The sequence below is a fragment of the Acinetobacter sp. 24-47-67 genome (assembly GCF_056779735.1).
In genome coordinates, this window is record NZ_JBWYIK010000016.1 from 1 (window position 1) to 47,208 (window position 47,208).

45 protein-coding genes and 1 pseudogene are annotated in these 47,208 nt (G+C 38.0%); 19 read left to right on the forward strand and 27 right to left on the reverse strand.

What is annotated here, in order from left to right; translation table 11 throughout:
- Nucleotides 1-159: 159 nt before the first annotated feature.
- Together AC1M9K_RS13900 and AC1M9K_RS13905 are read right to left on the reverse strand one after the other, a co-directional pair.
- Nucleotides 160-726 (reverse strand): peptidylprolyl isomerase, encoded by a 567-nt coding sequence (locus AC1M9K_RS13900; RefSeq protein WP_481589581.1) that lies wholly within the window; start codon nucleotides 724-726, stop codon nucleotides 160-162.
- A 165-nt stretch (nucleotides 727-891) separates the two neighbouring features.
- Nucleotides 892-1,962, reverse strand: a complete 1,071-nt coding sequence (locus tag AC1M9K_RS13905) for an alpha/beta hydrolase (protein WP_092768668.1) — start codon at nucleotides 1,960-1,962, stop codon at nucleotides 892-894.
- 199 nt (nucleotides 1,963-2,161) lie between these two features.
- Here AC1M9K_RS13905 and AC1M9K_RS13910 point away from each other — a divergent pair, with 199 nt between their 5' ends.
- On the forward strand, nucleotides 2,162-2,614 hold the full coding sequence (locus AC1M9K_RS13910) for a hypothetical protein (protein ID WP_481589582.1): 453 nt from the start codon (nucleotides 2,162-2,164) through the stop codon (nucleotides 2,612-2,614).
- A 194-nt stretch (nucleotides 2,615-2,808) separates the two neighbouring features.
- Here the strand turns inward: AC1M9K_RS13910 and AC1M9K_RS13915 are convergent, their stop codons facing one another.
- The gene (locus tag AC1M9K_RS13915; RefSeq protein WP_092768675.1) at nucleotides 2,809-3,060 is read right to left on the reverse strand and encodes a hypothetical protein; all 252 of its coding nucleotides are present in this window, start codon (nucleotides 3,058-3,060) and stop codon (nucleotides 2,809-2,811) included.
- Nucleotides 3,061-3,766: 706 nt separating this feature from the next.
- Here AC1M9K_RS13915 and grpE point away from each other — a divergent pair.
- On the forward strand, nucleotides 3,767-4,339 hold the full coding sequence (grpE, locus tag AC1M9K_RS13920) for a nucleotide exchange factor GrpE (RefSeq protein WP_257219952.1): 573 nt from the start codon (nucleotides 3,767-3,769) through the stop codon (nucleotides 4,337-4,339).
- A gap of 118 nt (nucleotides 4,340-4,457) precedes the next feature.
- Nucleotides 4,458-6,404, forward strand: a complete 1,947-nt coding sequence (gene dnaK / locus AC1M9K_RS13925; RefSeq protein ID WP_035269467.1) for a molecular chaperone DnaK — start codon at nucleotides 4,458-4,460, stop codon at nucleotides 6,402-6,404.
- A 42-nt stretch (nucleotides 6,405-6,446) separates the two neighbouring features.
- On the opposite strand, the gene AC1M9K_RS13930 is transcribed toward dnaK, so the two are convergent.
- From AC1M9K_RS13930 to tyrS, 4 genes are all read right to left on the reverse strand, one after another.
- Nucleotides 6,447-6,890: a Panacea domain-containing protein gene (locus AC1M9K_RS13930; RefSeq protein ID WP_481589583.1), complete on the reverse strand. Its 444-nt coding sequence runs from the start codon at nucleotides 6,888-6,890 to the stop codon at nucleotides 6,447-6,449.
- A complete protein-coding gene (locus tag AC1M9K_RS13935) occupies nucleotides 6,883-7,467 on the reverse strand; it encodes a hypothetical protein (protein WP_481589584.1) in 585 nt (194 codons plus the stop codon). The genes AC1M9K_RS13930 and AC1M9K_RS13935 overlap by 8 nt, the downstream gene beginning before the upstream one ends.
- A 371-nt stretch (nucleotides 7,468-7,838) precedes the next feature.
- Nucleotides 7,839-9,776, reverse strand: coding sequence for an ATP-binding cassette domain-containing protein (locus tag AC1M9K_RS13940; RefSeq protein ID WP_481589585.1), 1,938 nt, complete (start codon nucleotides 9,774-9,776; stop codon nucleotides 7,839-7,841).
- Nucleotides 9,777-9,927: 151 nt separating this feature from the next.
- Nucleotides 9,928-11,160, reverse strand: a complete 1,233-nt coding sequence (gene tyrS, locus AC1M9K_RS13945; RefSeq protein WP_171076798.1) for a tyrosine--tRNA ligase — start codon at nucleotides 11,158-11,160, stop codon at nucleotides 9,928-9,930.
- Nucleotides 11,161-11,223: 63 nt separating this feature from the next.
- On the opposite strand from tyrS, the gene AC1M9K_RS13950 reads away from it, so the two are divergent.
- The gene (locus tag AC1M9K_RS13950) at nucleotides 11,224-12,351 is read left to right on the forward strand and encodes an anhydro-N-acetylmuramic acid kinase (RefSeq protein WP_035269457.1); all 1,128 of its coding nucleotides are present in this window, start codon (nucleotides 11,224-11,226) and stop codon (nucleotides 12,349-12,351) included.
- 47 nt (nucleotides 12,352-12,398) lie between these two features.
- Here the strand turns inward: AC1M9K_RS13950 and AC1M9K_RS13955 are convergent, their stop codons facing one another.
- Together AC1M9K_RS13955 and AC1M9K_RS13960 are read right to left on the reverse strand one after the other, a co-directional pair.
- Nucleotides 12,399-12,701 carry a monooxygenase gene (locus tag AC1M9K_RS13955; RefSeq protein ID WP_481589586.1) on the reverse strand — a complete coding sequence of 101 codons (303 nt, stop codon included), beginning with the start codon at nucleotides 12,699-12,701 and terminating at the stop codon, nucleotides 12,399-12,401.
- Between the two features lie 11 nt (nucleotides 12,702-12,712).
- Nucleotides 12,713-13,447, reverse strand: coding sequence for a DsbA family protein (locus tag AC1M9K_RS13960; protein ID WP_481589587.1), 735 nt, complete (start codon nucleotides 13,445-13,447; stop codon nucleotides 12,713-12,715).
- 117 nt (nucleotides 13,448-13,564) lie between these two features.
- Between AC1M9K_RS13960 and AC1M9K_RS13965 the strand changes: the two genes are divergently transcribed.
- Both AC1M9K_RS13965 and AC1M9K_RS13970 read left to right on the forward strand, forming a co-directional pair.
- Nucleotides 13,565-14,479 (forward strand): LysR family transcriptional regulator, encoded by a 915-nt coding sequence (locus AC1M9K_RS13965; protein WP_481589588.1) that lies wholly within the window; start codon nucleotides 13,565-13,567, stop codon nucleotides 14,477-14,479.
- Between the two features lie 107 nt (nucleotides 14,480-14,586).
- Complete coding sequence (locus AC1M9K_RS13970) at nucleotides 14,587-15,432, forward strand: alpha/beta fold hydrolase (protein WP_481589589.1); 846 nt, start codon at nucleotides 14,587-14,589, stop codon at nucleotides 15,430-15,432.
- 35 nt (nucleotides 15,433-15,467) lie between these two features.
- Here the strand turns inward: AC1M9K_RS13970 and erpA are convergent, their stop codons facing one another.
- The 7 genes from erpA to dnaA form a co-directional block, all read right to left on the reverse strand.
- Complete coding sequence (gene erpA / locus AC1M9K_RS13975; RefSeq protein WP_035268624.1) at nucleotides 15,468-15,803, reverse strand: iron-sulfur cluster insertion protein ErpA; 336 nt, start codon at nucleotides 15,801-15,803, stop codon at nucleotides 15,468-15,470.
- Between the two features lie 143 nt (nucleotides 15,804-15,946).
- Nucleotides 15,947-16,951 carry a putative solute-binding protein gene (locus AC1M9K_RS13980; RefSeq protein WP_035268621.1) on the reverse strand — a complete coding sequence of 335 codons (1,005 nt, stop codon included), beginning with the start codon at nucleotides 16,949-16,951 and terminating at the stop codon, nucleotides 15,947-15,949.
- A gap of 287 nt (nucleotides 16,952-17,238) precedes the next feature.
- Nucleotides 17,239-18,246 carry a putative solute-binding protein gene (locus AC1M9K_RS13985; protein WP_481589590.1) on the reverse strand — a complete coding sequence of 336 codons (1,008 nt, stop codon included), beginning with the start codon at nucleotides 18,244-18,246 and terminating at the stop codon, nucleotides 17,239-17,241.
- Nucleotides 18,247-18,553: 307 nt separating this feature from the next.
- On the reverse strand, nucleotides 18,554-21,022 hold the full coding sequence (gene gyrB, locus AC1M9K_RS13990) for a DNA topoisomerase (ATP-hydrolyzing) subunit B (protein WP_035268615.1): 2,469 nt from the start codon (nucleotides 21,020-21,022) through the stop codon (nucleotides 18,554-18,556).
- Nucleotides 21,023-21,077: 55 nt separating this feature from the next.
- On the reverse strand, nucleotides 21,078-22,160 hold the full coding sequence (gene recF / locus AC1M9K_RS13995) for a DNA replication/repair protein RecF (protein ID WP_481589591.1): 1,083 nt from the start codon (nucleotides 22,158-22,160) through the stop codon (nucleotides 21,078-21,080).
- A gap of 29 nt (nucleotides 22,161-22,189) precedes the next feature.
- Complete coding sequence (dnaN, locus tag AC1M9K_RS14000; protein WP_180028822.1) at nucleotides 22,190-23,338, reverse strand: DNA polymerase III subunit beta; 1,149 nt, start codon at nucleotides 23,336-23,338, stop codon at nucleotides 22,190-22,192.
- Nucleotides 23,339-23,444: 106 nt separating this feature from the next.
- On the reverse strand, nucleotides 23,445-24,830 hold the full coding sequence (gene dnaA / locus AC1M9K_RS14005) for a chromosomal replication initiator protein DnaA (RefSeq protein ID WP_481589592.1): 1,386 nt from the start codon (nucleotides 24,828-24,830) through the stop codon (nucleotides 23,445-23,447).
- Between the two features lie 644 nt (nucleotides 24,831-25,474).
- Here dnaA and rpmH point away from each other — a divergent pair.
- The 5 genes and pseudogenes from rpmH to mnmE all read left to right on the forward strand — a co-directional run bounded on the left by rpmH (nucleotide 25,475) and on the right by mnmE (nucleotide 29,570).
- On the forward strand, nucleotides 25,475-25,609 hold the full coding sequence (gene rpmH, locus AC1M9K_RS14010) for a 50S ribosomal protein L34 (protein ID WP_000831329.1): 135 nt from the start codon (nucleotides 25,475-25,477) through the stop codon (nucleotides 25,607-25,609).
- A gap of 32 nt (nucleotides 25,610-25,641) precedes the next feature.
- On the forward strand, nucleotides 25,642-26,034 hold the full coding sequence (gene rnpA, locus AC1M9K_RS14015; protein ID WP_481589593.1) for a ribonuclease P protein component: 393 nt from the start codon (nucleotides 25,642-25,644) through the stop codon (nucleotides 26,032-26,034).
- A gap of 9 nt (nucleotides 26,035-26,043) precedes the next feature.
- Nucleotides 26,044-26,365 (forward strand): annotated as a pseudogene (gene yidD / locus AC1M9K_RS14020) (membrane protein insertion efficiency factor YidD).
- 5 nt (nucleotides 26,366-26,370) lie between these two features.
- Nucleotides 26,371-28,125 carry a membrane protein insertase YidC gene (gene yidC / locus AC1M9K_RS14025; RefSeq protein WP_481589594.1) on the forward strand — a complete coding sequence of 585 codons (1,755 nt, stop codon included), beginning with the start codon at nucleotides 26,371-26,373 and terminating at the stop codon, nucleotides 28,123-28,125.
- 80 nt (nucleotides 28,126-28,205) lie between these two features.
- On the forward strand, nucleotides 28,206-29,570 hold the full coding sequence (gene mnmE, locus AC1M9K_RS14030; protein WP_481589595.1) for a tRNA uridine-5-carboxymethylaminomethyl(34) synthesis GTPase MnmE: 1,365 nt from the start codon (nucleotides 28,206-28,208) through the stop codon (nucleotides 29,568-29,570).
- Between the two features lie 47 nt (nucleotides 29,571-29,617).
- Here mnmE and AC1M9K_RS14035 read toward each other — a convergent pair whose 3' ends face one another.
- Nucleotides 29,618-30,811 carry an MFS transporter gene (locus AC1M9K_RS14035; RefSeq protein ID WP_481589596.1) on the reverse strand — a complete coding sequence of 398 codons (1,194 nt, stop codon included), beginning with the start codon at nucleotides 30,809-30,811 and terminating at the stop codon, nucleotides 29,618-29,620.
- Nucleotides 30,812-31,028: 217 nt separating this feature from the next.
- Between AC1M9K_RS14035 and AC1M9K_RS14040 the strand changes: the two genes are divergently transcribed.
- Nucleotides 31,029-31,730 carry a DsbC family protein gene (locus AC1M9K_RS14040; RefSeq protein WP_481589597.1) on the forward strand — a complete coding sequence of 234 codons (702 nt, stop codon included), beginning with the start codon at nucleotides 31,029-31,031 and terminating at the stop codon, nucleotides 31,728-31,730.
- Between the two features lie 52 nt (nucleotides 31,731-31,782).
- Here the strand turns inward: AC1M9K_RS14040 and AC1M9K_RS14045 are convergent, their stop codons facing one another.
- The 5 genes from AC1M9K_RS14045 to AC1M9K_RS14065 all read right to left on the reverse strand — a co-directional run bounded on the left by AC1M9K_RS14045 (nucleotide 31,783) and on the right by AC1M9K_RS14065 (nucleotide 35,384).
- Nucleotides 31,783-32,034 carry a GlsB/YeaQ/YmgE family stress response membrane protein gene (locus AC1M9K_RS14045; protein ID WP_035268591.1) on the reverse strand — a complete coding sequence of 84 codons (252 nt, stop codon included), beginning with the start codon at nucleotides 32,032-32,034 and terminating at the stop codon, nucleotides 31,783-31,785.
- 149 nt (nucleotides 32,035-32,183) lie between these two features.
- Nucleotides 32,184-32,711 (reverse strand): hypoxanthine phosphoribosyltransferase, encoded by a 528-nt coding sequence (hpt, locus tag AC1M9K_RS14050; RefSeq protein ID WP_035268589.1) that lies wholly within the window; start codon nucleotides 32,709-32,711, stop codon nucleotides 32,184-32,186.
- Between the two features lie 136 nt (nucleotides 32,712-32,847).
- Nucleotides 32,848-32,979, reverse strand: coding sequence for a hypothetical protein (locus AC1M9K_RS14055; RefSeq protein WP_257219949.1), 132 nt, complete (start codon nucleotides 32,977-32,979; stop codon nucleotides 32,848-32,850).
- Nucleotides 32,945-34,276 (reverse strand): guanine deaminase, encoded by a 1,332-nt coding sequence (gene guaD, locus AC1M9K_RS14060; RefSeq protein ID WP_481589598.1) that lies wholly within the window; start codon nucleotides 34,274-34,276, stop codon nucleotides 32,945-32,947. Before guaD ends, AC1M9K_RS14055 begins: the two co-directional genes overlap by 35 nt.
- A gap of 52 nt (nucleotides 34,277-34,328) precedes the next feature.
- Nucleotides 34,329-35,384: a Rieske 2Fe-2S domain-containing protein gene (locus AC1M9K_RS14065; RefSeq protein ID WP_481589599.1), complete on the reverse strand. Its 1,056-nt coding sequence runs from the start codon at nucleotides 35,382-35,384 to the stop codon at nucleotides 34,329-34,331.
- A 164-nt stretch (nucleotides 35,385-35,548) separates the two neighbouring features.
- On the opposite strand from AC1M9K_RS14065, the gene AC1M9K_RS14070 reads away from it, so the two are divergent.
- Entirely contained in the window at nucleotides 35,549-36,112 is a 564-nt protein-coding gene (locus tag AC1M9K_RS14070; protein WP_092768731.1) for a nucleotidyltransferase family protein, read from the forward strand.
- Between the two features lie 68 nt (nucleotides 36,113-36,180).
- On the opposite strand, the gene AC1M9K_RS14075 is transcribed toward AC1M9K_RS14070, so the two are convergent.
- Complete coding sequence (locus AC1M9K_RS14075; RefSeq protein WP_035268580.1) at nucleotides 36,181-37,143, reverse strand: TerC family protein; 963 nt, start codon at nucleotides 37,141-37,143, stop codon at nucleotides 36,181-36,183.
- 636 nt (nucleotides 37,144-37,779) lie between these two features.
- Here AC1M9K_RS14075 and AC1M9K_RS14080 point away from each other — a divergent pair.
- Nucleotides 37,780-38,067 (forward strand): GNAT family N-acetyltransferase, encoded by a 288-nt coding sequence (locus tag AC1M9K_RS14080; RefSeq protein WP_035268578.1) that lies wholly within the window; start codon nucleotides 37,780-37,782, stop codon nucleotides 38,065-38,067.
- 21 nt (nucleotides 38,068-38,088) lie between these two features.
- Nucleotides 38,089-38,376, forward strand: a complete 288-nt coding sequence (locus AC1M9K_RS14085) for a GNAT family N-acetyltransferase (protein WP_035268576.1) — start codon at nucleotides 38,089-38,091, stop codon at nucleotides 38,374-38,376.
- A 34-nt stretch (nucleotides 38,377-38,410) separates the two neighbouring features.
- On the opposite strand, the gene mpl is transcribed toward AC1M9K_RS14085, so the two are convergent.
- Nucleotides 38,411-39,781: a UDP-N-acetylmuramate:L-alanyl-gamma-D-glutamyl-meso-diaminopimelate ligase gene (gene mpl, locus AC1M9K_RS14090; protein WP_481589600.1), complete on the reverse strand. Its 1,371-nt coding sequence runs from the start codon at nucleotides 39,779-39,781 to the stop codon at nucleotides 38,411-38,413.
- A gap of 252 nt (nucleotides 39,782-40,033) precedes the next feature.
- Between mpl and AC1M9K_RS14095 the strand changes: the two genes are divergently transcribed.
- Nucleotides 40,034-40,378: a DMT family protein gene (locus AC1M9K_RS14095; RefSeq protein WP_035270328.1), complete on the forward strand. Its 345-nt coding sequence runs from the start codon at nucleotides 40,034-40,036 to the stop codon at nucleotides 40,376-40,378.
- Nucleotides 40,379-40,394: 16 nt separating this feature from the next.
- Here the strand turns inward: AC1M9K_RS14095 and AC1M9K_RS14100 are convergent, their stop codons facing one another.
- A complete protein-coding gene (locus AC1M9K_RS14100; protein ID WP_481589601.1) occupies nucleotides 40,395-41,657 on the reverse strand; it encodes a DUF2254 domain-containing protein in 1,263 nt (420 codons plus the stop codon).
- A 286-nt stretch (nucleotides 41,658-41,943) separates the two neighbouring features.
- On the opposite strand from AC1M9K_RS14100, the gene purE reads away from it, so the two are divergent.
- From purE to AC1M9K_RS14115, 3 genes are all read left to right on the forward strand, one after another.
- Nucleotides 41,944-42,456 carry a 5-(carboxyamino)imidazole ribonucleotide mutase gene (gene purE / locus AC1M9K_RS14105; protein ID WP_035270333.1) on the forward strand — a complete coding sequence of 171 codons (513 nt, stop codon included), beginning with the start codon at nucleotides 41,944-41,946 and terminating at the stop codon, nucleotides 42,454-42,456.
- A gap of 15 nt (nucleotides 42,457-42,471) precedes the next feature.
- Nucleotides 42,472-43,593: a 5-(carboxyamino)imidazole ribonucleotide synthase gene (locus AC1M9K_RS14110; protein WP_481589602.1), complete on the forward strand. Its 1,122-nt coding sequence runs from the start codon at nucleotides 42,472-42,474 to the stop codon at nucleotides 43,591-43,593.
- 631 nt (nucleotides 43,594-44,224) lie between these two features.
- Nucleotides 44,225-45,505 carry a lytic murein transglycosylase gene (locus AC1M9K_RS14115; protein ID WP_481589603.1) on the forward strand — a complete coding sequence of 427 codons (1,281 nt, stop codon included), beginning with the start codon at nucleotides 44,225-44,227 and terminating at the stop codon, nucleotides 45,503-45,505.
- A 58-nt stretch (nucleotides 45,506-45,563) separates the two neighbouring features.
- Here AC1M9K_RS14115 and AC1M9K_RS14120 read toward each other — a convergent pair whose 3' ends face one another.
- Together AC1M9K_RS14120 and AC1M9K_RS14125 are read right to left on the reverse strand one after the other, a co-directional pair.
- Nucleotides 45,564-45,938, reverse strand: coding sequence for a hypothetical protein (locus tag AC1M9K_RS14120; RefSeq protein WP_035270344.1), 375 nt, complete (start codon nucleotides 45,936-45,938; stop codon nucleotides 45,564-45,566).
- A 100-nt stretch (nucleotides 45,939-46,038) separates the two neighbouring features.
- Entirely contained in the window at nucleotides 46,039-46,956 is a 918-nt protein-coding gene (locus AC1M9K_RS14125; protein ID WP_481589604.1) for a matrixin family metalloprotease, read from the reverse strand.
- Nucleotides 46,957-47,208: the final 252 nt, after the last annotated feature.

The window sequence follows — 47,208 nt, forward strand, 5'->3', positions numbered from 1 at the left end:
GAGCATTTCGAAATCATTGCAAGTGCTTTTAACCTCATGTTTTATTGAGTGTTCTATTTTTATGCACCATTATGATTCATTAATAATCACATTTACACTTAACCCTATAATATTGAAGCAAAAATATTAATTTAATATTTCTGCTTCTTTTTTTAATCACTATTTCGCTTTTGAAGGTTTTATATTCACACTTAAAATTTTAATAGGATTTTTTGGCACATCTTGATGCATACCAAATCTACCAGTAGGCACTTTTGCAATTTTATCGACAACATCCATGCCTTTAGTTACCTGACCAAACACAGCATAACCAGGATTCATTGGCGCTTTATTTAGAAAATCATTATCCGCAATATTGATAAAAAATTGGCTTGTTGCTGAATCAGGCTGGTTTGTACGTGCCATGGCTAAAGTGCCACGGTTATTCTTTAAGCCATTATAAGACTCGTTCTTGATTGGAGGTCGATTCGCTTTTTCTTTCATCGATACATCTAATCCTCCACCTTGGATCATGAACCCTGGAATAACCCGATGGAAGATTGTGCCGTTATAAAAATTAGCTTTCGCATAAGTTTCAAAGTTCTTTACTGAAATCGGAGCTTTATCATTAAACAACTCGATTTCGATATCTCCTGCTGATGTTTTGATTTGCATATGCGTATTTGCTGCCAAAGACAAAGTACTCATTGCCGCAACAGAAGCACCTAACATCATTTTTTTTAACATACGCTATCCTCTTATTGATGTTTTATCTTATCTATTATTCACGAATCAATCGCCAGAAAAGATTCAATTTTTTGTTAAGCATCAAAGTATTTTTATTCGATTACTGTATATAAAGAAAAAATCCTGAGTTTCGTTTGAATCTCAGGATTTGAAAGTAAGCATCTATTAACTATTTTTATCCCAAAATCTTCTAAACTCTTTACTCATTTCAATCAACAATTTTTTAGAACGCCCTGAGACTAGCGTTAGATTAATAAATCCGTGTGTTTGATCTTCAAAATCTTGATACAACACTTTAGTGCCATTTTGACGTAATTTGTGGGCGTAAATTTTGCCTTCATCATGCAATACATCATGTCCCGCTGTAACAACATAGGCTGGTGCCAATTTTTTTAGATTACCGTATGTTGGGGAGATTAGTGGATTATCCAAAGCAACTTTATGTCTTGTCGCGTAGTATTCTGTCACATAGTCAATATCGCTGTTGGTTAATACTAAACCATCTTTATACGCAAAGAATGATGGATGACGACTTTTGAAATCTACCGCAGGATATATTAAAAATTGAGCTTGAGGCGCATAACTGGCATTTAATGCACGTTGAGCAACGACAGCACTAATATTACCGCCAGCACTATCTCCTGCTACAGCAATACGATTTTTTAAGATTTTAAAGTGACGGCGATTTTGATATACCCATGCCAATGCGTCTTCACATGATTGAATCAATGATTGTGGAGAAACTTCTGGCGCTAAAGGATAATCAATACTGATCACTTGTACTTTTGCATAATTCGCAATGATTCGGCACGCTTCATCATGTGTATTCACACTTCCGACAACAAACCCACCACCATGATAAAATACAATCATTGGTAGTTTTTTATTCGGAGCAGGATGATAATGTCTGGCAAATACAGTACCACTTTGTAAAGGAAGACGAATATCTTCTACATATTGAACATGAGATGATTTATGTGTGATGGATTGGATTTGATTTTCAAATTCTTTTCTTGATTTATCAATATCAGCGCCAATAAAGCCTGATTTTCCTTGTTTCAACTGTGCAGCCATCAAGCATTTTGTAAAGCTATCGAGTTGAGGATAGTCATAGGGATAGCCAAGTAACTTCACTAGAGATTCTTGAACGATCTTTGGGAGTCGATCTAATGCACGTCCTGCAGAACCCTGACCATTTTCAAGTAATTGTTGTATTTTTTGATTCACGATTCCGATCCTTTTAAAAATCCGTATTCTTCATATTTTCTACACGATCAGCCATTTCATGACTATTTTGTTAACTAAGTCTACTGATCAATATACAAACTTCAATCCCATTTACGCTAATCTGACTATAGCAGTCTTGTCATTGACTATTTAATCCAACATCAGGAATTTTTTGGTTGTCCTGATTCAACATATAAAGGTGAAAGCTATGGCAATAAAAGTAATGATAATGTCATTGGCCACAGCAGTTCTTGCAGTCGGTTGTGTGGCCTTCCCTGACGATGGCCCTTATTATAATGGTAATTATGACCATCGTTATGATCGTGATTATGATCGCAACTATGACCGTCAACGTTGGGAGAGAGAACGCGCACAACGTTTACATCAACAGCGCCTTGAACAAGAAAAGCGCAAACGTGAATATGAACGTCAACGCCAACAACGTGAATTAGCAGATCGACGTAATAAAGAACGTGCTGAGCATGATCGTCGTAAACAGATTGAACAACGTCACAAGGAAATTCTAAAACAACGTCAAGCTGAACGTAATCGTTGGAATCAAGATAATCGTAAAAAAGCGATTGAAGAACAACGTAAGCGCTTAGAACAGGACCGCAAGAAGCGAGAACAGGAACGTCAACACGATCGCCGAGATCGTTAAGCTTTCTTGGACTCAAGACAATTGATTTAAAGTTACCTCACAAACCTAACATTCACATTTGAATGTTAGGTTTTTTTAAGTGCTGTGATTCTAAAAATAGACAGTAAAGGCATCCTATTTACTCTCTATTCTCTGCATTTTCATAAAATTTAACCCATTATAAGCAGTTTAAATGAATTAAATTTCATTGCATTTTACTCAACAACTTGAGGGGCTTCTGCACCTTCAGCTGGGACAGCTTGAACCGGTTCAGCAGACTCTACACTTGGGTCAGCTTGTACAGCCACACCATTTTGGGTATCCATTTCAGTAGTTGCCGCTTGCGCTATTGAAGCATCTGTTTGTGTGGTCGCTTGAGCAGTTTCAGCAGATTGGTTTGAAGTACAACCTACAGTAGCAAAACCAATAGCTGCAAAAGCCAGGGAAATGAGACCTAATTTTTTCATTGTTTAATTCCTTACTTGAAACATTCAAAGTCAGAGTTAACTTTGAAGGCTTATCATTCCTGACTTTTTTATTTCATGCGTCAGTTCTTGGTTCAAATTTCGATGACTTCAGGTTGAACTTATGAAAAAAGTGTAAAGAAAATGCAATTTAACTTTTATAGTTGAATATATCTCCTAAGCCATTTGTTTAATTTATTTTTTTGTGAATATGTGGCGCGATATGAGTCATTTTTGAATGTGACTGAATCACAGTGTGGCTACACGTTATATCGGTTGCTTAACATTGTTATTCAGATCTCGATAAGCAAAAAAAAACTCATCCAAGGAGGTTGGATGAGCTATTAAAAAGCAAAAACAAAATAAATAGAAACTACAGCGTTAGTATCTGGTTAAAGATAATACAGATTTGATTCTTTAAAAGGAAAGACTTGTTTTATCTGAATCTATATATTTTATATATAAAATATATACAAAATCATATTTTTATAATCGTTCTTCAGTTCATCTCCTCTTCTTATTCTAGACTTTAGATTCCTCTAAATGGATCGAAAATTTTCATTCCTTGTTGTAAAGATGAATTTAGTAGAAATAAACATCGTTTAAGCTTGAATTATTTATAGTCGCCCACATTACCTTTGTATTGATGAATTACACACGCATGGCAGTTCAGATTAACGCAGTTAACACTGATGCCAAAGGACTGTACATGTTTAAAAACCCATTTAAGCGGAGATCTTCCATGGCAAATGAGCAAAACGAACAAACTCAGGACGTTCAAACGGAACAAACTGAACAGCAAGTTGAAAATCAACAAGCTGAAGTTGAAGTTTCTGTAGAAGACCTTCAAGCGCAAATCGCAACGCTGACTGAAAACTTAAAATATGAAAAAGCAGTTGCTGCAAATGCGAAGTATGAAGCAGAAAAAACCAAAGAACGTTTAGAGCGTGAGGCGGATACTGCGAAAAAATTTGCTTTAGAGAAATTTGCAAAAGAATTATTGGATTCAGTTGACAACCTTGAACGTGCAATTGCTGCTGCAGGTGATGAAAAAACTCCTTTATCAGAAGGTGTAGAACTCACACTGAAGTCATTATTAGCAACATTAGAAAAATTTGGTGTTGTGGCAGTTGACACTGAAAATGGTTTTAATGCTGATTTGCATCAAGCAGTAGGTATTGCCCCAGATGCAAAAGCGGGTGAGATTGGTACGGTACTTCAAAAAGGTTACACCCTTTCTGGCCGTTTACTTCGTCCTGCAATGGTCATGGTAGGCCAATAAGTCAAGAAATACGGGAGTTTGTAAAAATTTTTTAAGTTTTTAACTTGAAAAATAATGAATGGCTCTCATATCGGATAACAAGTGAAAGATCACAACAAAATTTTCGAGGAACACATCAATGGCTAAAATTATTGGTATTGACTTAGGTACTACAAACTCATGTGTTGCAGTACTTGAAGGCGATAAAGTTAAAGTAATCGACAACGCTGAAGGCGCTCGTACAACTCCGTCTATTATTGCGTATAAAGATGGCGAGATCCTTGTTGGTCAATCAGCTAAACGTCAAGCGGTAACAAACCCGAAAAATACATTATTTGCGATCAAACGTTTGATCGGTCGTCGTTACGAAGATCAAGCAGTTCAAAAAGATATTGGTCTTGTACCTTACAAAATCATCAAAGCTGACAATGGCGATGCTTGGGTTGATGTAAACGACAAGAAACTAGCACCACAACAAATCTCTGCAGAAGTTCTTAAGAAAATGAAGAAAACTGCGGAAGATTACTTAGGTGAAACAGTTACTGAAGCGGTAGTTACTGTTCCTGCATACTTCAACGATGCTCAACGTCAAGCAACGAAAGATGCTGGTAAAATTGCTGGTTTAGATGTTAAACGTATCATCAACGAACCAACAGCTGCAGCGCTTGCGTTCGGTATGGACAAGAAAGAAGGCGACCGTAAAATCGCGGTTTACGACTTAGGTGGTGGTACTTTCGACGTATCAATCATTGAAATCGCTGACCTTGATGGCGACCAACAAATCGAAGTGTTGTCTACTAATGGTGACACATTCCTTGGTGGTGAAGACTTTGATAACGCGTTAATCGACTTCTTGGTTGAAGAGTTCAAGAAAGAACAAAACGTAAACTTGAAGAACGATCCTCTTGCACTTCAACGTTTGAAAGAAGCTGCTGAGAAAGCGAAGATTGAACTTTCTTCTTCGAATGCAACTGAAATCAACCTTCCATATATCACTGCTGATGCGACTGGTCCTAAACACTTAGTGATCAATGTAACACGTGCAAAATTAGAAGGTTTAGTTGCTGACCTAGTTGCTCGTACAATTGAGCCTTGTCGTATTGCGCTTAAAGATGCAGGTTTATCAACTTCTGATATCTCTGACGTAATCTTGGTTGGTGGTCAGTCTCGTATGCCACTTGTACAACAAAAAGTACAAGAGTTCTTCGGTAAAGAGCCACGTAAAGACGTGAACCCTGACGAAGCTGTGGCAATGGGTGCTGCGATCCAAGGTGCTGTACTTTCAGGTGATAAGAACGACGTTCTATTACTTGACGTAACACCGTTGACACTTGGTATTGAAACAATGGGTGGCGTGTTAACTCCAATCATCGAGAAAAACACAACAATCCCTGCGAAAAAATCACAAGTGTTCTCTACAGCTGCTGATAACCAGCCTGCAGTAGACATTTCGGTTTATCAAGGTGAACGTAAAATGGCTCAACAAAACAAATTGTTGGGTAACTTCCAATTGGGCGATATCCCACCTGCTCCACGTGGTGTGCCGCAAATTGAAGTATCGTTCGACATCAACGCTGATGGTATCTTGAAAGTATCTGCGAAAGACAAGAGCACGGGTAAAGAGCAATCGATTCAAATTAAAGCAAACTCAGGTTTGAGCGATGCTGAAATTGAAGCGATGATCAAGGATGCTGAAGCGAATGCGGAAGAAGACCGTAAGTTTGAAGAATTAGCAAAAGCGCGTAACGAAGCTGATGCATTAGTTTCTTCTGCTCAAAAAGCAGTAAAAGACCTTGGCGAACAAGTAACTGCTGATGAAAAAACTGCGGTTGAAACTGCTGTTTCAGAACTTGAAGCTGCAACAAAAGAAAATGATGTTGACGCGATCAAAGCGAAAACTGAAGCACTTCAAAACATCATCATGCCGATCACTCAACGTGCTTATGAAGCTGCGCAGGGTGCTCAAGGTGGTGCGCAAGGTTTTGATCCAAATGCATTCCAAGGTGATGCTGCTGGTCAACAACAAAAAGCGGACGACGGCGTTGTAGATGCTGAGTTCACTGAAGTGAAAGATGACAAAAAATAATTTGTCCTCTTAAACGAGAACCGCGCGAAAGCGCGGTTTTTTTTACTTAAAATCTGAAAAATTAAGATAAGAATATTTCGAACTATTTTTAATTGGTGGCGTTGAGTAAACGTATTTTATGAAATCATCAAAATTAAGGTGTTTAGTGTTATTGATAACTTGATCAACTATTTTGCTAATTTTTGGATTAATCTCAGGCAGTACACCACAATATTTAATTAAGGTCTTTTTTGATCCATATACAGTTTTAGTATTCTCAACAGATATATTTGAATCCTCTGAAGCAACATCAACTACATCACTAACATAAGGACCAAAATTATCAAAATACCATTCTATTTCAGTTATTTGACTACCTAAATTTTTACTAGCCTCCCAGTCAATTAAATATATTAACTTTGTTAAACGTGCATTAGATAGTTCTTTAGAATAAGGGTATTTGATACATAGGAATTTTATTAAATCGCTAATTATTTTTTTATTCATTTCTATTTCCTTCTGTAATGTCACTTAAGTCTTCATATTGACTAAGTAACTGTACAAGGATAGGTCTAATATCAGTTATACAATTATCTATCTTGGATTCATCTAAAGTATCACATTTTTCAGCTTCAAATAAAATGATACCGATTTGAGAGGACAAATCTTTTTTTATAGGAATAGCGTAAAATTCTCTGCTTTTCATTGATAATTTTTGCACATCCTTTTGAAGCATTCCAAATTTTTCACGACATTCTCTAAAATACTTTTTTTCTTCTAAAGGTAGACATATTTTTTCTTTTGAACTACATCTCCAGATATGCCCTAAAGTACCACTATTAATGTTAAATGTGCTTCTATGTTTTTTATCATAATTACCATTTTTTGAATATCGACCAACAATATGAAATAGGTTTCTTTTTTTATCTACCAAATATAATGAAACCCTTTGTGTGAAATCCAGCTCAATTTTATCAGCTATATAAGCTAAAAATTTAGAATTAACATTTGTATAAGCATGCTCAATTTGCTGCAATTTAAATTCAGCTACTGCTTCCTGTAATTCATCAATTTCTTTTTTCAATTCAGGTATTTTTTCTATTTTTTTTTAATTTATTTAGTAAATCTTTATTGAAATAATAAGTTAGAATTAAGGAAACAATAAATATGATAATACATAAATAAAAAAATAATGTTATATAAATCAAAGTATTACTATATGTGAAACTAAAATTATATTTACCCCATATGTATGAAATGCAACCTGCTAAGAATGCTATGAGATATTGCTCAAATTTAACCCAATATGCTTCAAAATTATCAACAAATAATTTTATTTTTTCTTTCAACATCTGATCCTTATTACTTTATTTTTCAATATATTATATATAATTTTAGTGTATTCAGTTTTTTTTAATACAAAAGCCCAATCTACATTGGGCTTTTTATCACAAATTACTCATCAAACGAACTTTCTAACTCTTCAAGTTCCATCATCAGTTCAAGCATTTTTTCTTCTGCTTGTGCTAATTTTCCTTTAAGCTCAGTTTGTTCATTCATCAATTTTAAAAGATCATCTTTCCGAGACGCATCATAAAGTGAAGCATCCCCTAAAGCATCCTCAATCTGACCTAGACGTAGTTGGATTTTCGCAATCTCAGCTTCCAGTTTTTCAATATTTTTACGAATTGGGCGGCTCATTTCACGGCGACGCGCAGCTTCTTTACGCTGTGCTTCTTTATCTACTTTAGAAACTACAGGCTTATCGATCACTTGAGATTTTACTGGCTCAGGTGCTTGCTGCCCTTGCTTCATCAACTCTGCACGTGCTTGACGTAACCAGTCTGCATAAGCGACCAGATCACCTTCAAACTCACGACATTTACCGTTATGCACTAGGAGTAACTCATCACAGACACTTGCAATCAATTGACGTTCATGTGACACCAGCACCACTGCCCCTTCAAAATCTTGTAGTGCCATAGTTAATGCGTGACGCATATCCAAGTCTAAATGGTTGGTCGGTTCATCTAAAATTAAAACATTTGGACGCTGCCAGACAATCAAAGCCAATGCTAAACGTGCACGCTCACCCCCAGAGAAGCTTTCACACGGCGTATCCATACGCTCACCAGAGAAACCAAAACCCCCTAAGAAGGCGCGTAAAGTCGCTTCACTAATCTTTTTATCTGCAATACGAGATAACTGCAACATTGGACTCGCATTACCATCTAATGCATCCATTTGATGTTGGGCGAAATAACCAATATTAAGTAATTCGGATGCTTTGCGTTGACCTTGAATTAAAGGTAAATCACCCACCAATGATTTAATTAATGTGGACTTACCTGCACCATTCATTCCCAGTAAACCGATACGGCTGGTTGGCGTGATTTGTAGTTTCACATTGGTCACAATCAGTTTGTCACCATAACCAATATCAGCACTATCCAGTTGTAACAACGGAGAACTCATTTTGGTGGGTTCACGGAAGCTAAAGGTAAAAGGCGTATCGACATGCGCAGCAGAAAGCTCTTGCATTCGTTCGAGCTGTTTAATACGACTTTGTGCCTGTTTCGCTTTGGTTGCCTTAGCTTTAAAACGATCAATATATTTTTGCAGATGTGCACGTAGCTCGAGCTGTTTCTCATAGGCTTGTTGTTGCTGAGCTAAACGTTCACTTCGGGTACGTTCAAATGTTGAATAGTTGCCGGTATAAAGCGTTAATTCTTGGTTTTCGATATGCAAAATATGGTCGGTAATGGCATCCAAGAAATCACGGTCATGCGAAATCAGTACCAATGTGCCTTCATATGCTTTTAACCAATCTTCTAACCATAAAATAGCGTCTAAATCTAAATGGTTCGTCGGTTCATCAAGTAAGAGTAAATCTGAACGACTCATCAAAGTACGTGCAAGATTTAAACGCATACGCCATCCACCAGAGAAACTTTTTACACTAAGTTCTGACTGATGTTCAAAGAAGCCTAGCCCAGCCATCAGTTGTGATGCTTTAGACGGCGCTGAGTAGCCACTAATTTCATCAAAACGACCATATAGATTTGCCAAATCTTGATCAGATAATCCCTCAGGATGCTCAAGTTTGTGTTGGATATCCCAATACTCTTCATCACCGGATAGAACGAAATCAATCGCTTTCATATCCAGCGCTTTAATCTCTTGCGCCATATGCGCCACTGTCCAAACCGATGGTCGTGTTAATGAGCCACCATCTGATTCCATGCCTCCAAGTAATGCTGAAAACAACGTCGATTTTCCTGCACCATTGACACCTGTTAAACCAATCTTCCAACCAGGGTGAAGTTGCATAGACGCTTTTTCAAATAAAATGCGACCGCCGCGGCGAATGGTAAGTTGGTCTAACTGAATCATAGATATTCAAACAAATAAGTATTGGATGGCGCATTTTAATGGATTTCAACCAGAACAACCAAAAATTAATCCATCTTTCATCTTCATTTCATTCTTGACATAAAAAAGCCATCACTTAGGATGGCTTTTGAATCATTCAAAACTTTATGATTTAGTCAGTAAAAGTGACTTTAGCAATGGCCTTTTTACCTGCTTGAACAATCACTGTTTTATTTTCGTTAATTGAGAATGATGCATCCACCACCTCCCAATCGACTTTAACGGCTCCACGTGAAACAGCATCTTTGGCTTGCGCTGCATTTTTGGTTAAGCCCGCTGCACGAACAATAGAAGCAATAAACATTTCACCACCGAATTCACCACGTGAAATCGTCACTTCTGGCGTTCCTTCAGGAAGCTCACCTTCTGTGATGATATTCCCTGCACCTTTATGTGCATTCGCAGCAGCTTCGCTTCCATGGAAACGCTCCACTAACTCGAGCGCTAAGATACGTTTAATTTCTTGAGGGTTACGACCTTCAGCCATTTCTTTCAATAAGCCTTCGATCTCTTCCATTGACTTGAAGCTCAGCAGTTCGAAATATCGCTCAATTAAGCTGTCTGGCATTGAAAGTACTTTTTGGTACATCGCACCAGGTGCATCAAATACACCAATGTAGTTACCTAAAGATTTAGACATTTTGTTGACGCCATCTAAACCTTCAAGAATTGGTACAGTGATACACACTTGTGGCTCTTGATTATAACGACCTTGTAAAGTACGCCCCATCAACAAGTTAAAGGTCTGATCCGTACCACCTAACTCAACATCTGCCTCGAGCGCGATAGAGTCATAGCCTTGCACCAATGGATATAAAAACTCGTGAATCGCAATCGGCTGTTGGTTGTTATAGCGTTTAGTAAAGTCATCACGTTCAAGCATACGTGCAACCGTTTGCTGTGAAGCCAATTGAATCAGGTCAGCAGCAGTTTTTTGAGCAAACCATTCTGAGTTAAACACCACCTTAGTTTTATTTGGATCAAGAATTTTGAACACTTGTTCCTGATAGGTTTTCGCGTTTTCTAAGACTTGCTCACGTGACAATGGTGGACGAGTTGCACTTTTACCTGTTGGGTCACCAATCATCGCAGTGTAATCACCAATCAAGAAGAATACTTCATGACCTAAGTCTTGAAACACTTTAAGCTTGTTAATTAATACCGTATGACCTAAGTGTAAGTCTGGTGCTGTAGGATCAAAACCCGCCTTAATTTTCAAAGGACGATTCAATTTTAATTTCTTCAGAAGATCTTCTTCTGAAATAATTTCATGTGTGCCTCGTTGAATGAGGGCAAGTTGTTCTTCAGCAGGCAGGAAATTTGACATCACAAAACCCAAATACATCTGTTGTTCAATTTGTGCGATATACTAACACTTTTTCAGCACAATGCAGGCTTAAGAATAATCATGACCACAATCTACATTGGTGTAATGACTGGCACGAGTATGGACGGCGTCGATTTTGTAGCCGCTTCTTTTGATCCATTACAGATCCATGCAACGCTGACATTAGCCTTTGATCCAGATTTACGTGATGAACTGATGGCACTTACTTTGCCAGACGATAATGAAATTGACCGCATGGGTAAAGCTGATGTCGCTTTAGCACAGATGATCGGTCATGGAATCAATCAACTTATACAAGAAAATAATCTCGATAGAACTCAAATAAAAGCCATTGGATCTCATGGTCAAACGATTCGTCATCGTCCCGAACATGGATTTACCCTTCAAATTGGTGATCCCAACATTATTACTGAAATCACTCAAATTCCTGTGGTATCAGATTTTAGACGCCGTGATATGGCTGCTGGTGGTCAAGGTGCACCTCTAGTGCCAGCATTCCATCAAGCCTTATTTCAGCATCCGACGATACACCGTGTGATCTTAAATCTCGGTGGAATTGCCAATGTCAGTATGTTACCTGCGGGTGATCCTAAAGGCGTATATGGTTTTGATACTGGACCAGCCAATATTTTGATGGATGCTTGGTGTGAACGTTACACAGGGCAGCCTTATGATGAAAATGGCAATTGGGCTGCTTATGGTACGCCTATTCGTGCTTTGCTTGATCGTTTGCAATCACATGACTTTTTCTCGAAAGAGCCGCCAAAAAGTACCGGTCGTGAAGACTTTAACTTGGAATGGTTAGATGAACAAATTGCCGATTGGCGTAGCGATGTTGAATACGATGAACTTGAAGATACGCCTGAAAATGTTCAAGCAACGCTGATGAAACTTACGACACGTGCCATTAAAAAAGCCATTTATCGTTCCCCTATGGACACAGGTGAAGTTTATGTCTGTGGGGGGGGTGCATACAACTCACAATTATTAGAACAATTACGTTGGCGTTTACGTAAACATGAGTGGAGTGTTCAAACCACAGCAGATTTGGGATTAGCACCGACTTGGGTGGAGGCGACCGCTTTTGCGTGGTTGGCTATGCGATTTGTAAACCAACTTGCTGGTAATTTACCTGAAGTGACAGGAGCTCAAGGAGATCGAGTTTTAGGAACGATCACTGCGGTTTAAATGAAGAATCGATGTATCCACTATCCTGAGTTGATACATCGATTTACTTAAACAGGTGCAAAATTCAATTTTGAAAGTGGCGAGTTTACAGCAAAAATTCGATGTCTACATTCAGTAAAGCCATTTTCCCTTAAACGCTGAAGATGCATATTTAGATAATCCTCTGCATCTGCTTGGCTTTCAAATAAGTAAATTCCACCTGCTTCTTTGGACGCTTCATTTTCAGTCCAAATTTTCCAAATCAAGCCTTTCTCATTTGCTATTGAATCCGCGAGTGTTTTGAAACTTTCAAACATTTCATGCCCCCAAGGTCCATCATAGGGAAAATCAATTTGTAGAATAATCGCCATTCAACTTTTCCTTATATACGCGCATCTTTGATTAAGTCATCAATAGCTTGTGTTAATTTTTCCAATGCCACATGACCAGAGCCTATGATTTTGACATTGTCTCCATGACGTATCGCAAAACTTGGGAACCCTTTTATGCCCCAACTTCGATTAAGCTTGAACTCTTCATAGGTCGCTGCTTGGGTCTCAGGTAATTCAAACAAATTTGAGAATACGTCAAAATCCAGCTCAAACGTTTCACATATACTTCGATAATATTCAAGCTCGTTCGGATCTTCACCATCCACATAAAATTTATATTGGATTGCTGAAAAAAATGCCAAAAGTTTTTCATCATGATGATCATGGTCTTGCCAAAGTTGTCGAGCAACGTAAACAGCACGTGCTGAAGGCTCGGTATCATAGTTAAAATGTGCTCTTTCTAACAATTTTTCAGTGAAAGGTTGTTGAGTCAGTCTCTGAATATTTTTCCATTCGGTGCGTAAAAAATTCTTGAAAGTATCGATCCAAGCATCACCTCCACCAGGTCTTAAACCACCGCTAATCACTTGAAAGCCAACACCATGCTGAATTGCATATTCACGCGCTTGTTTAATGATATTTGAACTTCCCCAACACCATGAGCACATTGGGTCACCCACATAAATCAGGCTGAGGTCAGATGCTACATTGACCACTGCATTTTGGCCTTTTTCCAATTCGGCTACTGAACAAGTACCAGTTTCTAAATCACAATTCATTGTCATTGCTATGTCCTCAATTTGCTAAATCAGATCATTTGCTACATCTGATCAATTGACTTAACTTAGCGGTTCTATAATGATGTGAATAGACAATAAAAATGAAAGGTGGTGTTCGATTTTATGAACAGCTTACCCTACTCAATCGATGACCTATATTGGTTCGTACTGATTGCAGATGCTGGAAGTTTATCTGCGGCAGCAAGACGTTATGATATTGCTAAATCCACGTTATCCAATCGACTTTCAAGACTTGAAGAATCCTTAAATATTAGATTATTAAATCGAAATACCAATTCAAGCTCACTGACTGATGCTGGGAAGATTTTCTTAAAAGAAATCTCCCCCCTATTTCATCAGATTGAATCGCTGACAAATGATCTCACACAATTAGAAATACAGCCCAAAGGTCGAATTCGAATAGCTGCTTCGGGAACTTTTGGAAAATTGGTGGTATTGCCTTTAATCTCTCAATTTTTAATTGAATACCCACACATTGATATTGAAATTGATTTGAATGACTGCAAAGTTGATTTAATTTCTGGAGGATATGACTTAGCCATCAGGCTTGGTGATTTAGCAGACTCTACACTCCATGCTCAAAAGGTTGGACAAGTTCGAAGAATTTTATGTGCCAGTCCAACCTATCAAATGCGTTATGGCATTCCTGAACACCCAGAGCAACTGTGTGATCATCATTTTATCTCGCATAACCGCGAGCTGTCCAAAATCACACTTTTCAAAAACGGTACGATAAAAAAATTTAAAATTTATACCCATTTGATGGTGACACCATCCGAACATGCACTTGCTGCTGTAGAAGCACATTTAGGTATTGCCGCCGTTGCAGAAATCCAAGTGGCCCATCAATTAGTCAACTCAACGTTAATTCATATTTTACCTGAATGGTCTCTAATCCCTGAAGATGTCCACTTGGTTACTCCGAGCTTAAGCTATCGGACCTTAGCTTTGAGACTTTGCTTAACGTTCTTACAAAAACAAATACCAATACAAATACACCGTTTAATCAACCCATAATATTGTCACACAATGAACGACCTTCTTTCACCTAGAACTGACCCGTTCAGCCCTAGTTCTATCATCCAAATTTGATAAAGATATGTAAAGGAAAGAGGATATAGATCATGGAAAAACAACAACGAATCACTGAGTTTCAAAAAGGCAATCTTATTTTTGATGTAATAGACAGCGGTCCAATCGATGGCACTCCAATTGTGCTATTACATGGTTTTCCTGAAACATCAAAAATTTGGCAGCATAGTGCCGAAATACTAAACCAACATGGTTTTCGCACCTACGCGTTAAACCAACGTGGATATAGCTTAAGGGCTCAACCGAAAAAACGTGCAGATTATGCCATTCAACATTTAGCAGATGATGTAAATGTTCTACTCGACTTAATTGGAGAGCCTTCATATATCGTAGGACACGACTGGGGCGCAGTCGTTGCTTGGGAAGTTGCTCTACGTTATCCTAATAAAATTAAACATTTGACCGCGATCTCCGTCCCTCACAAAGCAGCATTTATGCGGGCTTTTTACAGCAGTACACAACTTTTTAAATCCTATTATATGGGACTATTTCAGCTTCCATGGATACCTGAGTTGCTCTTTAATAAAACACCTCAAATTGGCGAGGCTTTATTAAAAAATTCTGGAATGACAGTTGAACAATTAAATGACTTTAAACAAGAAATGATTATAGAAAAACGGCTCAGCCCATCACTCAATTGGTATCGAGGTTTACCTTTTAGCTCTAATAAAACGCTATTCAATAAAGTCAAAGTTCCCACTTTATTTATTTGGGGCAAAGATGACGTTGCAATTGATGCTAAAGGAGTTCAGTTCAATCAAAATTATGTTGAAGGTCCATATACGGAAATTCATTTAGAGGCGAATCATTGGATTCCAGTTCAAAATTATCATGAGCTGACTGATTTAATTCTGAAAGAACAGCAAAAATTATCATAAAAAAAGCCCGCTTAGCGGGCTTTTTTTGCTGCATATTAAATTGAGAATGAAGATCCACAACCACATGTCGTTGTCGCATTAGGATTTTGCACGATAAAGCGTGATCCTTCCAAACCTTCAACATAATCCACAACTGAACCAACGAGATATTGATAACTCAGTGAGTCAACAAGCATCTTCACATCACCATTCACAAATTCAGCATCGTCTTCATTTTGAGATTCAGCAAAATTGAATCCGTAAGAAAAACCAGAGCAACCACCACCTGTCACATATACACGTAACATCAAATCTTGATTTCCTTCGCTCTCACGAAGTTGACGAACTTTATTCGCAGCATTGTCAGTCAGCTCAAGTGCTTGGGCAGTCATGATGGATTCCTCAAAAAATTAAATAGGCTTTGAAATTAAAAGACCATATATCAAGTATAACATACTCAATATATGGTCATAACTCGAACTTTAAAGTTTATTCAGAGTAAATTTATCGGATTTAAATGTAACGTCCTATGAACTTATTTGTAGTTCTCATCCTGCAAGCTACATTCGAAGTTTGTCGGTTCATTCTTACAACGGAACTGCCAAAGTAGTTTCATCATTTGTTTGTTGTAAACACCTTGTTTAGTAAGTGCAATACGAGATTCACGCATTAATTTTTGATAACCAGGTTTATCTCCAGCTGGAACATTCATCCAATATTTAGCCGGAATATCCGCTTTCATTTTGCCTAAAATTTGATTCGCACGTGGTAATTGTGTTTTCACCCAATCACGCGATTTCTGTCCGAAACCTTCAGGGAATTTATCATGACGAATGATGATATTACCGGTCACTTGAAGAATTGGATAATTCACAATTGCACCTTTCGTTCCTAGCCCTTTATGAAGTTCTAAAGGACGGAATACCGCTGCTGGTGCACCAATAATATCAACTTGGCCATTATTGAATTTACTCCCAAAATTAGTGACATCAGAACTCACTGCTTGCGCACCAATTTGCTGTACCATAATTTTTTGTGCCTGATCATAATCAAGTACGGCGATCTTTTTACCCGCAGCTTTAGCAACCGTATTAATACTACGATCACGCACCATTAAATAAGCATCGCCAACAGGAATCACTCCTGCAACTTCATAGTTGCCATTTTTCATATGCTTTGCAAAGGTTGGACTTGCTAAACCTTGCATAACTTTGACAGCTAAATTGAGATTAGTAATCGCACCAATGGCATCTAAAGAGCCAGTGAAATTATTAAACTGACGACCGCGCATCCCTGTGATACTGACACCGTCACATTTACCTGCTTTGAAATCTTCAGCAATTACGCCTTCATTTTGTCCGACTTTAAGCTCAATATCAGCTCCCCACTGCTTAGCAGCAAGTTGATAATCTTTCATTAACGCATAGACATCGCCGTTTTTCCCGACGAGATCAAACACGCAGACGACTTGCTTTGCTTGTGAAGCCGTTGCAGCAGTCATTAAACCTGCTGATAATAATAATGTTTTGGTTAAATTCATTTTATTGTTTCCTATTCCTTCTTTCTTATAGTCTCGAATATCCCATATCGAACACCTTAAACTTCAGTGTCAGTGTGTTGAACTAAAATGAGATTACACGATCCAATTGTGTAGATACTGATCCTGAGATGCTGTATGTATATGGTTTTTAGATACAGATCATTTAAATACTACTTATTGTGATTAAAGCATACTTTTTTCTTATAAATGTGCATTGGCGAAAATGACATAAAATGAATAAAAAAAATCCTAGACCAGGTCTAGGATTTTTTCTTTAGAAATCAGAATTATTCACCACCAAGTGAACATTCGAAGTTGGATTTATCGACAGAGCAACGTGCTTTCTTAAGAACAGACATCATCTCTTTGTCATAAATACCTTGTTTAGTGAGATCCATACGACCATCACGAAGTAGTTTTTGATATTTCAGCTTTTCTTCAGCTGAGAATTGCATTTTGTACTTAGCAGGAATTTCACCCTCTAAACGCTTGATCATTGCGTAGCTTTTCGGCAAGTTTTTAACAAACCAATCACGTGATTTTTGACCAAACCCTTCAGGGAATTTTTCAGGCTTCATCACAAAGTTTGCTGTAATGTGTACCACAGGGAAATCAAACATTGCCCCTGTACTACCTAAACCTTTATAAATTTCAAGAGGCTTATAGGCATATGCTGGTGCACCCACCATATCCACCTGACCATTATTAAACTTCGCAACAAAGTTTGAAACATCAGATCCGACTGCTTGAGCACCGACACGTTGCACCATAATTTTTTGTGCGGGGTCATAGCTTAATACTGCGAATTTCTTACCTGCAGCTTTTTCGATTGAATCAATTTTTTTATCACGCACGAAAATATATGCTGCCCCTAGTGGTGCAATACCAGCCACTTCATATTTTTTCCCACCGAGATTTGTGACCATCTTTGCAGCATTACGTTTGTCTAAAGCAAAAGTAATCGCACGTTGTGCAATTGCATTTGATGGTGCGCCACCTAAAGAGTCAATCGAACCCACAAACTTGTTATATTGACGAGCACGCATCGCTGTTAAGAAAACAGCATCACACTTACCTGCTTTAAAATCATTATCGGCTACAGCCTCATCTTGACGTGGAATCAGATTGATATCTGCACCCCAGCCCTTTGCTGCCAATGCCCATTCTTGAGCCATTTGAAACGATTCACCAGACTTACCGAGTAAATCAAATACACACACATCAACCTTTGCTTGAGCAGTTGAAACCATACCCATGGTTGAAGCCGCCAATAAAGCCAGAGTTGTTTTTTTCATTCTTAGTTCCTTTTAAGCATTTAAATGGATTCTTTTCCATGACAAAAATTTTAATCACTCTCTATTTAAAAAAATAGAGCTATTGCTCTATTTTTTATTATCTAATTATAAGTTATTGAATTTTATATTTTTAATTATTTATTAATTTCGTAAATGCTTATTTAATTATCTTTATATTTCATATAATAAATAAAATATGTGACTTCAAGCACATCATTTTATTGAAATTAATTCCCAAAAAATGACTTAAGATTTTAGATTGATACAAAAAAAGCACTCCTAAGAGTGCTTTTTTTAACTTATAGCATTAAGCATCAATATCTGCATTCAATGCATTCTCTTCAATAAATGCACGACGTGGTTCAACATCATCACCCATGAGACAAGAGAACATGCGATCTGCTTCAATTGCATCATCAATCGTCACTTGAAGCATATTACGATTTTCAGGATCCATCGTGGTTTCCCAAAGCTGCTCTGCATTCATCTCGCCCAAGCCTTTATAGCGTTGGATCATCATGCCACGGCGTGAATCTGCCAATACTTGTTGCCATACTTGATGGAAGTTAGCAACATTGACTTTACGCTCACCTTTTTGCAAATAAGCCCCGTCTTCAAGTAACGTAAACCAACTCTTTGAGTTTTGAAGTAAACGTTTATATTCACCTGAACCCAACAAACCAGCATCTAATAAATAGTGATGAGGAAGGTTGTGTACATACACTGTTAAACGTGGCCAATAATGTGTTTCACGTGAACCATCTGCGAGTTCTTTTTCGAATGCTTCGAGCGTGAATTCAGGTCTTAAGCTTGGCTGTTGTGTTTCAATTGCTTGACGCAATTGCTCAGCCCAAGACGTCACATAAGCTTCATCTTGATTTTGATCTAATTTAAATGCATCTAAACCAAGTAAAGCATCTAACAAAGTTGCAGGATAACGAATCGTTAATCGCTGTAAGCTTTTTTGTGATGTCTGATAATCAGCAATGACTTTTGCAAGCGCTTCACCACGAATCGCAGGTGCGTCAGCACTGATATGTAATGCCAACTCATCAATTGCATTCGAAATTAAATATGTTTCAAGCGCATCATTATCTTTAATATACTGTTCTTGCTTACCTTTCTTTAATTTATAAAGTGGTGGCTGAGCAATATAAATATGACCACGTTCCACTAATTCCGGCATTTGACGGAAGAAGAACGTTAATAACAGCGTACGAATATGTGAACCATCCACGTCCGCATCGGTCATAATAATAATTTTGTGGTAACGTAATTTGTCTGGATTATATTCTTCACGACCGATACCACAACCTAATGCTGTAATCAGTGTTCCAACTTCAGCAGAAGAAATCATCTTGTCAAATCGAGCACGTTCCACATTTAGGATTTTACCTTTAAGTGGTAAAATCGCTTGCATTTTACGATTACGACCTTGTTTCGCTGAACCACCTGCTGAATCACCCTCGACAAGATATAGTTCAGATAAAGCTGGGTCTTTTTCTTGGCAATCCGCCAATTTACCAGGAAGACCTGCTATATCAAGCGCACTCTTACGGCGAGTCATTTCACGTGCTTTACGCGCTGCATCGCGTGCACGCGCTGCATCAATAATTTTACCCGCAATCGATTTAGCCGCAGCTGGATTTTCAAGAAGATATTCTGAAAAAGCTTTATTCATTGCTTGTTCAACAGCAGGTTTTACCTCGCTCGATACCAATTTTTCTTTGGTTTGAGAAGAGAATTTTGGATCAGGAACTTTCACTGAAACAATAGCTGTTAAACCTTCACGTGCATCATCACCAGAAACCGCAACCTTCTCTTTTTTGAGTAAGTTTTCGTTTTCCATGTAGTTATTTAGGCCACGAGTTAAAGCAGCTCGGAAACCAGCTAAGTGAGTACCACCATCTTTTTGAGGAATGTTATTGGTAAAGCAACGTACGTTTTCTTGGTACGTATCATTCCATTGCAATGCAACTTCAACACCAATGCCATTATCAGCTTGCGTGGTAAAGTGAAAAATATCGTTAAGATGCGTTTTTCCTTCGTTAATGTATTTAACGAATTCTGATAAACCACCCTCATAATCAAATACATGTTCTAAACCAACACGTTCGTCACGTAGAACAATTCGAACGCCCGCATTTAAAAATGACAGTTCACGTAAACGACGAGCTAAAATATCGACATTGAAAATGGTCTGACTGAATGTTTCAGCACTTGGATAAAAACGTACACGTGTACCCGAACGATCTGTATCGCCCACCACCTTTAAAGGGTATTGAGGGTCACCATGGCGGTATTCTTGTTCATGAATTTTACCAGCACGATGAATTGTGAGTTCCAGTTTACTAGACAAAGCGTTTACAACTGAAACACCTACACCGTGTAAGCCACCAGAAACCTTATAGCTGTTGTCATCAAACTTACCACCCGCATGAAGAATCGTTAAGATGACTTCAGCAGCAGATACACCTTCTTCAGGGTGAATATCTGTGGGAATACCACGACCGTTATCTGCGACAGAAACAGATTCGTCTTCGTGAATGGTAACCAGAATTTCATCACAGTGACCAGCAAGGGCTTCATCAATCGAGTTGTCCACCACTTCAAACACCATATGGTGTAAACCAGTACCATCATCCGTATCACCAATATACATGCCTGGACGCTTACGTACTGCGTCTAAACCACGTAATACCTTGATGCTAGAGGAATCATAAGCCTTTTCAATGGTTTGTTCTGTTTGAGAAGCAGCTTGATCTTCTGAACTCATGGTTACTCCCTAGTGAAAAAAAGGTCTATCCAAAGATGGAGAAAACTTCAAAAAATTATTGCACAACAACTTGAACAGAACCGTTTTCAACATTGAATAATTGATAGGAAATAGACAAATCATGTAAATGCTTTTGTACAGATTCATGGTCTAAAGTGGTAATGAAAACTTGACTACCAAGTTGGCTCAATCGCTCAATTAAACGTTGTTGTGCGGTTATATCTAATTCTGCTGTCACATCATCTAATAATACCACAGTTTCCTTATTAGACGCATGCAACATTGCGATCTGTGACAATTTTAAAGCCATGATTAATAATTTTTTTTGCCCCCGTGACAGTACGGCATCTGCATCTCCTGTTGGGGTTTTTAACTTTAAATCTGCACGGTGTGGACCATATTCTGTATAGCGTCTTTCGCAGTCTTTTTGATGATACAAAATCAAGTCTTCAGCCAAGCCATGTTCCACATGAAAGCCTGCTGCATACTCCATATGGATCTCGATATCTGGTAATAGTGTTTTAAGATCTTGCTGAAAAAATATCTGCCACTGTTCAACAATGGACTGACGTTGTAAATGTAATATTTCACCGTACTCACTAAGCATTTTGTTCCATGCTTCTAAATCTTGCAGCGTCAGATTACGTTTTGATTTTAATAAGCTGTTTCGTTGTTTTAAAGCTCTAGAATAAAATTGCCATGCATAATAAAAATCTGGTTCCACGTGAAACATTAACCAATCTAGCAATTGTCGTCTTGGTTTAGCTCCGTGATCAATAATATCTGTACTCAGAGGGTCAATAAGCTGTAATGGTAAAATTTTGGCTAGCTGTCCTTGCGTGGCAATACTATCCCCATTCACTTTAATATTTTGCTCACCTGTAATGAGCTTTTGCATACCAATCTTTTCAGTAGCAGACTGTGCAAATACAATCGCATCCTGCATTTGATTTTGAATGTAATGTTTAGGAATATGTGTACGAAAAGATCGACCAGTGGCCAATAAGTGAATTGCTTCTAATATAGACGTTTTTCCTGAACCATTTTGTCCATAAAAAACATTAAACGGTTGCAACTCTTGGAGTGCAACCGCTTTTAAATTTCTCACACGCTGGATATTTAAACGCGTAATGAACATGACCAGATTAAACTAAATCAAAAACAACATTAAACACGCATCGGCATGACGACATAGGTTTGATCTTGATGTGCTGGATCTTGAACCAATACAGATTGGTTTGCCTCAGTCATCGTCATTAATACATCATCACCATCCAGCACATTCAATACATCCAAAATGTATTGTGCGTTGAATGACATTTCCATAGGTGCATTATTGTATTGAATCGCAAGATCTTCAACTGCCTCATCTTGCTCAGGGTTATTGGCACGAAGTTGCAGTGAATCTGGATTGAAGTTTAAAAATACACCACGTAATTTTTCGTTACTCAGAATAGCAACTCGCTGTAATGATTGTTTGAAAATATCATGTGCAATCGTAACTGTTTTATCACCGCCACGAGGAATAACACGTCGATAATCAGGGAATTTACCATCAATTAATTTTGTAGTAATACGAACAGTAATATCACCCTGCTCTTTATCACGGCTTGGAATTGTCAAAGTAACATTCAGCAGTTCACGACCAATTAACAACGAGAGTTGATTATCTTCGATACTCAATAGACGCTGTAATTCACCGACCGCTTTACGAGGCACAATTGCTTGCACTAACTGCGAAGCATTCGAACTGGCCAATGTTTCACAAAGAGCAAGACGATGTCCATCTGTCGTCACTGCACGAAGCTGATTTTCATCAATTTCAAGTAAAGTACCTGTAAGATAAAAACGGACATCCTGAACAGCCATCGCAAAAGAGGTTTTTTCAAATAAACGTTTTAGTTCACGTTCAGTGACCTGAACTTGAGTCCCTTGACTATTTTCAGTCGTTAATAAAGGGTAATCCTCAGCAGATAATGTTCCTAATACAAAGCGGCTATTACCAGATTTCAAAATACAACGCTGGTCTTCTGTGATTTGTAAATCAATCAGTGCTGCTGTCGGTAAAGATTTACAGATATCCATCAATTTACGTGCGGGTACTGTGGTTTGACCTGCTTGTAAACATGCTCCCTCTAAAAGCGTTGTACTCGCAACAAGTTCAACTTCAAGATCGGAACCTGTAATCGTCAGTGCATCTTGAGTAACCTGAACTTTGACGTTTGAAAGAATATTTAACGTATGGCGACGTTCTACAGCACCTACAACATGAGACAAAACATTGAGTAAGCTTTCTTTCGCGATCTTCAAACGCACGATGGATTTCCTCTAAAAACAGTATATCGACGACAGACTAAAACACTTTTAATCATGTACTATGCGGCAGAATATGCCGCATTGCAAGAATAGAATTTAAACAGGTTTAGCTTTGTAATAAGCGCATTAAATTTTTGTAATCTTCATTAAAGATGGGATCTTCAGCACACAAACTCTGCACTTTTTCACAGGCATGCATGACTGTACTGTGATCACGACCACCAAATGCCATGCCAATTTCAGGAAAACTGTCGCCCGTTAATTCCCTCGCAAGCCCCATTGCTAATTGACGTGGTCGAGCATAAATACGAGTTCGTTTAGGTCCAACCAACTCTTTCAATGGGATACGAAAATATTCACTGACTACACGCTGAATATTTTCGGTGCTAATAGTACGAGCACGAATCGCAAGAACATCTTTCAGTGATTCTCGCACCACATCTAAGTCGATTGGTGTCCCTTTAAAACGAGAAATCGCGACGACTTTATTTAATGCACCCTCAAGTTCACGTACGTTTGCCACAACTTGCTGTGCAATAAAGAGCGCACAGTTACGAGGCAAATCGATACCATTACTTTCAGCTTTTTTAAGTAAAATCTCAATTCGAGTTTCAATATCAGGCGGTTCTACCCCTACCGATAATCCCCATGAAAAGCGAGATACCAAACGAGGATCTAACTCGGTCAACTCTTTAGGATAGCGATCTGAGGTCAAAATAATTTGTTTAGATTCATCTAATAAGGCATTAAACGTGTAAAAAAACTCAACTAAGCTGGCTTCTTTACCTGCAAGTAAATGGATATCATCCACTAAAAGTAAGTCCAGTGAACGGCAATTTTTTTTAAATTCTTCGACTTTACCTTGTTGAAGTGAACTCACAAAATCCTGAACAAAACTTTCAGCAGTCATGTACATCACACGAGCATTTGGTTTAGCTTGTAATAAAGCATTACCCACTGCTTGCATCAAGTGGGTCTTACCTAAACCAGTCGGACCGTATAAAAATAACGGGTTATGTTGAGGTTCGCCTAACTGAGTTAACACTTTACGGCAGGTTTCTGCCGCCATCTGATTTGAACGCCCTTCGACGAACAATGCAAAATTAAACAGCGGATTTAATAATCGTTTTTTTGATGTTTTTGCATTTTGCTGCTCATTGCTTTCTTTTTTTGCTCTGACTACAGGTGCTGCTACTGAAGACTCAAGCGCTGCAATTGTTGTCGCAGGTTGCTCTGAAGCAGATAAAATCGCGCCTGGTCGTGAGTCGACTAAAATTTCAACTTTACAAACACGTCCTTCAGACATTTGTTCTGCAAGAATGCTAATTAATTCTAAATGATGTTCTTGAATATAGCGTGTCCAGTAAGGATTAGGTGCATAAAGCTTTAAAACACCATCTACCTCTTCGGCAACCAATGGACGTATCCACATTGCAAAGACATTATCTGAGAGCTCTTGTCGCAAGCGATTTAAGCAGTCTGTCCACAGCATGTGAAACCCCTCATTCCATTTAAATTTAAAAACAACCCCATGAGATTGGGGAGGCAATCATACCCAAGTTATCCACATATGTCATGAGTAATTTTGAACTTTAACCACAAATAATCAAATTTAAAAGTCTAAATTTAAATTTAAAATAGGGTGTGGATAAGGTTTTCCACAAACTGTGGATAAATAAAAACGATAACTTATCCACAATCTATAAAAAATATGAAAACATAGTTATCAACAACCTAAGTATATATATTTTAAAAAAAATAATGCCTTATCCATAGAAAATCACAACCCTAATAGTAATAAATTTAAATTTATAAATTTGAATTTATTTAATAAGATTCGGTTTTCTGTGGATAATCGTTCCTTGTGTTTAAATTTAAATTCAAATTTAAAAATCAACCATAATTAAATTTCATCTTGTGTATAAGTTTATGGATATTTCTGTGGTTAACTTAAATACTATAATAAAAACATATATTTATTTTGTGTATAAATAGATTATTTAACAAATTTGTATCTTTCTCAGACTTAAGCAACTTCCATCAAAAGTGTTACACATTACTGTTTAATATTGACAGAACAAACAATGCACAATACAATCGCGAACCTTTATAGAACACCAACTTTGGAGTTTCGATATGAAACGTACTTTCCAACCATCTGAATTAAAGCGTAAACGCGTTCATGGTTTCCGTGCTCGTATGGCGACTAAAGCTGGCCGTCAAGTATTAGCTCGTCGTCGTGCAAAAGGTCGTCACAGCTTAACTGTTTAATACCAGTTTAGTTTATCGACGATTTGGGTGTTATGACACTTTATAGTTTCAGTCCAGAGGTGAGAATCCGCTGTGCTGCAGATTACAAAGGTGTATTTGATGGTGCGCTTTTTAAAGTGCATCAACCCCATTTCTTATTTTTGGCTTCACCAACTAAACAGCCTAAAAGCCGTTTAGGTATTGTTGTTGCTAAAAAGAAAGTGCGCCGTGCACATGAAAGAAATCGAATAAAACGTATTGCTCGCGAAAGTTTTCGCTTAAATCAGCAAGATATAGATTTGTTGGATATTGTGGTCATGCCTAAGGTAGGTATTGAGTCGATTCCGAATGCTGAATTGCATAAGCAATTACAATTTGCATGGCAGAAGCTACAGCGTCTTGTAAAAAAACATCATAAAATATCAGTTCCCTCTCCTCAAAGTTAGAGGTGGCCAATGGTCCGTATATTGCATTGGTTGATTCGTTTCTATCAAATTGCGATTAGTCCGCTCCTTGGACCTCGTTGCCGTTATTTCCCAACTTGTTCTCAATACTCGTTAGAAGCTATTCATATACATGGCCCGATTAAAGGTGTCTGGTATGCAACGCGACGGATTTGTCGTTGCCATCCGTGGGGTGGAAGTGGATATGATCCTGTTCCCAAAAAAGCAATTCGTTTTATTTCATTTCAGCAAATAGATTCTCAAATGACTCACGTTACTGTACCCTTGCGTGAGCGTTTATTGAACCAAAAATCACTCTAACCAATTGGGGTAATCGATATGCAACAATGGGCCAGGTTTGCAATTCTCGGGGCCATGTTTGTCACCGCATATTTGCTTATTCTTGCTTGGCAAAAAGACTATGGTCAAACTGAAACAACTGCTGCGACAGCACCTGCTGCCGTCGTTGCCCAAGATGTTTCTGCTGATCTGCCAACGAGCCAAACGACAGCGGGTTTAACTGATATACCGCAAGCAAATATTGCAGCTGAACAACAAGACACAACTACACCTGCAACAGCAAATCAACAATTAGTTGCTGTTCAAACTGATTTATATCATCTTTGGATTAACCCTAAAGGTGGGGACATTGTCCGTGTTGAACTACTCAATCATGATAAAAGTAAAAATAGTGAACAACCGTTCGTTATGCTTGAAAATGATGAGAAACGTACTTATGTCGCTCAATCAGGTTTAATTGGTTTAAATGGACCTGACAGTAGCCGTAGTGGACGTCCAACATTTGAGTTTGAAAAGTCGACTTATACTTTAGCTGATGCTCAAGCAACCACCAATAAAGATGGTGAAGCTGAGAAAGTGTTAAAAGTACCAATGGTATTAAAAACGGCTGATGGTGTTGAAATCATCAAAACGTTCACTTTCCAAGAAGGTGCATATCCAGTTAACGTAAGTTATCAAGTGATTAACCGTAGTCAGCAAAACTGGCAAGGTCAAATGTTTGGTCAGATCAAACGTGACAACTCTGAAGATCCAGGTAAAACTGATCAAGGAATCTTTACACTGGGCACTTATTTAGGTGGTGCTTGGGGTACACCTAATGAACACTATAACAAATTAAAATTTGATAATTTTAATGAAGAAAAGTTAAGTGTTGAGGCTCAAGGTGGTTGGGTTGCAATGGTTCAGCATTACTTTGTAAGTGCTTGGGTACCTGGTAACTTCGGTAACCAGCCGTATTCTGCAAAAATGGAGTCACGTAAATCTGCTGATGGTATGAATATCATTGGCTTTACTTCGCCTACCATTAATGTGCCAGCTGGCAAAACAATGACTGTTGATGCAACATTCTACTCAGGTCCAAAAATTCAATCTGAATTAAAAGACTTGGCAACTGGTTTAAATCAAACGGTTGATTATGGTTGGTTATGGCCAATTGCGAAATTGCTATTTTTAGGTTTGCAATTCTTCCATGGCATTGTTGGAAACTGGGGTTGGTCAATTATTCTATTGACAATTCTTGTGAAACTTATTCTTTGGCCTCTTTCATCTAAGAGCTATCGCTCTATGGCAAAAATGCGTGTGATTGCACCAGAAATGCAACGCATGAAAGAAGAGTTCGGCGAAGACCGTATGCGTTTCTCACAAGAAATGATGGCACTTTATAAGCGTGAACAAGTCAATCCATTATCTGGTTGTTTACCTTTACTTCTTCAAATGCCAATTTTCTTGGCTTTATATTGGGTGCTCATGGAGTCTGTTGAGTTACGCCACGCTCCTTGGTTAGGTTGGATTCAAGATTTATCTGCAATGGACCCATGGTTTATCCTACCATTGTTGATGGGTGTGACGATGTATGTTCAACAAATGTTGAACCCACAGCCGACAGATCCAATGCAAGCAAAAGTCTTTAAGTTTATGCCGATTATTTTCACGGTATTCTTATTGTTCTTCCCTGCTGGACTTGTGCTTTACTGGATTGTCAACAACTTGATCACGATTCTTCAGCAAGGTCTGATCAATAAGAGTGTTGAGAAAGCTCGCTTAGCAAAAGAAGATACAGCATCTACGAACTAAGTTTTGTTAGTAGCTGAATCGATCCGCTTAAGGTGATATCCTTAGGCGGATTTTTTTTGCCTTGCTTTGAGATCATTTCAATGACGAACCTACAACATCAAACCACTATTGCTGCGATTGCAACACCGCCAGGTCGTGGAGGTGTAGGTGTAATTCGACTGTCTGGTCCTAAGGCATATGCCATAGCAGAGGCTTTAACTGGTAAGGCACTCGGTCCTGCTCGTTATGCTGCATTTCGTCAATTTCTTGATGCGAATGGGCAAGTCATGGATGAGGGTTTGGTGATTTGTTTTCCAAATCCGAATTCTTTTACGGGTGAAGATGTAGTTGAGTTACAAGGTCATGGTGGACCGGTGATTCAAAATACATTATTGGGTCGACTGTTAGAGTTAGGCGCAATTGCAGCAAAAGCGGGTGAGTTTTCAATGCGCGCTTTTGAAAATGGAAAAATGGATTTAGTCCAAGCAGAAGCAATCGCTGATTTAATTGATGCTACTTCACAAGCAGCAGCTCGTTCTGCAGTACGTTCATTGCAAGGCGCATTTTCTTCTAAAGTAAATACAGTATTAGAAAAACTCATTCACTTACGATTACATGTTGAGGCGGCGATTGATTTTCCTGAAGAGGAAATTGATTTTCTTGCAGATGGAAAAATTTTAGCGTTATTGGAAGATGTGCAAGCATCAGTGGGTGCAGTACAACAATCAGCACGCCAAGGTCAACTTCTGCGTGAAGGTTTACAAGTGGTGATTGCAGGGAAACCCAATGCAGGTAAATCGAGTTTATTGAATGCATTGGCTGGTGTTGAGCGCGCGATTGTAACGGACATTGCAGGTACAACGCGTGATGTACTACATGAGAAAATAAGCCTAAATGGTTTGCCAATTACCCTGACGGATACAGCAGGTCTGCGTGAAACGGGAGATATTGTTGAGAAGGAAGGTATTCGTCGAGCGATTAAGGAAATAGAAAATGCTGATCTTCTTCTCTTGGTTTACGATTTGAGTCAAGGTGAAGATCCGATGCATTTGGCAGATACCTACTTTGCTAATTATATCGATCCTAAACGCTTAATTTTAATCGCTAACAAATGTGATTTAGTAGATAGTGAAGCCAAAGTTGCTGATCTCAAAGGCTTTAGACACATTACGGTCTCAGCCAAGCAAGAAATGGGAGTTCAATCGCTTGTAGATGCGATTACAGCACATGCAGGCTTTCAGCCTGAAGAAGATACCTTTATTGCAAGAACACGCCACCTAGACGCAATGAAGCGCACTCAATCTTATCTTGCGGAAGCTCGTGAACAACTTGTTGTTTACCATGCAGGAGAGCTTGTCGCAGAATCGTTACGTCTCGCACAGAATGCATTAGGTGAAATTACTGGTGATTTTAGTGCGGATGATTTACTCGGAAAAATCTTTGGCTCTTTCTGTATCGGGAAGTAAACGAGTTTTTATCTGTGGTTTAAAAAGCCCAGTAATGGGCTTTTTGGTTAATTGGCTAAAGGTAACTTGCTTGGCTTAACCCTCATCTGCTTTATGAATAAAACAATCAGTAAGATTGAAATTGCAATACAGAACCAAATCACTGCATTTGTAAGCCCAAAATGGTCAGCTAAATATCCTACTGCTAGGATGGGTAGAATCGTTCCGAGATAGCCGATAAAGAGATAAGTAGACATGACGGCGGCTCGATTGTGAGGTGTGGTCATGTGATGAATAAGTCCGAAAGCCCCAAGTAAAGCTAAGCCATGTCCAATCCCAAACAGACCATCGCTTAGGAAAAATAACCAGCTAATTTTAAACTCCATACAGAGGAATAAAGCGATCACGCTCATGAAGCAAGTCATGATACCGAGTAATAGGCTGGATTGCGGTTTGATTGATCTTGAAAAAAATTGTGTCGCAGCTGAAATCAGTAAAATGACAGTAATGGCAGAACCACTAATCAGTGGACCGTGCCAAGGCAAAATGTCTTTAACAAATGAAGGAGATAGTGAGGCGTATAAACTAAATCCTGCAAAAACAGCAAATGCAGTCAAGCTCAGTATAAAAAATTGAGTGCGATCATGTGATTGTGGTGTTAATAATTTGGGAGCAAAATTAAATTTTTGCACATCAAAAGGTATAGGTTTGAGTGTAAATAGACTAAAGAAGCAAAATATTGAACCTATCACAATGGGTACATAAGGTATTACCAAAGGATATGCAAAGAATTCAGCAAAAAATCCCCCAAATAAAGGACCTAACCCAAATCCAACAGCAGTAATGATTGAGCTTAATTGTGGTGCAATTTGTTTATGGGAAGTTGGAACAGTTTGAATAAGCCCAATAAGAGCAGATGTTGTCATCAATCCAGATGCGATACCAATGATAAATCTTCCCCATGAGAGAGACATGACATCGCTCGCAAAGATAGACATTAACAAGCCAATGGTGATAAAAATGAGCCCAAGTTGCATAGTTTTTACATAACCAATGGTATTACTGGTTCTGCCCAAAAACAGTAAGGTGGTCAGGCACCCTAGCATGTAGGAAACGAAAATAAAGGTGATATCGCTCGGGTTTAACCCCCATAATTCTTGGTAAATTGGATAAAGTGGGCTAGCAAGCGCTGTTCCAATGGTGCCGATACAGAGTGCGATACTTACGAGAATAAAATCTCGCCACGATTGGTTTTCATTCATTATTTGTCTTATAGAACAGCAGTGCTGATACGAAGATTCATTAGTCTATGTCGACTGTTAAGCATGAGTCAATTATCTTCAATCAGTTAAAATTCAACTGTCAGATTTGGTTTCACGTGAAACAATTTATGAGGTTTAAAATTACATAAAAACTGATCTTTGTAGAAAGTAGAAGATTAGAATAAGCAATAATATCCATCAAACATATGCTCAACTTATGTATAAAAAAATTTTAATCAGTGCTTTACTTGCACTGTCTACAAGTTCTAGTTTTGCGAATATTGAATTGCTTCAGCAAAAAATTAAAACGCAGCACCCAAAATTGAATATTCAAAATTTACAAAAAACTGAGATGAAAGGTCTCTATAGCGGATCTTTAGACAATCAGATTATTTATATTGATGAAGATGCTAAGCATTTATTCTTTGGATCAATGATTCGTATCGAAGATCAAAAAAATCTAACACGTGATTTGGTGCTGAAACATAATTCAGTCGACTTTAAACAACTTCCACTTCAAGATGCCATTAAGACTGTAAGGGGGAATGGTAAGCGTCAGCTCGCGATCTTTTCTGACCCAAATTGTCCATATTGTAAGACGCTTGAAAATAATTTAAGCCAGTTAAAAGATGTGACAATTTATACGTTTATGTATCCAATTAAATCTCAATCGATCCAGCCCTCTAAACAAGTTTGGTGCTCCGCAAACCGTGAGTTTGCATGGAATGCCCTTTTACAAAAGAATCAACAACCAACAGCCCAAGCTGATTGTTCAAACCCTATTGAAAGAAATTTGGAACTTGGACGTCGTCTAGGTGTTCAAGGAACGCCAGCAATTATTTTTGAAAATGGATTTAAGGTAACAGGCGCTTATCCAGCTTCAGAAATTGAAAAAATTTGGAAAGAGCTGAACTTATAAAATCTAGTTCATAGAAATGAAAAAAAGCACCTTAACAAGGTGCTTTTTTTCGTTAAGATTTTTTGGTAACGAGGTTATAAATAAACAGAACGATAATTGCACCTATGACTGAAGCAATAAAACCTGCCGATGAACCTTCGGGATAAATATTAAGAAGGCGTCCACCATATGTAGCAAGTAATGAACCAGCAATACCTAATAACGTCGTGACGATGAAGCCTGCTTTATCGTCACCAGGATGAATTGCGCGAGCAATTAAACCTGCTATAAAACCGATAAGAATAGCTCCAATAAGTGAAAACATATTTGTTCTCCTTTTTATCATGAATTTTTATTGTGTCGCTCAAATATAGTTGATTATGTATCGATGTTTGAAAAGAAGAATCACGCTACATGTTGTTGTTATTTTGTTGTTTATAAAAAAAGTGGCATATGCCACTTTCTTAAAAAAAATTACAGACCGATTTCACCAATGAATGGAATGTGACGGTATTTTTGATCGTAATCTAGTCCATAACCTACGATAAATTTATCTTCAACTTCAAATCCTAGAAACTCTACTTCCAAGTCGATTTCTCTTCGAGAAGGCTTACTGATCAGCGTGCAAAGTTTGATAGAGTTTGGCTCACGAGTTTCAAGGATTTCTACCACTTTACTCAGCGTATTACCTGAATCGATGATGTCCTCTACGACAAGAACATCTTTACCACGAATTTCACCATCAAGGTCTTTTAGAATTTTAACATCACGACTAGAAGTCGTTCCACTGCCGTAACTTGAAACTGTCATAAAGTCGAGTTCGTGTGGTTTTTCAATTGTGCGGCATAGGTCTGCCATGAAAATCACTGAACCGCGAAGTAAGCCTACAAGAACCAACTCTCGATCACTATTTGCATAGTGAGCATTAATTTGATTACCAAGTTCATTAACTTTCGCTTGAATTTCTTCAGCGGAAATCAACACTTTCATGTCAATGGTCATGGGTAGATACCTAAAACAACAATTCTAAAATTAAAAAAGGTGTTGACCTGCAACACCTGAAATATGCTTCGATTTTAAAACATATCCCAGAATGTTGCACCCTTTTTAAAAAAACGAAATGTAAACTAATGGTTTATTAATGCGCATCGCGTTTTAGTACGACAGCACAAACTAAGAATACAGCACCAATCAACACATATTTTTTAATTGGGTGTTGTGGTTGAGTCTGAGCATTAGGATGCTGATTGTTGATATGCTTTTTGTCCATAAATATAAGTCGCCTCAATATTTCGATCATCACCCATGGTAAACAATGCGAAAAGTGCATCTTCAATATTTTTAGCGCGTTGTTGTCTTAATGTTTGTAATGCAGTTGCATTCAAATTTAATACAACAAAATCCGCTTCTTTTCCAATATTAAAGTTACCAAGTTTATCCTCGAGCGCTAATGCTTTTGCTCCACCTAGGGTCGCATGATAAAGCGATTCAAATGCAGATAATTTGTCGCCTTGGAGTTGCTGAACTTTATAGGCTTCATTCAACGTTTGAAGCTGATTAAATGAAGTCCCCGCACCGATGTCAGTGCCAAGACCGACTTTGACTTGTTTATCCCAGGTTTTTTTCAAGGGAAACAATCCACTTCCTAGAAAGAGGTTTGAAGTCGGGCAGAAGGCGATTGCAGAATTTGTTTGATGCATGCAATCCCATTCATGCTCTTCTAAATGAACGCAGTGAGCAAAAACAGATTTATTGCCTGTTAATCCATAGTGGTGATACACATCTAAATAGCCATTTTGCTCAGGAAAAAGCTCTTTCACCCAAGCGATTTCATTGGTGTTTTCACTCAAATGAGTATGAATATATACATCAGGATATTCAGTTTTTAACTGCCCTGCTCTTTTTAATTGTTCTGGTGTAGAGGTAGGCGCAAAGCGAGGCGTAATGGCATAAAGGTTTCGACCTTTACCATGCCATTTCTCAATCAATTCTTTGCTATCTGTATAAGCATTTTCAGCGGTGTCTGTCAGTGCTTCAGGTGCATGACGATCCATCAATACTTTGCCTGCAATCAAACGCATCTGGTATTGTTCTGCCGCTTCAAATAGTGCATCAACAGATTCTTTATGAACTGTACAAAAAACCAATGCAGTCGTTGTGCCATTTTTCAGCAGCTCATTGACAAAAAAGTGTGCAATTTGGTCTGCATAAGCTTTGTCTTGAAATTGGATTTCTGTAGGAAAGGTATAAGTGTTCAGCCATTCGAGTAATTGTTCGCCATACGCACCTACCATTTCGGTTTGAGGAAAGTGAATATGCGTATCGATAAAACCAGGAACAATCAGTTGATCTGGGTAATGCTCAACTTGAATAGAGGATTCAAGCTGATGGAGCTGTTGTTGCCCATCTTCCCAACGACCAAACCATTGAATTTTACCCGCTTGAGTAATCAATAAACCATCTTCTACGTAACGCACTTGGTCGTGAATTTCACGCGCTTGGGCAACCGTATTCTGAATATCTAGGAAGCGACCGCGAATCGCCGTCGATGCAACTACAGAAGACATTTAAAACCTACACTTTTAATTTTTTCGGTTGATTGTAACTGATCTATCTTAATTAAACTGTATATCGTTTGCTGAGCCCCCACTCTGCGAGAATACGACGATAAGTAGTCGAAGATCGATCAGCTTCAAAATGCGCTTCCATCATTAAATCAAGCGGTAATTCCTCAGGTTTTTGCGATTCTACGATATCTTGGTCTTCGGCAAAAATTTGGGCATTAAAATCATAGACTGCTTGTAAATCTCCAGTCTGATCAAAATTACGCGTCAAAGGAACAAATAATCTGGTTTGATGGACTGATACAGGACAACACGCATTCAAGATTTTTAAAATCCCATTGTCTGGAAAATCTACAGTTAATATCGCTGAAAATGGTGGGTAAATATCAAAAGTCCTTTTCCATTCAAAACCTTCTGGTTCTAGGTGTTTCAAAGCATGCGGGTAATTACTGACACCACTAATATAAATTGTTTTTAAGCCATAGTCTGTTCTCTCAGTATGGTATTTCGGTACAACTGGGTTGTTTCGATCTGCAAAAGCTTCGTGATGCACCCATGCAAAGTGAGCTACATCAATGAATCCTTCGAGTTGACGACCTGCTGAGCCTGCAATATCAACATATGGAGGTAAAATAGACTGATGATCAGGATGATCCCAAGTGTCAAGTTGGGGAATATTATTGTGTTGAAAATCACGTCCATGCAAGCTAGTCCAGACCAGTCCATATCTCAAAATTACTGGAAATTGGGTTAAACTAAAACGGTCAGATATCTTAGTTAAATCAGGTTGAGCAGGAATTTTTGTACACTTCCCTGCAAGGTCGAATCTTAGACCGTGATATCGGCAAATAATTTCTTCACCCTCTACCCATCCTTTACTTAGAGGTACACCACGATGAGGGCAGATATCACGCACTAATCGAATTTCCCCATTGTCAGTTTGGTAAATCGCCATTTTTACATCAAGTAAAGTGACCTGATGTGGTGTGGTTGAAACATCTTGAATACGAGCCACTGGATACCAATATTGCGCGAGAATTTCCCAATCTTGTAAGTCGAAACTACATTGGCAAGGTGCACTGAGTGGATTTAATGCGGGAATCATATTCATCGTCATTTCCTAAAAAAAGAGCTCCGAAGAGCTGCGCTAAATTTACTGAGCTTTTTTCTTTGGAGATGATGCAAGATCTTTGCCAACCGTCTCTTAACATTTAAAATTGGAGAGCTGAGTGGAAATATTAAATTCTAATCAAAATATATAAAGTGAATTCACCCATGGACTTATATGAGAAGTTAAGCCATTTAATACGATCTAATGTAGATATCTATGAACTTTTACAGTGTTTACGGCAGATTGATAGTGCGGCCTATTTTAGTGCGGGCTTGATTCGAAATTGGATCTGGTCTTATTTACATAATCAAAATTATTCCATTTTTGAAACTGAAATTGATGTCATTTATTTTGATCCTTCAGAAAAAATGGATGAGAGACGAAATTATTTAAAGGGTGCACTTCAACATAGATATCCTAATATTCATTGGGACATTACAAATCAAGCTCTGGTACATCATTGGTACAGAACTGATGAAGGTGCTCAAATTGATCCATATACTTCAGTACATCATGCTATGAGTTTTTGGCCAGAAACGGCAACCGCAATCGCCATCAAATTAATGGAGAATAATCATATTGAAATCCTCGCACCTTTGGGGCTTGAAGATTTATTTACTTTAAAATTAAGGTGGAATGATCGTTTGGTTTCACGTGGAGTCTTTGAACATAGGCTTAAGTCAAAATGTTTTTTGGAACGATGGCCTAAGTTAAGCATTGTGAATTAGATGGCTCATCTAAGGATATAAATAAAGCCTTCAGATGAAGGCTTTATTGAATTCAACAAAGTTTGACCTTATAAGGTCATTTGATGATGTTTTTTACTATAACGGATTGAAAGCCATGCAGTAATTGAAAGGACAATCACGATAAAACTTAATGAAATCCAAATTGGCATATGAAATACGTCAAGCATAAGCATTTTGAAACCGATAAAAATTAAAATAGCCCCAAGTCCATAAGGTAAATAATGCATTTTTGAAGCGGCTCCAGACAGTAAGAAAAACATAGCCCGTAGACCGAGGATAGCCATCAAGTTAGCTGTAAGGACGATAAAAGGATCAGTGGTGACCGCAAAAATCGCTGGAATAGAATCGACTGCAAAAATAACATCAGATGCCTCGACTAAAATTAGCACTAAAAATAATGGGGTTGCCCATAGAACGCCATTTTGCCTTACGAAAAACTTATTTCCTTCCAACTGTGGAGTAATTCGCATGTGTTTACGTAGCCATTTCAGAATGGCCATATCTTCAATATTTGGATCATCCTCTTGTCCTTTAAGGAATTTAAATCCAGTGTATACAAGGAAAGCACCGAAGATATAGAGGATCCACGAAAATTCCTGAACGAACCACGCACCGATAAAAATAAAAATTGTTCTGAGAATAATAGCGCCCAATACACCATAAAGGAGTAATTGACGTTGAAGTGCAGGAGGTATAGCGAATGCAGCAAAAATCATTAGCCACACAAAGACGTTATCAATTGCGAGTGACTTTTCCAGTAAATAGCCGGCAAAATATTCCATAACTTTCGTATTGGCTACGTTTATACCAGCGGTATTTTCTAGATATAGCCATAGTCCACCACCAAAAAGTGTTGCGACAGTGACCCATGCAATACTCCAATAAGCAGCAGTTTTAACTTTAACTTCTTGACCTTCTTTTTGTTTAAAACCTAGAAAGTCAATTAAGAGCATAATCGTGACGATGCCAAAAAAAATGACATAAAGCCAAATATTGCCTATGGTTTCCATAGTGATCTCCAATACTGGCAATTGATTTTGGCATAAAAAAACCTCGACCAGTTGCCAGATAATAATTCTGAAACAACATGATCAAGGTCTTGCCTACACCATTTTGATTATGCATTTTAGATAATCGAAATGATGCTCAGATACCGACTTCTTTCAAAGTGTAATGACGATATTCTGACACAGTATTTAAGTACTGTTGGAGGAGGCTACTCCCCTTGTTCAAATTTGATAATAAATTACGTTGAAATCGTTTCATTTGATTTCGAGTGCACAAAGGATGACACACTTATAAGTTGTGTGCAAATTATTTAAATGGGTTATTAAATTTGTCTTTAAAAATTGAAATTAATAAGATTATTGCAATGATGATCAATACTACAATTGATATTAAATAGATATCCATTTCATTTACTCATTAATGTTTTAACAATAATAATACATTTATATTTTAAAAAAATAACATTTAATGATTATGACTGACAATCTATATTTTTGTTTTTTATAATATTTCTTTTTTTAAAATAAATTAAAGTTTTGAATTTGTAATTGATAGACAAGTTTGTCCCATTTTTTCATAGTGTTATGTAAATATGTCGTTCTAATCTATATTTAATAACGAATGATAGGATAATGATAATGTTAGAAATTAAACATCAAGAAAATGGATCAAAAGGTGAGTTTTTTATTGGTGAAGATGGCCATCATTTAGCTGAAATGACTTATTCATGGGCAGGTGAAGATAAATTTATTATTGATCATACTTGGGTTGATGATTCATTAAGAGGGCAAAACGTGGGACGTCAACTTGTTGACCGTGCGGTGGAATTAGCTCGTCAAAAGAATGTTAAAATCCTACCGCTTTGTCCATTTGCTAAATCTGTTTTCAACAAAGATGAAGCAATCCATGATGTTCTGTTTAAATAAAATCATACAGTGAGCGGTCATATGCAGTTTGAACATATCGATAGTGTGAAAGGCGGTGAGTTTTATCTCACGGACGCAGATCAATCAAGAATTGCAGAAATCAGCTATCGTTACCAAACTCCACAGATCATTATAGCTGATCATACTTGGGTCGATGATCGTTTACGTGGACAAGGAACTGCAAAGTTATTGTTAGATCGACTTGTAGAATTTGCTCGTACAGAAAAATTAAAAATTGTTCCAACTTGCTCTTATGTGGTTGTCATGTTTAAGCGTTTTCATAATGAATATCATGACGTTATAGCTTAAATATAAAAAAGCCCGCAGAGCGGGCTTTTTTTATTTATTCTTTTGCTTTGAGTGCTTGAATGAGTTTTTGATGCAAACCACCAAATCCACCGTTTGACATGATCACAACGGCATCCCCCTCGCCTGCTTCATTCACGACATTTCGGATGATCTCTTCTAAAGTACGCGCTACCACAGCTTTATTTGGAGCAGCTTCAACAACAGGTTGTAGATCCCAATCTAAACCCTCAGGTTGATACCAAATCACTTCATCTGCCAATCGAGCAGAATATGCTAAACCATCTTTGTGGCTTCCCATTCGCATCGTATTTGAGCGCGGCTCAATAATAGCCCATAGTTTACGTTCGCCTAGTCGTTTACGAGCACCATCCAGTGTTGTGTCAATTGCTGTTGGGTGATGAGCAAAATCATCGAAAACTTCAATACCTCGAATGTTATCGAGGAGCTCCATACGGCGTTTTACACCATCAAAATTCGATAATGCTTCGCATGCAGTTTCAATGGAAACACCTACATGCTCTGCAGCTGCAATGGTTGCTAAAGCATTTGCAACGGAGTGTTGACCTGTCATCGACCATTGGACTGTACCTTTTACTTCGCCGTCTTTTAAGACTTGGAAATGAGTACCATCTGCAGAAAGTTGGTTTGCAGAGATAGTTGCTTGATCATGAGATTCAAGCGATGTACGGACGATCGGTGTCCAACAGCCTTGTGACAAAACTTCATCAATATTTGATTCAGTGATTGGTGCGATGATACGGCCTTCACTTGGAATAGTACGAACCAAATGATGAAATTGTTTTTGAATGGCAGCGAGATCATCAAAGATATCTGCATGATCAAATTCAAGATTATTCAGAATAGCTGTCTTTGGATGGTAATGAACAAATTTAGATCGTTTATCAAAGAAGGCAGAGTCGTATTCATCTGCTTCTACACAGAAATATTGACCTCCGCCTAGACGAGCACTTTCTTTAAATCCAAGTGGTACACCACCAATTAAAAAGCCCGGTTCCAAGCCCGCTTGATCTAATACCCAAGCTAACATCGTGGTAGTGGTTGTTTTTCCGTGTGTACCAGCAACCCCTAATACATGTTTACCTTGTAGCACATGGTCGGCAAGGAACTGTGGTCCAGAGATATAGGGTAAACCCTGATTTAGCATGTATTCAACGGCGTCAATTCCACGTTTCATGGCATTACCAACGATCACTAAATCTGGGTGTGGTTGCAAATGACTACGGTCATAACCTTGCATTAAGGTAATACCCGCATTTTCAAGTTGTGTCGACATAGGTGGATACACATTTTGGTCCGAGCCTGTCACTGTGTGCCCTAGGTCTCGAGCTAACAGTGCTAACGATCCCATAAAGGTGCCACAGATTCCCAAAATATGCAGATGCATGATGATTTACTCCACTACTCTTTTCGACACAAACATCTTTTTGGTGCTGTTGTCATGTGTTATTTGATTTGATGTCAACGATAACAAGGGTCTTGGTGAAAAGATAGTGATTATTAGAAGGCATTCCGTAAAATTTTGCAGAAATAAATTTTTAAACTTATGAGCTAAAATATATGAATATTTTTAATCTAGTATGATGAAACGAAATGATTTAATCGTAGAATAACGCGGACGATTTAACTTGAGATTTAAATGATTTATTTACCTTTATTGCTTCTGATTTTAGCAAATTGCTTTATGACTTTGGCGTGGTATGGTCATTTAAAATTTTTGCCGCATGATGCCCCTTTATGGCAAGCCATTCTATTTAGTTGGATCATTGCATTATTCGAATACAGCTTAATGATTCCTGCAACCAAGATGCTGGCTCAAAATGGCTGGGCTGTGGGACAAATGAAAATCACTCAGGAAGTCGTTACGCTATTGGTATTTGTTCCTTTCATGATTTTCATGTTTAAACAGCCTTTCAAATTAGATTATGTATGGGCTGCACTTTGCTTATGTGGTTGTGTCTATTTTGTATTTAGAACACCATGATTCAAAAGGATGAAGATTAACTAAAGTTATTTTCATATTCCCGAACTAATCTTTGACGATCAGGTTCAAAATCAAAATGTTTTAAGCAGCGTGCCAAGATTTCATGTGCCATTTCATGAGCAGCTTCCCGTAGTTCCGGTTCTGATACATTTTTTTCAATCATGGATAAGCATTTAATTATTCTTTGATTTAATTCGATATTACTTATACAGTCCCGTGCCATCGGTGCAAAGCTACTGCTAATAAACTCACGAATATCAAACATATCGACACTGATATTCGAGAAATTAAAAGTTTTCTGTTCTGGATCTGGCTGACTATCAATAATAATCCGCGTTAAGGCATTGATCGCACTAATTGCTGAACCCACATCATTAATTGCAGCTGACATCGCTTTTTGTCCAACCTCGCTCATGACCAATAAACCAAATCTTGGGTCTTGTAAAAAGCTACGGTTCGTTTCGATAATTACGTATTCATGAATTTGTTGTTCTAAATTTTTTAATTCTTCATCATCTATTAGATTTTCTGCAAAGACTTCAATCAGAACCAGTGATGGGTCTACAAATTTCCCAGGAAGAAAAGCAAGATGAATATGTGCATTGTGAGTTTGAGCAAGAAGATTTAAGGACTCAATATCAAAATGAGTAAAATAACCTGTCTGTTTTGGGTGTATTTTGAGTTGGCTTTCGCCCAATGGTTTTTGTCCAGAAGCGCCAAAGTTGGGGTGTGTACGGAATGTACTTAAAGCTTGAGATGCTGCTGTTTCAATTTTAGAAATAGCATTGGTTAATGTGCCAAGCTGAGACAATGTTTGTACCCAGCGAATTAATGTCACAATCAAATAAATGAGAACCAAAATGGTACTTACGAATAAGACAAATCGACCCGAAACGCCATAATATTGTAAACCTAAAGCGATTTTTGCGATGACGGCATAGATAAATGCGGAAATAAAACTGGTAATTGCGAGACGAGTATTATCATCATTCATCATCAGCTTATAAGCACGTGGCGTACCACTCGATGAAGCTGAAGCAAATGCGGCAACCATAATCGAAAGTGAAAATGTAGTGACCGCCAGCATACTCGAAGCAATGATATCCAGTAGGCTACTTAGTGTTTCAATACTGATATTTGGAACCGCGTGTGATGGAATAAAATAACGACTTGCAGTTGCAAATAAAGAGAAAAAAATCGCTAATAAAGCTCCAAGTGCTGGTGTAAACCATAAATTTTCTGCAGGGTTATTCCACCATAATTTCAGTTTAAACCACATGCTATATTCTCCTTTTTATTTTTTAATTTGAATGGTTTAGTTCAGTTTAATCCAAATTCAATTTCAATTTATCTTGAATGAGCCAGATGTTTAAGGTGGATGAGGCAGAACAATGACCAATCATAAAATTCATTTTTATGTCTATTAACAAGTATATATTTTTAATCCTTATTTTATCAGCTTAACTTTAGACCTATTCATTTTCAGTCTATAATAGTGAGTTCTTATTAAAGCTTGGCTCTCGTCGAGATTTATCTCTCTTACTTTAATCTCTGGAAACATTGCAATGAATGCGGCCGCTTCACAAGACACTCCTCTCGTTGGAATTATCATGGGCTCTCAGTCAGACTGGGCGACACTCGAACACACTGCCAATATGTTGAATCAGCTTGGTGTACCCTTTGAAGCGGAAGTTGTTTCAGCACACCGTACGCCAGATCGTTTGTTTGAATATGCTGAGCAAGCTCGTGATCGTGGTATCCAAGTGATTATTGCGGGTGCTGGTGGTGCAGCGCATTTACCGGGTATGTGCGCAGCGAAGACTGATCTTCCTGTTCTAGGTGTGCCGGTTAAATCTTCGATCTTGAATGGTGTTGATTCATTGCTTTCCATTGTACAAATGCCAGCAGGTATTGCTGTCGGTACATTGGCAATTGGTCCTGCAGGTGCGACCAATGCTGCGATTATGGCGGCACAAATTTTAGGTTTAACTCGCCCAGATATTGCAAAGAATGTAGCCGATTTTCGTTTAGCGCAAACTGAGAAAGTTGCGAGTAAAAATATTCCTGGTCAAGCTTAATTCGAGAGAAATCTTATGGATAAAACCATCGGTATTTTTGGTGGCGGTCAATTGGGTCGAATGATGGCGCAGGCGGCACTTCCATTAAATATTCAATGTACTTTTTTTGAAGCAAGTACAGACTGCCCTTCTGCTGCTTTGGGTCCAGTGATCTCAACTCAAGCTAAAAATGGCTTACAGGATTTCATTAATAGTGCAGAAGTCTTTTCTTTAGAATTTGAAAATACGCCATTGTCAGATGTAGATGTATTAACTGAAACCAAGCAACTGCATCCCCCGCGTCAGGCTTTAGCGATTGCTCAGCATCGCTTGTCTGAAAAAGCGTTATTTGATGAGTTAGATATTCCAGTAGCACCTTACAAAGCGGTGACATCACTAGCGAGTTTACAAAACGCGGTCGCTGAACTTGGTCTTCCAATCGTACTAAAAACTTCACGTGGTGGTTATGATGGTAAAGGTCAGTTTGTCTTACGCACTGAGGATCAAATTGATCAAGCATGGGCGGAACTTGGTCCTGCGGGTGAATTGATTGCTGAAAGTTTTGTGACTTTCTCACGTGAAGTGTCAATCATTGCAGTACGTGGTCAGAATGGTGATGTGAAAACATGGCCATTGGCTGAGAACCACCATCACAATGGTATCTTATCGCACTCGATTGTCCCTGCACCGAACAGTGTAGATCTACAACCTGTAGCACAAGATTACATCACTCGCTTGCTTAACCATTTGAACTATGTCGGTGTGCTGACGCTTGAGCTATTTGTGACGGACAAAGGCTTATATGCTAATGAGATGGCGCCACGTGTACACAACTCAGGTCATTGGTCGATTGAGGGTGCTGTGTGCTCTCAGTTTGAAAACCATATCCGTGCTGTTGCAGGCTTACCTTTGGGTTCAACTGAGATGATTCGTCCAACGGTATTGGTGAACATTATTGGTCAGCATCCAAAGACTGAAGATGTGTTGGCTTTAGAGGGTGCACATTTGCACCTTTATAACAAGTCAGAACGTGAAGGTCGTAAAATTGGTCATATTACCTTAATGCCAATCGATAGCTCAGAATTGACTACACTCTGTCGCCAATTGTCGAAAATTTTACCAAACCCATTAGCATTAAGTGAAGATATGACCATCTAGACTTTAAGTTGGTGATAAAAAAAGCGATCACACGAGTGGTCGCTTTTTTATTTATCTTGTTTAAGGCATGATTGCGCCTCTTTAAAAATCACTTGCCATTGGTCGGATGAAATTTTAAAAAAATTGCATAATAATTATACTATTAGTTCTGATTAGAATACATATTTTGAACTGTGTATAAATTTGATTATGGCTTATGTGAGCCATCTTAACTTTGAATTCAAAGTAGGTTTAAATTCAAAATAATAGGCTTGCAGGATATTTTGAATTCAAAGTTACTATTGAGGTTTGAATTCAAAAATGTATTTAAAGATTTATATCTAAATTCTTATCTATTGAGTAAATTAAATTATTTTAATATTTATAATTTTCAATTATTTAGGTTGATTTGTGGTTTTGGGTGACTGTGGATAAGTTTTTTGAATTTAAATGTTGTGTGGCGGTTTAAATTTAAATTCAATAACAAATGAATTTAAAACTAGATTGTGGATAAGTTTTTAAATTTAAATTTTCAAAATAAATTTAAAAAAGTAGAAAGTATGAATTTAAATTTACGATTCGATGCTTTAATTTTTAGAGTGAGCTGTTAAGGTAAAGACATAATTCCAACATTTTAGAATTACAGGGTCTTATGCAACGGCTTGCACTCACGATAGGTTCATTTATTTTAGCGATGTCTCAAACTCATGCTGAGTTGATTATTAATGGTCAGTCTGTGACAGCCTCGCCATCCATGACGCCAACTGTGTCATCCGCTCCTAATTTTCAGCAATGCATCTCGAATTTAAAATCACAAGCGATCACTAGAGGGGTTAGCTCGGCGACGTATTATCGTTACACGCAGAATTTAACTCCTGACTATTCTGTGATTGAACGTTTAAATTATCAGCCTGAATTTTCGACGCCAATTTGGGATTATTTGTCAGGTTTAGTTGATGATGAACGTGTTCAATTGGGGCAACAGAAACTTCAACAGCATCGAGAAACACTTGACCGTGTAAGTGTGGCTTATGGCATTCCAGCTGAAATGGTGGTTGCAGTTTGGGGAGTTGAGAGTAACTATGGTGATATTTCTGGACGCTATCCATTGCTTCAAGCTTTGGGAACTTTAAGCTGTGAGGGGCGCCGTCAATCGTATTTTAGAGGTGAATTTTTTACCACCATGAAACTTTTACAGCGTGGTGATGTTCGGGAAGAACAATTGAGAGGATCGTGGGCAGGGGCTTTTGGTCATACTCAGTTTATGCCTTCAACCTATGATGAGCTTGCTGTAGATTTTGATGGTGATGGACGACGTGATCTAGTCTCGAGTATTCCAGATGCTTTGGCTTCAACAGCAAATTTTTTGAAGAAAAGAGGATGGCAAACTGGTCAACCTTGGGGATTTGAAGTGCAGATTCCTGCAGGAATGTCAGTTGTAGGTGAGGGGCGACGTAATAAGAAAGCATTGTCTTATTGGGTCAATCAAGGATTGAATAGAGTGGATGGCTCCCCTTTAATTCAGGGTAATCTTTCTGCATCTTCTCAAGCTGGGTTGCTTGCGCCTGCTGGCAGTGCTGGGCCGGTCTTTCTAGTATTTAAAAATTTTGATGCTATATATAGTTATAACGCAGCAGAAAGTTATGCGTTGGCAATCGCACATTTATCAGATCGATTGCAAGGAAAAGCTAAAATTGCAAAAGCTTGGCCGACTGATGATCCTGGTACATCAAGAGCAGAACGCCGAGAAATTCAACGCTATTTAATCCGGCGCGGTTACGATATTGGTGCGATTGATGGTTTAATTGGGGATAAAACTCGACAGGCAATTCGTCAAGAGCAAACCCGATTGGGCTTAAATCCTACAGGTCGAGCGGGACAGCAGATATTGAGTGCATTTAGAAATGAGCAGGCTCAGCTGATGATGCAATAAATAGGTTCTCGGATTAAAAAAGGTCAACATAGGTTGACCTTTTTTTGTGATGATGTTTCTAAATAATAGAGCGATCGATTTTAACAGCATCGAGTAAGTCAAAAATGACTAAGGTTACATCTTGACTTAATTCTCGATCGTTAAAAATTTCATAAGCTGTAATGGTGACATCTGTATCGCTTGGAAGCTGGCGTTGTTCCTCTTCAATTAAATCTTGAATAGGTAATAATGTTTGCTTAATTTGAATATGTAAGACGTCTTCGAATTTAATGTTCTCATCATCGAGTTCGATGAGTTGTTTATTGAAATATGGCAGTAAAATTGAGTAGAGATAAGGTTGAAGCTCGACAATATCAAATATTTCAATATCACGAGTTTCCTCGATCGTGCTGATATGATCATTTACCTCAAGAATAATATGATAATAACTCACGTCTCTCTCCTCTGATTAATTTTAAAATACCTTAACACGAATTCAAAACTATTCAATTAAATCCGTAATTTAATTATGGGATTGAACTGTGGCGCTGATTTTATCGACTTTTTAGCAGTTCGAGGTCGGCAGTAGTCAATTTAAAATTGGAGAAATTCTGCTTTTCTAGAATTGGATACATTAAGGCATTGGGGTCATTAGTATGCTGAAGACCTAATGCATGACCTAATTCGTGAGCTAATGTGATTCGAAGTTCATCTATAGATTGAAATTCATAAATATTGATTTCACGACCATTAAACTCGCCTTTGTGGAACATTTTGGCTTGAAAAACTTGGTTAAACTCATTAATAGCTTTACGTTGTTGGTGTTGGGATTGGTTGAATTTTTCAACTTTATCGTTGAGTTCTGTTCGTAAGATGTTAAATCGTTCAATATTGCTTTCAATCCCAAGCTTCTGCTGTGTGAGCCGTGTCTTAGAGTTATTGATCTGCTGAAGTTGTGAATCTGTAATAGATGTGTTTAAGACATTAATGTGGTGGACGAAATTATTATGTTGATCTAGATCATTACTATAGTTGTGTTGCTGCTGTTCAATTTGCTGTTTTAAAAATTCAAGTTGTTGTGATTCTTGCTCTAGCTGTAATCTCATTTGGTCGGCTAATGATTTGCTATTTTCAAATTGCTTTAGCGTATGCTTTCTATAATTGGATTCATTTTGACGTTCATCAAAAATGAGATTAATTGTAAGACGAGCATTGGGGTCGTAAACGAAATACTTTTGTTGAGTTTGATTTTCCCAGATATTCGCTGCCTCTTGAGTTATTTGGCGTAATGCCTCTGTATCAAGTTGAAATCTTGGGTCAATAAACCCAATACGATATCTTAGGCGTTGATCAATGGGGTGTTGAAGCCGATCTAAAGTTGAATTGTGATTTAATTGAGGATGAATAAAACGTTGTACAGCAAAATATGCAACGCATAAAAAGGAAAAGATCAGAATAATGGAGCGCATCATGCGAGCAATTCAACTTAATTTTTATTCAATGTAGCCTAAAAAAACATTTTGGAAAATAAAACATCAAAATATATGAGCTCCAGTGTGTATAAAAATGAAAATTATTCGTAAAATTTAAATGAATGATGAAAATAAATATGAATAATGATTAAAAAACGAGTGAAAATTCATGTTTTTCATCTTTTTAGTCGAAAAAAGCAACACCCGTTTAAAATAAGTGAAATAAGGGGTTGCAAGGGAGGAAAAAATCTA

What these genes read in the sequence shown, in the direction of transcription:
- AC1M9K_RS13900 (WP_481589581.1), bottom strand. Translation starts at nt 726, where the DNA reads ATGTTAAAAAAAATGATGTTAGGTGCTTCTGTTGCGGCAATGAGTACT.
- AC1M9K_RS13910 (WP_481589582.1), top strand. Translation starts at nt 2,162, where the DNA reads ATGGCAATAAAAGTAATGATAATGTCATTGGCCACAGCAGTTCTTGCA.
- AC1M9K_RS13915 (WP_092768675.1), bottom strand. Translation starts at nt 3,060, where the DNA reads ATGAAAAAATTAGGTCTCATTTCCCTGGCTTTTGCAGCTATTGGTTTT.
- grpE (WP_257219952.1), top strand. Translation starts at nt 3,767, where the DNA reads ATGTTTAAAAACCCATTTAAGCGGAGATCTTCCATGGCAAATGAGCAA.
- dnaK (WP_035269467.1), top strand. Translation starts at nt 4,458, where the DNA reads ATGGCTAAAATTATTGGTATTGACTTAGGTACTACAAACTCATGTGTT.
- AC1M9K_RS13930 (WP_481589583.1), bottom strand. Translation starts at nt 6,890, where the DNA reads ATGAATAAAAAAATAATTAGCGATTTAATAAAATTCCTATGTATCAAA.
- AC1M9K_RS13940 (WP_481589585.1), bottom strand. Translation starts at nt 9,776, where the DNA reads ATGATTCAGTTAGACCAACTTACCATTCGCCGCGGCGGTCGCATTTTA.
- tyrS (WP_171076798.1), bottom strand. Translation starts at nt 11,160, where the DNA reads ATGTATTTGGGTTTTGTGATGTCAAATTTCCTGCCTGCTGAAGAACAA.
- AC1M9K_RS13950 (WP_035269457.1), top strand. Translation starts at nt 11,224, where the DNA reads ATGACCACAATCTACATTGGTGTAATGACTGGCACGAGTATGGACGGC.
- AC1M9K_RS13955 (WP_481589586.1), bottom strand. Translation starts at nt 12,701, where the DNA reads ATGGCGATTATTCTACAAATTGATTTTCCCTATGATGGACCTTGGGGG.
- AC1M9K_RS13960 (WP_481589587.1), bottom strand. Translation starts at nt 13,447, where the DNA reads ATGACAATGAATTGTGATTTAGAAACTGGTACTTGTTCAGTAGCCGAA.
- AC1M9K_RS13965 (WP_481589588.1), top strand. Translation starts at nt 13,565, where the DNA reads ATGAACAGCTTACCCTACTCAATCGATGACCTATATTGGTTCGTACTG.
- AC1M9K_RS13970 (WP_481589589.1), top strand. Translation starts at nt 14,587, where the DNA reads ATGGAAAAACAACAACGAATCACTGAGTTTCAAAAAGGCAATCTTATT.
- erpA (WP_035268624.1), bottom strand. Translation starts at nt 15,803, where the DNA reads ATGACTGCCCAAGCACTTGAGCTGACTGACAATGCTGCGAATAAAGTT.
- AC1M9K_RS13980 (WP_035268621.1), bottom strand. Translation starts at nt 16,951, where the DNA reads ATGAATTTAACCAAAACATTATTATTATCAGCAGGTTTAATGACTGCT.
- AC1M9K_RS13985 (WP_481589590.1), bottom strand. Translation starts at nt 18,246, where the DNA reads ATGAAAAAAACAACTCTGGCTTTATTGGCGGCTTCAACCATGGGTATG.
- gyrB (WP_035268615.1), bottom strand. Translation starts at nt 21,022, where the DNA reads ATGAGTTCAGAAGATCAAGCTGCTTCTCAAACAGAACAAACCATTGAA.
- recF (WP_481589591.1), bottom strand. Translation starts at nt 22,160, where the DNA reads ATGTTCATTACGCGTTTAAATATCCAGCGTGTGAGAAATTTAAAAGCG.
- dnaA (WP_481589592.1), bottom strand. Translation starts at nt 24,830, where the DNA reads ATGCTGTGGACAGACTGCTTAAATCGCTTGCGACAAGAGCTCTCAGAT.
- rpmH (WP_000831329.1), top strand. Translation starts at nt 25,475, where the DNA reads ATGAAACGTACTTTCCAACCATCTGAATTAAAGCGTAAACGCGTTCAT.
- rnpA (WP_481589593.1), top strand. Translation starts at nt 25,642, where the DNA reads ATGACACTTTATAGTTTCAGTCCAGAGGTGAGAATCCGCTGTGCTGCA.
- yidC (WP_481589594.1), top strand. Translation starts at nt 26,371, where the DNA reads ATGCAACAATGGGCCAGGTTTGCAATTCTCGGGGCCATGTTTGTCACC.
- mnmE (WP_481589595.1), top strand. Translation starts at nt 28,206, where the DNA reads ATGACGAACCTACAACATCAAACCACTATTGCTGCGATTGCAACACCG.
- AC1M9K_RS14035 (WP_481589596.1), bottom strand. Translation starts at nt 30,811, where the DNA reads ATGAATGAAAACCAATCGTGGCGAGATTTTATTCTCGTAAGTATCGCA.
- AC1M9K_RS14040 (WP_481589597.1), top strand. Translation starts at nt 31,029, where the DNA reads ATGTATAAAAAAATTTTAATCAGTGCTTTACTTGCACTGTCTACAAGT.
- AC1M9K_RS14045 (WP_035268591.1), bottom strand. Translation starts at nt 32,034, where the DNA reads ATGTTTTCACTTATTGGAGCTATTCTTATCGGTTTTATAGCAGGTTTA.
- hpt (WP_035268589.1), bottom strand. Translation starts at nt 32,711, where the DNA reads ATGACCATTGACATGAAAGTGTTGATTTCCGCTGAAGAAATTCAAGCG.
- AC1M9K_RS14055 (WP_257219949.1), bottom strand. Translation starts at nt 32,979, where the DNA reads ATGGACAAAAAGCATATCAACAATCAGCATCCTAATGCTCAGACTCAA.
- guaD (WP_481589598.1), bottom strand. Translation starts at nt 34,276, where the DNA reads ATGTCTTCTGTAGTTGCATCGACGGCGATTCGCGGTCGCTTCCTAGAT.
- AC1M9K_RS14065 (WP_481589599.1), bottom strand. Translation starts at nt 35,384, where the DNA reads ATGAATATGATTCCCGCATTAAATCCACTCAGTGCACCTTGCCAATGT.
- AC1M9K_RS14070 (WP_092768731.1), top strand. Translation starts at nt 35,549, where the DNA reads ATGGACTTATATGAGAAGTTAAGCCATTTAATACGATCTAATGTAGAT.
- AC1M9K_RS14075 (WP_035268580.1), bottom strand. Translation starts at nt 37,143, where the DNA reads ATGGAAACCATAGGCAATATTTGGCTTTATGTCATTTTTTTTGGCATC.
- AC1M9K_RS14080 (WP_035268578.1), top strand. Translation starts at nt 37,780, where the DNA reads ATGTTAGAAATTAAACATCAAGAAAATGGATCAAAAGGTGAGTTTTTT.
- AC1M9K_RS14085 (WP_035268576.1), top strand. Translation starts at nt 38,089, where the DNA reads ATGCAGTTTGAACATATCGATAGTGTGAAAGGCGGTGAGTTTTATCTC.
- mpl (WP_481589600.1), bottom strand. Translation starts at nt 39,781, where the DNA reads ATGCATCTGCATATTTTGGGAATCTGTGGCACCTTTATGGGATCGTTA.
- AC1M9K_RS14095 (WP_035270328.1), top strand. Translation starts at nt 40,034, where the DNA reads ATGATTTATTTACCTTTATTGCTTCTGATTTTAGCAAATTGCTTTATG.
- AC1M9K_RS14100 (WP_481589601.1), bottom strand. Translation starts at nt 41,657, where the DNA reads ATGTGGTTTAAACTGAAATTATGGTGGAATAACCCTGCAGAAAATTTA.
- purE (WP_035270333.1), top strand. Translation starts at nt 41,944, where the DNA reads ATGAATGCGGCCGCTTCACAAGACACTCCTCTCGTTGGAATTATCATG.
- AC1M9K_RS14110 (WP_481589602.1), top strand. Translation starts at nt 42,472, where the DNA reads ATGGATAAAACCATCGGTATTTTTGGTGGCGGTCAATTGGGTCGAATG.
- AC1M9K_RS14115 (WP_481589603.1), top strand. Translation starts at nt 44,225, where the DNA reads ATGCAACGGCTTGCACTCACGATAGGTTCATTTATTTTAGCGATGTCT.
- AC1M9K_RS14125 (WP_481589604.1), bottom strand. Translation starts at nt 46,956, where the DNA reads ATGATGCGCTCCATTATTCTGATCTTTTCCTTTTTATGCGTTGCATAT.